Below are 57,671 nucleotides of genomic sequence, written 5' to 3' on the forward strand. Positions count from 1 at the left end.
GTTCCCGCGGCCCGGGGGATCCTGGTCGAGCTGTCCGAGGGTGTCCCAGAACAGGTGCTCGTACGCCTGGAGCAGTCGGCCGTACTCGCGGGCCGCGGCCAGGGTCGGCTCGTCCAGCGGGTCCGGCCCGAGGGCGTCGGCGGCCTGCTGTTCGAGCGCGGTGGCGGGCTGGGCGAAGAAGTCGAAGAACGCGCAGGCCTGGTCGGGGAAGCCGTAGCGGTCGCGCAGGGCCTGCGCGATGGTGGAGCAGTAGCCGCCCCAGGCAGCGAAGTTGGTGACCAGGGCGACGGCTGCGGCGGTGGGCCCGCCGTTCAGCGCGAGCCAGGCGAGGTAGGCCGGGTAGGCCTGGCAGCCGGGCAGCGGTGGCCGGGCGGCGAGTTCGTCCGGGCCGAGGCCGCAGGCGGCGGCGAGGCCGGGCAGGGTGCGCAGCGCGGCGCTTTCGCCCTCGGCGAGGGTGGCGAACCAGGCGCTCACCGGACGGTCGGCGCTGCGGGTGGCGAGCAGCAGCAGGCTGCGCCGGTCGGAGGCGATGATCCGGTGCTGCTGGGCGGCGAGTTCGGCCAGGGTCGAGCGGGGCGCTGTGCCGTCGGCGAGCGCCGTGACGAGTGCCGGGGCGGCGTCGCCGGGCGCCAACTCGGCGCGCAGGTCGCGGATCTGGTCGAGGATCGGGTGGTTCACCGGTGCCTCCGTGGTGCGGTTCGGTCCCGGTGCCATTCCTACCGCCTGGCGGGGCCCGGTCGGCGGCGACAGGCCGGGGCGGGCCCGGGTTGCTCCCGGCCCCGCGGGTGCGGGGCCGGGAGCGGGCGGTGCGGTAGGTGGCTCAGGACCCGGCGCAGGCGCTGGTCACGTCGCCGGCGGCGTCGGTGATCGCCCCGATGTCGGGCATCTTGCCCTTGGAGACGTTGTCCTGGGCGCTGGAGACGGCCTTGTTCAGCTTGTCGGTGGCCTTGTCGAGCTTGTCCCCGCTGTTGTGGTCGCGGAGCTTCTTGATGTCGTCGCCGACCTTCTTCAGGGCGTCGGCGGTGTGCTTGCGGCGCTCCTGGTCGGTGAGTTGGCCGACGTTGATGGCCGATGAGGCGAGGTCCTGGATGTCGCCGGTGATGCTGACGGCCTGTTTGCCGCAGTCGAGTGCCTGGTCGACGTCCTTGCATGCGCTGAGTAGTGGAGCGGTGGCGAGCAGCGCGAGTGCGGCGGCGGCCAGTCGGTACGGTTTCCTTGTCATGTCTGTATCCCTCCCGCCGGCAACAACGCCTGATCGCCCACTCGTGGTTCCGCCCGATCGGGTGAATCATGGGTGAACCTTTACTGTCGGCCAGGAACGGGAGTTGATGGAACATCAGATTCCGGGCTCGAATTCGCCGAATTCACCGATGTCACCGACTTCACGTCAGGGGCCCTGCCCCATGACGTGAAGTCGGCTGCGGGTACTACCGGTTGGCCGGTTCGGACAGGTCGCGCACCAGTCCGGCGAGGGTCGGGGTGTCGACCCCGTGCGCGGCGGCGGCCCGCAGGACGGCGCCGCCGATGGCGTCCAGTTCGATCGGACGGCCGGCCTCCACGTCGCGCTGCATCGAGGACTTCATCGACCCGGGCACCCGGTCGAAGGCGGTGAGCAGTGCCTGTGCGTCCGCCGGGGCGCCCGCCGCGCCGGAGACGGCCGCGATCTCGTCGAGGACGGTGAGCAGTTCGGACCGGTGCTCGGTGCGCACGACGCCGACCTCGCTGCGGTGGCGGGTGGTGAGCAGCGCGAACGGGGCGAGGAAGGAGAGCTTGCTCCAGAGCATCGCGGTCTCGTCCTCGCGCAGCGTGACATCGAGGCCGGCGCGCCGCAGCCGATCGGCCAAGTCCGCTACCGGTCCGGCCAGTTCGAGCACCGCGAAGGGGCTGGTGTGCTCGATCCGCCCGGGCGCGGTCCGAGTGGCCTCGACCCGGATCGTGCCGGCCGCGACCTGCCCGGCCGGGTAGCGCTCGCGCAGCGCCGCGACGTGGTCGATTCCGTTGAGCAGCGGTACCACGACGGCGGAGCCGAGGGCCTGCGGCGGCATCCGGTCGAGCGCGTCGGCCAGCGCCGTCGCCTTGACGGTCACGAACGCGGCGTCGACCGGCTCGCGCAGTTCGGTGGAGGCCTCGACCCGGGCGGTGAAATCGCCGAACTGCCCACTGCGGACGTGCAGTCCGTCCCGGTTGAGGACGGCGGCGGTCTCCTCGCCGGCCAGGCAGATCACCCGGTGCCCGGCGCGCGCGAGCAGGCCGCCGATCAGGCCGCCGACGCCGCCAGGTCCGAGGACGGCGATGGTCGAGGGAGTGGTCGCGGGGGTGGTGGTCATGTCGACTCCTGGTGAGGGGGTGAGGGGTGGTGGGTTTCCGAGGAACGGCCCGACGAACCGGCCCCGAGGAACCGGCCCCGAGGAACCGGCCCCGAGGAACCGGCCGGTGGGTGCCACGGCCCGGCGGCCCGGTCATGGCGCCGCCTCGTCCGGGGCGGCGGGGGCCGCGGAGGAGAGGGAGACGAGGCCGAAGGTGAACGGCGGTTCGTGGCGCGGCTTCCGCCCGCCGGCCGGGGTCCAGCGCACGGGGTTGTTTCGGCTGAGGCGCAGCGTGTCGTACCGGACGTTGCCGTGGACGGGGTCGGGGACGGGCAGGCCTTCGGCGCGCAGCGCCTCGACCACCTCGTGGGCCGGCCAGCCGAAGACGTCGATGCCGTGGAGGCCGACCGGGCAGGCGGCCGCACCCTCCACCGGCTCCACCGGGCAGCGCGACAGGAAGACGGCCCGGAGGTGCTCGCCCGGGCCCGAGCAGAGGGTGACGCCGACCCCGGGCAGGGTGAAGTGCAGCGCCCAGTTGGAGCCGCAGACGAAGGTGGGGTGCACACCGCCCGGGAGCGCCTCGCGGTGCGGGGCCAGCAGGCGGCGGACCGTCGCCTCGGTGAGGCCGAAGCGCAGTTCGGGCAGCGGCGCGGGCAGGCGGACGCCGTGGCCGGGCAGCAGGTCGATGGTCACCCGTTCATGATCCCTCGTCGGATGGGCGGCGCGGGGCCCGGGGCGGGTGAGGCTCGGCTCGCGGGCGTACCGCGGCGGTGGCCCGAGCCGCGTCCTGCCGTCGGGCGTCGCGGCCGGTGAGCGGCGGCACCGACTCGCCGGGCGGGAGGCCGGCGGGCCCACCGCCCACCGTTGCCGGGTCAGCCGGCCGTCAGGCCGTTCAGCGCGTCGGTGACCTGACGGGCGAGGGCGGGCGGCAGCGCGGCGTAGCCCGACTGCGTCGCGGCCGGCTGGCCGGCGGCGCTCACCGCGTGGGAGAGCAGGCCTGTCAGTGCCCGGGTCGGGTGGTTGTCGCGGTTGTCCGGTGCGTCGGTGCCGCAGAACACCGCGTAGCCGACCTGGACGAGCGGGTACGCGCCGGAGCCGGGGTTCGCGTAGTCGACGTCGACTGTCAGGTCGGTGCCCGTGCCGGTGACCTTGGCGCCGACCAGGGCAGCGGTGGCGGCCTCGGTGGTGGCGGCCACCGGGCCGGAGCCGGCGGACAGTTTGGCGGTCCGCAACCCGCCGGCGTCCTTGAGCGGGAGGAAGGCGATCGCGCCGGACTTGCCGGCCACCGTCGAGTGGACGGCGCCGAGGTCGCCGACCGTCAGACCGCCCATCGCCTGAGCGGGCCAGGAGTGGGCGACCGTCGGGTACGGCCAGGCGGCGGGCGCGGCCTTGGCGAGGTAGCGGGTGAAGCCGAGCGTGATCGGCGACACGCCCGACGGGTGGACCGCGGTGATGGCCGTGTCGGGCAGCACCCGGCCGGGGTTGAGCGTGGCGATCGCAGGGTCCCGCCAGCTGGTGATCTGGCTGTTGAAGATCCGGGCCACCGTCGGGGCGTCCAGCACCAGCGAGTCGAGCCCGGGGACGTTGTAGACGACCGCGATCGGCAGGGCGGCGAGCGGGAGTTGGGCGGGCCGGGCGGCCGTGCACCGCTTGCCGAGGCCGGCGGCCTCGTCGCCGAGGGGTGCGTCGTCGAGGGTGACGGCGTCGACCTGGCCGGCGACGAACTGTTGGCCGGCGGTGCCGCTCACGTCGGTGGCGGTCACGTTCGCGGTGGGGCACGCCTGGTGGTAGTCGGCCGTCCAACGGCTCATGACGGTCTCCAACGGGCCGTCTCCGCCCACGACAGCGCGGGCCGAGGGGCAGTCGGGCGGGCCGGACTGGCCTGAGTGGCCTGACTGGCCGGGAGTGGACGGCGCCGAGGCGGCCGGGGGCAGGGCACCGGCACCGCCGTTGTCCTTCTCCTTCTGCCGCAGCAGGACGGCCGTGCCGCCGGCCGCGGCCAACGCGACGGCGACCGCGACGACGAGCGCGGCCGTCCGGCGGCGTGGCCGGGGGACGGCGGGGCCGGTCGGTGCCGGTATGACGGGGGGCCCGGCGGGCGGGGGGAAGGCGGGCGCGAGGGGTGCCGAGCGGACGTCCGGCTCGGGCGGAACGGGCGGAACGGGCGGCACGGCGGGCCGCTCCCACACGGTCGCGGGCCGGGTGTCGGGCGCGGCCGGGGGAGGCTCCACGCCCGCGACGGACCACGTCAGCAACGTCTCCAGGGTAGGCCGTCGGGTCGGCTCCTTGGCGAGGCAGGCCGCGACCATCAGGAGCAGCTCCGCCGCCAGCCCGGCGAGGTCCGGCTCCTCGTAGACGACCCGGAAGCCCACCGCGTGCGAGGAGTCCGCGCCGAACGGACCGCGCCCGGTGCCCGCGAAGGCCAGTACCGAACCGAGCGCGAACACGTCGGTGGCCGGGCTGGTGTCGCCGTGCCGGAACTGCTCCGGCGCCATGAACGGCGGTGTGCCGACGGCGACTCCGGTGCTGGTGAGCTGGGTGCCGTCCAGGGCGCGGGCGATGCCGAAGTCGATCACGCGGGGGCCGTCCTCGGCAAGCAGGACGTTGCCGGGCTTGAGGTCCCGGTGCACCAGCCCGGCGCGATGGATGTCCCGCAGCGCCTCCGCGAGGCCCGTCGCCAGCCGCCGTACCTCCGGCGGGCTCAACGGGCCCTGCCGGGCGATCCGTTCGGCCAGCGAAGGGCCCGGGACGTACAGGGTGGCCAGCCAGGGCGACGGGGCGTCGGGGTCCGCGTCGACGACGGGCGCGGTGAACGCCCCGCTCACCCGGCGGGCGGCCTCGACCTCGTGCCGGAACCGGGCCCGGAACTCTTCGTCCCCGGCGAGCTCGGGGCGGATCACCTTGAGTGCCACCTGCCGCCCGGACAGTGACCGCGCGCGGTACACGACGCCCATGCCGCCCGCACCGATCCGGCCCTCCAGCCGGTACCCGCCGATCTCGCGCGGATCGTTCTCCAGCAAGGTCACGTGACCCCCGTCCTCAGACATCCGTCCCCCGTCCCCCGGTCAAACGGGAGCCAGCCTAGTACCGCACCGGCGGGCGCCGTGACGGTGGCTCGGGTCGGTCGACCTCGACCTCGACGGTGCCGGGGTGGGAGGGGACCGGGACGGCCTCGACCCGACGTACGCGTCCTGGGTCCGGAGGTAGGACCACCTGCGGGGTTCGGTTTTCCGAACCCCGAATTGGGGGGCCAGCCCAATCGATTGTGCGGCCGTTCATGTCCAGGATGGAGGGCATGAACGGGATGACGACAGCCGCCGTGGCGGCGAGCGGTGAGGTGGCGGGCGCGGCCCTGACCGGGGACGGGCTGCACCGGGAGTACGGGCGGGGCGCGGCCGCCGTCCGGGCGCTGCGGGGGGTGTCCGTGGCCTTCGCGCCGGGGACGTTCACGGCGGTGATGGGGCCCTCGGGTTCCGGCAAGACGACGCTGCTGCACTGCCTCGCGGGGATGGACCGCCCCACCCGGGGCATCGTCCGCTGGGGTGGGACGGAGGTGTCCCGGCTGCCCGAGCGGCGGCTCGCGCAGCTGCGCCGCACCAGGGTGGGGTTCGTGTTCCAGGCGTTCAACCTGATGCCCGCGATGACCGTCGCGCAGAACGTCGAACTTCCCGGGCGGCTCGCGGGGGCGCGGCCGGACCGGGCGCAGGTGCGGGAGGCGCTCGCCAGGGTCGGCCTGTCCGGGCGGGAGCGGCACCGGCCCGGGCAGCTGTCCGGCGGCCAGCAGCAGCGGGTGGCGATCGCCCGGGCGCTGGTCGCGCGGCCGGCCGTGCTGTTCGCGGACGAGCCGACCGGCGCGCTCGACCGGGCGACCGGGCACGACGTCCTCGACCTGCTGCGTTCCGGTGTGGACCTGGACGGGCGGACGTGTGTGATGGTCACCCACGATCCGGTGGCCGCCGGCTACGCGGACCGCGTGCTGCTGCTGGCCGACGGGCTGCTGGTGGACGAGCTCGACCGGCCGACCGCCGCACAGGTCGGCGAGCGGCTGAGCCGGCTGGGCGGGGGAGCACGATGAGCCCCGTCCTCTCCCTGGCGGCCGGCCAGCTCCGGCGCCGACCGGCCTCCTTCGCCGGGCTGGCGGTGGCGCTGTTCCTGGCGGTGGCGACGGTGACGCTGTTCGGCTCGCTGGTCGCCGCCCAGGCCACGGCCCCCGTCGCGGTGGCCCGCCGGGCGGTGGCCGGGCCGGGCCTGTTGCTGATCGCGGGGGCGTTCGGTGAGATCGCCGTCCTGGTCGCGCTGTTCGTGGTGGTCAATGCGCTCGGCTTCACCCTCCGCCAGCAGCACCGCGACCTCGCCCTGCTGCGGACGGTCGCCGCGACACCCCGTCAGGTGCGTCGGCTGGTGCGGGCCCAGGTCGCGGCGACCATCCTGCTGATAGCCGTGCCCGGCGGCGCGGCGGGCACCCTCGCCGCCCGGGGCTTCCTCGCCGCGCTCCAACGGCGCGGGCTGGCCGCACCTGGCCTGCGGATCCCCGGAACGCCGGTGCCGATGCTGGTCGCACTGGCGGTGGCGCTGCTGGTCGGCCTGGCCGCCACCGCCCTCGCCGCCCGACGGATCACCCGGCTCACCCCGGCCGCCGCGCTGACCGCGGACACCTCGGGCCAGCGGCGGGCGGGCGTGCTGCGGGTGCTGGCCGGGCTGGCCGTCCTGGCGGGCGGGGTGCTGCTGCTGCGGCTCGCCGCCACCAGAGGGGCCGGCGAACTGGACAAGGCGGGGCAGGCGACGATGCTCGGCTCGCTGGTGCTGCTGATCGCCCTCGCGCTGCTCGGGCCACTCGCCGCACGGGCCGTGGCCGCCGTGCTCGGCGCGCCGGTACGGGTGCTGGCCCCCGGGGCGGGCTGGCTCGCCGACGCCAACCTGCGCGGCTACGCGGCCCGGCTCTCCTCGGCCGTGGTGCCGGTCGCGCTCCTGGTCGGGCTGTCGGGCACCATGTTGATCATGACGAGCACCGCCGAGCACGTGGTCCGTACGACCGGCGCCACGACCAGCGTCACCAAGGCGACGGACGTCTGGCTGCGCGAGGCGGAACTGGGGATGCTGGTCTGCTTCGCAGCCGTCTCCACCGTCAACACGCTGGTCGCCCTGACGGCCGATCGGTGGCGCGAGTTCGCGCTACTGCGCCTGGTCGGCGCGACGAGGCGGCAACTGCTGCGGATGCTGTCCGTCGAGGCGGCCCTCACCACGGCGGTCGGCGTGCTGCTGGGTGCGGCGGTGGCGGCCGTCGCCACGGGGGCGTTCGCCCGGGCGGTGACGGGGTCGGTGCTGCCGGTGGTACCCGGCGCTGCGTGCGGCTGGGTGGTGGCGGGCGCGGCGGCGCTGACGGTACCGGGGATCCTGGGCACCGGCCTGCGGGCGATCCGGGGGCGCGCGGTCGAGGCGGTCGGGGGTGAGCGGGGGTGACCGGGGGTGAGCGGGCCCTTCGCCAGGTGCGGCGGGGTCGGGTCGAAGCCGCCTGGGTGTGTTGTCGAGGCGGTGAGTGCGGTGAGTGGGAGTGGTGAGGTGGACGGTGGCTGAGCGTCGGCGGTATCTGTCGGTGTGCGGTGGCGAATTGGCCTTCGCGCTGCTCGGGCTGCCCATCGGCGTGCTCGGCGGGGTCTACGCCGTGGCCGTGCTCTATGCCGGGGCGTTGCTCTCGCTCACCGTGCTCGGGCTGCCGTTCGTGGTGGCCGCCCTGGCCGGGGCGCGCGGGCTGGGCGGGCTGCACCGGCGACTGGTCGGGCGGCTGCTCGGCGAGCCGGTGCCGGCCCCGGGGGCGCTGCCCCGGCCGTCCGGGGCGATCGCCCGGGGTCGGGCGGTGCTGACCGACCCGGTGGCCTGGCGGGCACTGCTCTACCTGCTGCTGCGGCTGCCATTGGGGGTGCTCGGCTTCCTGGTCGCGGTCGGATTGCCGCTCAGCTGCGTCTGGTTGGTCGGCTTCCCGCTGTGGGTGCGCCTGCTGGAGTCCGGGCCAAGGCCGGTCGGCTGGCCGGACGTGGCCGGGGCCCCGGTCGGGCTCGCCGTACTGGCGGTGGTGCCGGCGGCGCTGCGGGCGGTGAGCGCGGCCAATCGGGGCCTCGCCCGGTTGCTGCTCGGCCCGGTGCGGTCGCAGGAGCGGGTGCGTGAGTTGGAGACCGCCCGGGCCACCCTGCTCGCCGAGAACACCGACCGGTTGCGCCGTCTCGAACGCGATCTGCACGACGGGACGCAGGCGCAACTGGTCGCGCTCGCCATCACGCTCTCGCTGGCCGACGACGCCCTCAGCGAGGTCACCGGCGAGGCCGTTGGCGTCGCCCAGCCCGAGCCGACCGGGCCGACCGGCCCGCCCGGCACTCCGGAGGCCGAGCGCCTGCGCACCCTGGTCGACCGGGCTCGCCGGCAGACCGACGACACCATCGCGGAACTGCGCCGGCTCACCCGGGGCATCCACCCGGTGGCGCTGGACGGCGGCCTCGCCCAGGCGCTGCCCGGGCTCACCGCCACCGCGCCGGTGCCGGTCACGGTCCGGCTGGATCTGAGGGAGCGGCCGGACGCGGCGATCGAGCAGGCCGTCTACTTCTGCGCGGCAGAGTTGCTGACCAACGTCGCCAAGCACAGCGGCGCGGCGGCGGCGGAGCTCACGGCCAGCGCAGCCGACGGGCGGGTGCGGCTGACGGTGCGCGACGACGGCCGCGGGGGCGCCGCTCCGGGCGGGGGCTCCGGCAGAGGCTCCGGTTCGGGCTCCGGTTCGGGCCTGGCGGGCCTGGCCGCGCGGCTCGCGGCGGTGGACGGGGTGCTGCGGGTGGACAGCCCGCCGGGCGGGCCGACGACTGTCACCGCCGAACTGCCGAGCAGCCTGTGACGGGTGCCCGCGGCGGGGCCGTCCACGGAACCGCTGCTCCCGGCTCAGCCGCCGTTCTCGGAGAGGTAGGTGAGGACGGCTTTCACCCGCCGGTTGTCGGCTTCGGTCGCCGGCAGGTCGAACTTGGCGAAGACGGCGGCGACGTGCTTCTCCACCGCCCGCTCCGAGACCACGAGCAGCCCGGCGATCGAGCGGTTGGAGTGACCCTGCGCCATCAGCTCCAGCACCTCCCGTTCGCGCGGGGTGAGCGCGTCGACGCGGCTGCGCCGCCCGCCGTGCATCAGGCCGTTGACGATCTCCGGGTCGAGCGCCGTGCCGCCGGCCGCGACCCGCTGCAGCGCGTCCACGAACTCCGAGGTGCGGGCCACGCGTTCCTTGAGCAGATAGCCGACGCCGGCGGCGCCACCTGCGAGCAGCCGGGCCGCCCAGGCGGTCTCGACGTGCTGGGAGAAGACCAGGATGCCGACCCCGGGCGAGGTGGAGCGGAGCTCGACGGCGGCGCGGATGCCCTCGTCGGTGTGGCTGGGCGGCATCCGGATGTCGACCACGGCCACATCGGGCCGGTGCTCGGCGACGGCGGCGACGAGTTCGGGGGCCGTTCCGGCGGTGGCGACCACGGCGCACCCGCGCGCGGTGAGGAGTTCGACCATGCCGTCCCGGAGGATCACCGAGTCCTCGGCGAGGACGACGCGGAGCTGCTTCTCGATCATGTCGCCATTATCGGTGGCGGCCGGGTCACCGCCACCGCCACCGCCACACCACCGTCATCGTCACCGGACCGGTCATACTGCCGCTCGCCCTGCCCTGCCCCGCCCTGCCCGGCCGCTCGCTGCGCCGGGCGTCGGCCCTGTCATCAAAAGGATTCTGACAATCCGTCAGTTGCCCTTCCCCTGCTGCCCACGCCAGGCGTGGATGCCGGGGGCGACCTCGACCACCTCGAACGGGTAGGCGTCCCGGACGAGTTTGAGCAGGGCGCGCTGCTCGTCCAGCCAGCCGGGGGCGGGGGACAGGACGACCCGGAGGGTGACTCCGGAGTCCTCGGCGTCGGAGACGGTCACCCAGAGGCCGCCGGGCCGCCCCGGCTCGATCCGCAGCTCCGGGCCGTGCTCCTCGTCCAGCCAGCGCACTGCCTCGCGCCGCGCCAACCGTTCCAGGGCGGTTTCCCACTGCTGGAGCTGACGCTCCGTCACCAGCGTGACGAACTGCCCGCGGGCCGAGTCGGCGGTGACGGTGATCTCGCAGTCCAGCCAGTCGTGGCCGAGCAGGGAGCCCGGTGCGTGTCGCCCCAGCACCCGCACCCGTACGCTCCGGCCACCGGTGCGCCCCTCGTGCCCGGTGGCGTCGTCGGTGCCGGGGCGGTCCGTCAGTCTGATCAACTCGTTCTGGTGCGAAGCGACTTCACGCACGGTGTACTCCCGGTCACTGCGAATCCAAGGGCTGACATCCTCGCGCAGGTGTTCGTCCGGTGCCAGTCCGTGGGAGGGGTTCGTCTCCGACGTGCCGACGGCCCGCCCGACCGTGGAGGTCGGGCGGGCCGGGTGGGGCGGTGGGCGGCCGGCGGTCCGTGCTGGTCAGGGCTGGTCCGCGCTGGTCGGAACTGGTCGGGGCCGGCGCGGGTCGACGGGGGCCCGTGAGTGCCGGTCAGCGCCCGTCAGCGCCCGGCAGTGCCGGTCACCGCTGGTCGGCGTGGCCGGTCAGGACGGTGGTGAAGATCGGCTCGCCGTTCTGGTGGCCGGTGACGGTGGTGGTGAGGGCGTCCGGGTCGTCACCGGGGGTGTGCCGGGCGGTGATCGTGGTGGCGGCGTCGTGCTCGGCGTACCGGTGGTAGGTGGTCGAGGCGGAGGCGGGGATGACGGTGGCCGGTGAGACGAGCGCGTTGGTGGCCTGGCGGGCGGCCTCCAGCAGGACCATGCCGGGGACGTGGTCGTTGGCGTGGTCGAAGAGGATCGGGTGCCAGGGATCGGGGGTGAGGTGCCAGGTCCCGGGTGCGTCGGCCGGGGTCAGGACGACGTCGCAGGGGCGGATCCGGCCCACTCGGCCCGGGGCCAGCGGCTCGCCGGAGACGGCGGGCGCCGGGTCGGCCTCGCGGCGGGCCCCGCGTAGCCGCCGGTAGGTGGAGTCCGGCACGGTGGTGAACCGGGTGTGTCCGGTGGCGGTGAGGTGGGCGCCGCGTCGGATGACGGCGCTGAGGGTGAAGTCGATGGTGGTGCCGCTCCGGCGCGGCTGCGGGACGAGTCTGGCCTCGATGCTGAGGTCGGTGGGCGCCGCGCCGATGAGCAGTTGGCGGGGGCGGGTGGTGTAGTCGAGGTTCCACATCATGAACTTGTGGTCGAGCGGGACGCCGAACCGGGTGTGCGCGAGGTAGAGCCCGGCTTGGCGGATCGTTTCAGCGGTCTGGATCGGGTCGTGCCGGGTTCCGTCGGGGGTGGTGAAGAAGGTGTGGGCGCGCGGCCACTGCGCGGTGACGGCGAAGGTCGTCTCGTTCAGCTGCTCGCTGCCGGTGAGGAAGACCTCGGCGTGGCAGGCCCGGTGGACGTACTCCTTGGCAACGGTGCTGGTCAGGCGCGGTGCCGGTCCGGTCGGCACGGACGGCCCGGCGGTGCGGCCGGGGGTGGTGCCGTGGTTCGCGCCGGCGGCGCGGGAGATGGCGGGGGCGCGGTAGGCAAGCAGGGTCATGGGAGCGCTCCGGAAGGCCGTGGCGGGCGGGGTGGGCTGCTCAGGGCTCGTAAGATACGTACCTTCCGGTTTGGTTTTCAAGGAGCCCGAACGAAGGTTCGTTGGCGGCCGAGCGTGGTCGGGTGGTCGCTCCAGGTGCCGTGTGATGGCCGTCCGGGTGGACCGAGCCTGGGGTGGATGCCGCCTGGCCTGCAAAGGAATCCCCAAAAGTGGGATGACAGGTGCATTATCACAGCGGGCCGTTTTCGGTGGGATGCGGCCAGAAGTGGGGAGCCGGATTCCGGCTCTGTCGGCTGGGGGAGGGGTGGCGGTCGCTTTCCCGCCCTGTGCCGTCCACGCGGTTTTCCTTCGCTCGAAGGCGGGTGCATGCGACCTGGGGAGGAGGGATCGCCGGTTGACCGGCGGGTAAGATACAGGGTGTTTGGTTTTGTTTGCCGAGCGGTTCAGGCGGGGTGGTTGCGGTGGTGCGGCAGGAGCGGGCGATCCGGACGCGTCGGCTGATCCTGGAGGCGGCGGCCTCGGTCTTCGACGAGCACGGGTACGAGGGGGCGACGATCGGCGAGGTGGTCGCCCGCGCGGGTGTGACCCGGGGCGCGGTGTACTTCCACTTCGCGTCGAAGCGGGAGCTCGCGCAGGGCGTCGTGGAGGAGCAGTTCGGTCGGGACGAGATCCCCGAACGGCATTGCAAGCTCCAGGAGTTCGTCGACCTGGGGATGGTCGTCGCGCATCTCATGCCGCGTGACCCGCTGCTGAGCGCGGGCGCGCGGCTCTCGCTCGGCCAGGACGTGTTCGGCGACCTCGGCGGCGGCGCGATCCCCGGTTGGATCGCCCGGCTGGAGGCGGTGCTGACGGCGGCCGGCGAGCGGGGCGAGCTGCTGCCGCACGTGCTGCCGGCCGAGACGGCGTGGCTGGTGACGGGTGCCTGGACGGGCGTGCAGATCCAGTCCCAGAAGATGTCCGGCCGGGCGGATCTGGAGCGCCGGGTGGCCGTGCTGTACCGGCACGTGATGCCGAGCATCACCGTCCCCGGGGTGCTGGCCACGCTGGACCTGGGCTCGGACCGTGGTGAGCGGGTGGTGGCCGAGCTGGCGGCGGCCCGTGCGGGCGGGGTCTGAGAGTGTGCGTCCGGGGTTGACGCGGCGGCGCTCGCGGCGGCGGTCATTCCGGTTGGTCGAAGCAGTCCGGAGCTCGATTGTCCGTTCAAAAACAAACAGCTCGTTCGGTTTTGTATTGACAAACCGTCCGTCCTGTTTTTGGATGAGCACCCGGTGCTCGGCTGTGCGGTAGCCGTAGCACCGGCCGGCCGGTGGCCGTCGGGGTCGCCGATCCGTCTGGATTGGGGTGGACGTCATGGAGATCCGGGTGTTAGGGGCCTTGGGGGTCCAGGTGTGCGGGGTGTCGGTGGTGCCCTCGGCGCCGAAACCACGGCAAGTGCTCGCCCTGCTGGCCCTGCGCGCCGACCAGGTCATCTCGGCGGGCGTCCTCGCCGAGGAACTGTGGTCCGGCCATCCGCCGCACAGCGCGCGCACCACCGTCCAGACCTACGTCCTCCAACTGCGCGACCTCATCGACCGGGCGCTCGCCCACCGCGATGACGCCGGGGGAGCGTGCGGAGCCAAGGACGTCCTGGTGACCTCGCCCGGCGGCTACCGGCTCGACAGCGGCGGCGGACTGGTCGACCTCCAGGAGTTCGACCGCCTCGCGGGCCTCGGCTACCGGGCCATGGACGGCGGCGACTTCCCGCTCGCCGCCCGCCAGTTGGGCGAGGCGCTCGGCCTGTGGCGCGGTCCGGCCTTCGCCGACATCCCGCTCGGCGGTCAACTCGCCGTCGAGGCCAAGCGGTTGGAGGAGACCCGGCTCTGCGCCCTGGACCAGCGGATCGAGGCCGACCTGCGGCTGGGCCGCCACCGCGTCCTGCTCGCCGAACTCACCGTCCTGGTCGACCGCTACCGCACCCACGAGAGCCTGCACGGCCAGTACATGATCGCCCTGCACCGCTCCGGCCGACGGGGCGAGGCCCTGGAGGCCTACCAGCGCCTGCGCAACACCCTGGTACGGGAGTTGGGCATGGAACCCTCGGCCGGACTGCGACGGCTCCAGCGCTCCATCCTGCTCGCCGACCCCGATCGCCCCGAGCCCGACCGCGCCGCCGGCCCCGCCACCCCCGCCGGCCCCGCCACCCCCGCCGACCGGACCCCGCCCCGCACCACCCGGCTCACCCGGGTCGGCTGAGCCCACGGCGGCGGCCCGCCGCATCGCTGACGAAGACCCTAGGGCGTGTTTCATCATTCGCGTCGGATCAGCGCGCGGCGGTGGGCGCCCGGCTGGGCGTGCCGGCGAAGCGTCCTCGTACTGGGTGTACTTGGACGTTTCGCCGGTGCGGTCAGGCGGGATGCCTGGGGGCACCTCCCAGCCGCCAGGCTGGGGGAGCGTCGCGCGCCCGGCGGGAATGATGAAACACGCCCTAGATCTGCTCCGGCCGGGGGCGGCCGGTCAGGCCGAGGTAGTGGCCGAGCCGGGCGGCCGCGTCGAGCATGGCCAGGCCCTGGGCGGTGAGCCTGCGCTGCCAGCCGTCGAGGGCGTCGGCCAGGGAGGCCGTGCCGCCGGCCGTCCGCACCTGTCGGAGCACGGTGGCGATGTGGTCCAGCGGGTAGCCGCCGCGCCGGAGCAGGTGGGCGAGTTCGGCGTCGCGGATGTCGTCGGCGCGGAAGACGCGGTGTCCGGTGGCCTGGTCCCGGGCGGGGGCGAGGATGCCCGCGCCCTCCCAGTTGCGCACGGTCGCCGGGGTGACGCCGAGCCGGTGGGCGAGTTCGCCGATGCTCAGGACGGCACCGTCCACCGCGGGCTCCGCCGACGGGCCCGCCGCAAGATCCGCTGCAATGTCCCGCGCCGCGTCGGGCCGCGCCGCAAGGTGGTGCACGGCCTTCCGCACCGCGTCCAGGGTGTCCCGGTCGCGGAGCAGTTGGCCGTGCCCGCGGTCGATGGCCGTCAGGGCGTCGTCGAGCCCGCCCCGGTGGAGCGCGGTCATGATCCGGCCGCCGGTCGCGTGGCCGTACGCCGCGACGAGGGAGCGGTAGGCGTCGAGCGCGGCCGCGTGCACCTCGGTGTAGATCCGGTAGCCGCTGGCGGTGCGTTCGGCGGGCGGGAGGAAGCCGTCCCGTTCGTAGTTGCGTACGGCCTGGGCCGAGAGGCCGTGCCCGCGGGCGAGGTCGGAGGGGCGCATGGTGGTCACCGGTTTGAGGCTTCAGCGGAGGATCGGGCGGTCGGAGCAGGAAAAGTCTCAACCGTTCTTTCAAGGATACGCTTGAGGACCATGAGTCAGGACTTGCGAGACCTCGTCCCTTCGTCGTGCGCACTGCTGGCGCTCGGTGAACCCACCCACCGGGAACCGGCCTTCGCGCGGATCCGCAACGAGCTGTTCGCCCAGCTGGTCGACCGGGGATTCCGGTCGATCGCCCTCGAAACCGACCGGGTGGCCGCGCTCGCCGTGAACGACTTCGTCCAGGAGGGGGTGGGCACCCTCGACTCGGTGATGGGCGAGGGCTTCTCCCACGGCTTCGGAGAGCTGGACGGCAACCGGCGGCTGGTCGCCTGGATGCGCGAGTACAACCGGAGCCGGCCGCCGGCGGACCGTCTGGCCTTCCACGGCTTCGACGCGCAGACGGAGAACACCAGCGCACCCAGCCCGCGGCGCTACCTCGAACACGCCCGCGACTACCTCGGGCTCGACCTCGACCTCGCCGGCCTGGTCGGCGACGACCAGCGCTGGAGCCGCCCCGAGGCGGTCCTGGACCCGGAGATGTCGCCCGGCGCCTCCGCCGAGGCGGAGAAGCTGCGGACGATCGCCGACGACCTGCTCACCCTGCTGTACGCGCGGGCCCCGGAACTGGTCGCGGCGACCTCGCGCGCCGAGTGGCGCAGGGCCAGGACGCACCTCACCGCCGGCCTCGGCCTGCTCCGCTACCACCGGCAGTCGGCCGAGCGCCTGGAGCCGGGCGCCCGGCTGTCCGGCCTCCTCGGCACCCGGGACGTGCTCATGGCCCAGAACCTCCTCGACATCCGCGGCGGCGAGGCCCGCCGAGGGGGAACCCTCGTCTTCGCCCACAACCTCCACCTGCAACGGCAGCCGAGCACCATGCGGCTGGCGGATCTGAACCTGGCCTGGAGCGGCGCCGGCGCCATCCTGGACTCCCTGGACGAGCCGTACACCTTCGTCCCCGGCAGCCTGGGGCGCAGCGCGGCCGTCGGGCTCCAGGAGCCCGAGCCGGACACCCACGAGGGTGCGCTCCAGCGCGGGGCCGCCACCTGGGGACTGGTCGATCCCGGTGCGGCCGCCGGCGGCCGGACGCGCACCGACACCACGCCTGAGCAGGGCTACTTCCCGCTCGACCGGGCTGTCCTCGATGGGGCCGACGCGATCCTGCACATCGGCGACGGCACCGCCGCCGCGTCCTGACGGGGCACCGCCGCCGCGCTCTGACGTGGCGTCACTGCCGCCGTCGCGCTGACACGGCGGCCTGCGGAGGACGGACCCCCGGTAGCGTCAGGTACGGGCCCCCGGGCCCGGATAGGACGTCCGCAAGTGGCCCAGGAGCGCGGCCGTGGGCGGCGCGATGGGGCGGCCGGTCGGCCAGGCCAGCGCGATCCGCACCAGCGGGACGGGATCGGTGAGCGGCCGGATCCGCAGCCCGGCGGCGGGCGGCGGATCCGGCAGCACGGCCACGCCCAGCCCGTGCGCGGCGAGTTCGGCCAGCTGTGGTGGGGCGGCCGCCTCGACCGCGACCGTGGGGCGCGCCCCGGCCGCGGCCAGGGCCTGCTCCAGCGCCGTCCGCAGGCCGGTGCCGCGCGGGGTGCTCACCAGGGCGTGCCCGGCCAGCGCGGCGACCGGCAGAGGGCCGTCCGGTCCGCCGGCCAGCGGGTGGTGCCCGGTGAAGGCGGCGACCAGCGGGGCTTCCAACACGGTGTGCAGGGCGAGCCCGGCCAGCGTCCGCCAGCCGTCGTCGTCGTCCCGTCCGCTGGCGGCGGTGGGCAGGCCGATCACGGCGAGGTCCAACCGCCCCTCGCGCAGCGCGCCGAGCATCCGCGCGGTACCGTCCTCGGCCAGCGAGAGGTCGATGCCCGGGTGGTCGCGGCGGAACGCGGCGAGTGTGGTGGCGAGTCCGGGGAGGTCGTCCGCCCCGGCCGGCGGGACAGGGCCCAGGGCTGCCCCGGAGACCAGCCCGAGCCGGACGTGTCCGCGCCGCAACCCACCGAAGTCCTGCGCCGTCTGCCGCGCCGCCGCGGCGGAGGCGAGCGCCGCCCGCGCGTGCGGGAGCACCGCCTCGCCGACCGGGGTGAGCCGGACGCCGCGCCCGCTGCGGTCCAGCAGCCGGTGGCCCAACTCCTTCTCCAGCTGCCGGATCTGGGCGCTCACCCCGGGCTGGGTGAGGTGCAGCAGCTCGGCGGCGCGGGTGAAACTGCCCTGCTGGGCCACGGTGACGAAGTACTGGAGCTGCCGGAGTTCCATAACTTCTGATGATAGGTGGAAGAACTCCCCGGTCTTGGACGTACGGAGGGCCCCGGCCGCAGGCTGGAGGCATGGAAACCGTGCAGCACGACCAGGGCGTCGACTGGGTCCGCGAACAGATCGCGGCCGAACGCCGGGAACTCGCCGAGGTGTTCACCACCTTCACCCGGGACCAGTGGAACTCCCCGTCGCTGTGCGCCGGTTGGCGCGTCCGCGAGGTCGCCGCCCACATGAGCACCGGCTTTCGCTACTCCACGGCCCGCAACCTCGCGGACCTCATGCGGGCCGGCGGCTCCCTCCACCGGATGACCGACCGGGTGGCCCGCCGCGACGCCGCCGCCCTCACCGACCGCCAACTCGCCGCCGCCCTCGCCGACCACGCCGAACACCCCTGGCGCCCCCCGGTCGGCGGCCGGATCGCCGCCCTCGGCCACGACGTCGTCCACGGCCTCGACATCACGACCGCGCTCGGCCTGCCCTCGCGCCTCCCGCTGCCTCGGGTCACCGCCCTGCTCGCCACCGTCTCCCGCCGCAGCCTGCGCTTCTTCGGTGCCCGACTCGACGGCGTCCACCTGCGGGCCACGGACACCGGCTGGGCGTACGGCGAGGGCCCGGTCGTGGTGGAGGGCCGGGCCGAACACCTCCTGCTGCTCGCCTACGGGCGCCGCCTGCCGCCCGGCCTGGTCACCGGCCCGGGCGCGGGGCGGTTCACCCTGGACGGGTAGCGGGCGCGGCCGCTCTCGGGTGTCCGGCCGTCGGCGAGAGCGCCGTGCAGGCACCGAAGCAGGTCACCAGGCTGGCCCACGGCCCCCGACCCCGGCTCCCGACCCCGCGAGGCGCCGCCGCGCGCTTGGCTCCCCGCGGCGCAGCCGGGGGCGCGCGGGGGTGAGCAGGGGTGGCTAGGATCGGAATCGCATATTCCGGATAGGCGGTGAGACGGGAAGCAAGGTCTCCGATGGCCCCGAGGTCCGAGCAGTGGCCGCCGTACGTGCGGTTCGCGCCGTGGTTGCTGATCGTCGGCGGGCTCGTCTGGAACTCCCTGGATCCCACCGACTACTGGGGCGACCCGCTCCTGGCGGCCGCCGCCGTCCTGACCGGCGCGCTGCTGACCTTGCGGGACACCCTCGCGGTGGGCGTCGCCAATGTGACCGGCATCCTCGTGCTGGCCGTGCGGGACGGCTCGATCGGCACCCAGGACGGCTACCTGGAGCTGGTGAACACGGCCTTCGCCGCGCTGCTCGGCGTCTGGGTCAACCGCGTCGTCGCCCGGCACGGGGAGCGGCTGGCGCAGGTGCGGTCGGTGGCCGAGGCCGCCCAGCGGGCGGTGCTGCCCGAGCCGCCCGCGCGGGTGGGCCGGCTGTCGGTCGCCGCCTGCTACCGGGCGGCGCAGACCGAGGCACTGATCGGCGGCGACGCGTACGCGCTGCAGGCGACCCCGTACGGCGTACGGGTGCTGATCGCGGACGTCCGGGGCAAGGGGCTGCAGGCGGTCGGCGCGGTGTCGGTGCTGCTCGGCGCGTTCCGGGAGGACGCCCACCGCGCGCCGGACCTCGCGGCGCTGGCCGACGGGTTGGAGCGGGCGCTCGCCCGGGAGAGCGCGCTGCTGGCCGAGGAGGTGCGGCTGGAGGGGTTCATCACGGCACTGCTGGTCGAGTTCCCGCCGGGTGAGGACGTCGTGCGCACGCTCGACTGCGGGCACCCGGGGCCGTACCTGCTGGGCGGCCCGGACGCGGTGCGCCGGCTGGACGCCGCCGACCCGGGGCTGCCGCTCGGGATGGGCTCGCTGGGTGTGGCCCGGCCGGTGCCGCAGACCCGGCCGTTCCCGCCGGGGTGCACGCTGCTGCTGGTGACCGACGGGGTGACGGAGGCCCGGGACGCGGCCGGGGAGTTCTACGATCCGCTGCTCGCTCTGGGCCCGCTCGGCCCGTTCGACGGCCCCCAGGAGGCCGTCGACGCGCTGGTGGCGGACGTGGAGCGGTGGACGGGCGGGCCTCGGGACGACGACATGGCGGTGCTGGCGGTGACCTGCCGGGAGGCGGACTGAGCGGCGGGGCCCGGTCCGGCCCGTCCGGCGGCGCGGGTGCTTCTTCCCACGGCCTCCCGCGGCGCGGCTGATATCACGATCAGGTGACGGACAGTCAGTGTTTCGCATGATCCAGCCAAGTTGAGTGACGGCGTCCGGTGGCCGGAATGCGAATGCCCGCATAGCGGACGGCGAATTGGACGTGCGGGGCCCGTGGTGTGCCGGGTGGCCGCGCGAGTGGTCCGCCCCTGGTCGGCGGCCTGCGCGGACGTCCCGGCGGGAGCGTGTTCGGCCGTATGGGGGCCGTAAGGGCGGGCCGCGGGAGTGGCGCGATCAGGCCGACCCGTGGTTCGTCCGGAAACGGACGCGATGCTTGCCCAGTAGCGAAGTGGTGACCGAAAGTCGCACTGATGAACGAGACGCCAAGCCCCCGCCGCGACCGACTGCTCGGCCACCGCGACTTCCGACTCCTGCTCACCGGAGCTGCGACGGCCCAGACGGGCAGCCAGGTGACCCTGGTCGCGCTCCCGTTGGTGGCGGTGGTGGTGCTCGATGCCACACCCTTCGAGGTCGGCCTGCTGACCGCCGCCGAGACCGCCGCGTTCCTGCTGGTCGGCCTGCCGGCCGGCGCCTGGCTGGACCGGATGCGCAAGCTCCCGGTGCTGATCCGCGCCGACGTGGTGCGCTGCCTCGCCGTCGGGTCGATCCCGCCGGCCGCCGCGCTCGGCGTGCTGACCATGGCCCAGCTCTACCTGGTGGCGCTGGTCACCGGGGTGGCGACGGTCTTCTTCGACGTCGCCCACCAGTCCTTCCTGCCGTCCGTCCTGCCGCGCGAGCAACTGGTCGGGGGCAACGGCGCGATCGAGACGGTCCGTTCCTCGGCGCAGATCGTCGGGCCCGGGCTCGGCGGCGGCCTGGTCCAGCTGCTCGGTGCGTCGCTCGCCATCGTGGCCGACGCCGTCGGCTACCTCGCCTCCGCCCTGCTGCTCGCCCGGATCCGGGTCGAGGAGCCCCAACCGGAGCCGGCGACCGGACGGTCGCTGCGCGCCGAGGTCGCCGAGGGCGTGCGCTTCGTGCTCGGGCACCCGCTGCTGCGGGCGATCGCCACCGCGACCGCCGTGTCCAACCTGTTCGCCGCCGTGCTGGCGGCCGTGCAGACGGTGTTCTGGGTGCGGGTGCTCGACCTGTCGCCGGGCGCTATCGGCCTGCTGCTGTCGGCCTCCGCCGTCGGCGGCCTGGCCGGGGCGCTGTGCGCGGGGCGGCTGGCGGCGTGGCTCGGCCAGGCCCGGTTGATCTGGCTCGCCACCGTGGTGACGGCGCCGTTCGCGCTGCTGTGGCCGCTGTCCGGCCGGGGTGCGGGCGTGGTGCTGTTCGGGATCGCCTCGGCGGTGGTGCTGTTCGGCGCGGTGGCCTACAACGTCGCCCAGGTGAGCTTCCGGCAGGGCCTGTGCCCGCCGGAGCTGCTCGGCCGGATGAACGCCACCATGCGCTTCCTGGTCTGGGGCACGCTGCCGATCGGCGCGCTTATCGGCGGCACCGTCGCCGACGCGGCCGGACCGCGCGCCGCGCTGTGGCTGTGCGCGGCGGGCTTCCTGCTCGTCCCGGTGCCGCTGCTGCTGTCGCCGCTGCGCCGGCTGCGGGACCTCCCGGCCGACACCGCCGCCACGGCCGGGGAGGAGCCCGTCGCGAGCCCCGCCGCCTGACGCACCCGGCCGCCCGACGAGCCCCGCCGCCTGACGTCCGAACCGAACCGAGACCGGAAACCGGAGACCGTTCCGTGCACGCCAGCATCACCGCCGCCTACCTCGCCCGGTACCGTTCCGCCGCCGCCGACTCCCCGACGGACCTGCTCCCGCTCACCGGCGCCCAGCGGCGCTTCCTGATCACCCGCAGGCTCGCGCCGCAGGGCCGGCCCGAGGTCGTCCCGCTGTTCCACGCCTACCCGGGCGGCACCCTCGACCTGCCCCGGCTGGCCCGCGCCGCCACCACCACCGCCGCCCGGCACCCGGCGCTGTGCGGCGGCTTCGGGACGGTGCGCGGCACGCCCGTCCTGCGGGTCGGCGCTCCCTCGGCCGAAGCCGCCCGGATCGCCGTCCCGCCCGGCGGCACCGCCGGGTCCGCCCTGCGCGAGGCCCTGCTGGACTGGCCCGCCGACGGGCCCGCGCTGCGCCTGCTGGTGGCCCGGGAGCCGGACGGCGAGGAGGAACTGCTCGCCCTCGCGGTGGACCACGCGGCCTGCGACGAGCAGTCGCTCGGCATCCTGACCGCCGACCTCACCGACGCCTACGCCCGGGACGACCACGCCCAGGAGGCCGTCGCCGCCCCCGACCAGGACGCCCTGGCGGCATACCGGGAGGCCGTCGAACGGCAACTGGCCGCCGAGGACGCCGCCGGCGGACCCGCCGCACAGGCCCACTGGGGCCGCCGGCTCGGCGGCGTCACCGGGACGGGCGGGGGAGCGGCCGGCTCCACCGGCATGCTCAGCCACCGGCTGCCCGCCGCCGAGGGGGCCGCCCGCACCGCCTTCTTCCCCGCACTGCTGGACGCCACCGCGGCCGCCGCCCACCGGCTGCACCGGACCGACGGGCAGCTCGCCCTCGGCTACCCGTGGGGCGGCCGCCCGCCCGGCGCGCCCGCCGCGCTCGGCTGCTTCCTCAACACCCTGGTGCACCCCGCCGCACCCGGCGCGGCCACCGCCCTGGAGGACCTCGCCGACGCCTGGTGGGACGACCTCGACCACGCCGACACCCCGTTCGACGAGGTGGTCCGGGCCGCCCGCACCGCCGGCGCCCCGTGGACGGGCGCCCTGGACGGCATGCTCACCCTGGAGGACCTGCACCGCCGCCCGCCGCTGGTGCTCGGCGGCGTGCCCGGCCGGGAGGTCCACCTGGCCGGGCGGCCGCTCGCCGCGCCGTTCGCGGTCGCCGCCTCGCAGGGCGACGACCTGCTGGTGCGCCTCGCCTGGGACCGCGAACGGTTCCCCGAGGACGTCGCCACCGCCGCCTTCGACGACCTGCTCGCCACGCTGCGCCGCCACCTGCGGACGGCCTGACCCGCCCGGCCCGACCCCGCGTCGGACACCTGATCCGGACGCCCGCTCCGGACGCCTGATCCGGACCCGACCCGAAGCCGCCCCGGACCCGACCCGAAGCCGTACCGGACCCGCACCGGACGTCCGCATCAGGACGCCCGCCCCGGACGCCTGACCCGCCCCGGACCGAAGCCGCCACCGAATCCCCACACCGACCGCCGGGCCGTGCCACCACCCCGGCGCGCCCGGAACCAGGGCCGGGCCATCCACGCCCGCCCCGTCACCGCAGGGCCAACACGCCCACCACACAAGGGAGTCACCGATGTTTGCGCTCTCCTCCTCGCAGGAGATCGTCTGGCTGCACGAGCAGATGCTGCCCGGCAGTCGTGCGTACAACTTCACCGCCGTGCTCGACCTCTGGGGCACCCTCGACGAGGACGCGCTGCACGCCGGACTGGCCGCCGTCCTCGCCCACCACCCGGGCCTGCGCCTGGAACTGGTCCCCCGCCCGGAGGGCCTGCCGGGCCAGCGGGTCGCCGAGCACTGCGAACCGACGCTGCGCCGCAGCGACTTCGCCGCCGAGGCCGACCCGGACGCCGCCTTCCGCGAGCTGCTGGCCGCCGAGGCCGAGGAGCCGGTGGACACCGAGCAGGCGCCGGTGCTGCGCTGGCACCTGGTGCGCCTCGGCACGGACCACCACCGGCTGATCCATGTCGAGCACCACCTCGTCCACGACGGCCACTCCTTCGCGATCCTGCTGCGCGACCTGTTCACCGTCTACCGCGCCCACGTCCTCGGCGAGCCCTACCAGCTGCCCGAGGCGCCCTCGTACGAGCAGCACGCCCGTACGGCCGTCGACCCGGACGCCCGCGAGCGCGCGCTCGCCTTCTGGCTGCGGGAGCTGACCGACGCCCCGCGCGAGGTCACCCTGCCCGGGCTGGCCAACCCCGCCGCGGTGCGCCGCCACCGCGGCGGCCAGATGCGCCAGGCGATCGGAGCCGACCTGGCCGAGCGGCTGCGCACCCGCAGCAAGGAGGACGGGCACACCCCGTTCAGCACCCTGCTCACGCTCTTCGCCGAACTGCTGCGCCGGCACTCCGGGCACCGCGAACTCGTCGTCGGCACCGCCGTCGGCAACCGCCCTGAGGGCTTCGAGGGCACCGTCGGCATGTTCGTGAACACCGTGCCGCTGCACCTGCGACTGGACCCGTCCGCCCCCGGCACCGAGGCCGTCGACGAGGTGACCGACGTCCTGCTGCGCGCGCTGCCCTACCAGGACCTGCCGGTCCAGGAGCTGACCCGCCGGCTCGGCCTGCACACCGGCGGCGCCGACAACCCGCTGTTCAACGTGATGTTCAGCGCGCACGACGCCGCGCTGCCGGACGTCCAGGCGCCCGGTCTCGAAGTCTCGCTGTACGAGGGCTTCAACACCGGCACCACCCGCTTCGACCTCGACCTGGTGCTGCTGCCCGACGACCGCCGGGTGGTCGGCGAGAAGCACGGCGGCGCCGGGATGACCCTGGTCTGGGACTACGACGCCGACCTGTTCGGCGAGGCCGAGGCCACCTTGCTGGCCGACCGCCTGCTCCAGCTGCTGCGCTGCTACCTCGACCGGCCCGAGGCCACGCTGGCCGCGCTCGACCCCGCCCCGGCCGCCGAACCCGCCACCGCCGTCGCCCGGGCCGGTCTCGACCCGGCCGCCGCCCACGACCCCACGGCGATCGCGATGATCGCCGGCACCGAGCGCCTCAGCTACGGCGAGCTCGACCGCCGTGTCACCCAGCTGGCCGAACGCCTGCGCGCCGCCGGTGTCACCCCCGGCCAGCCGGTCGCCGCCGTGCTGCCGCGCGGCGTGGACAGCGTCGTCGCCCTGCTCGCCTGCCTGCGGTACGGCGCCGTGTACGCGCCGCTGTCCGCCGAGGACCCGGCCGCCCGGCTCGGCCTGCTGCTGGACCGGCTGGCCCCGGCCCTGGTGCTGGCCACCCGGCAGAGTGCGCTCGCCCTGCCCGCCGACGGCGTCACCCCCGCGCTGCTGGACGGCCCGGCCTTCCCCAAGGCCGAGCCCGCCGCAGTGGTGGAGGGCGCCGCCTACCTGATCCACACCTCCGGCTCCACCGGCGTGCCCAAGCCCGTCCTGGTCGGCCGCGACGCGCTCGCCGGGTACGTCGCCGCGATCGCCGCCCGCTACGAACTGACCCCCGCCGACCGGGTGCTGCTGTTCGCCCGCCCGTCCTTCGACGTGGCGCTGGAGGAGGTGCTGCCCGCGCTCGCCGCCGGCGCCGCCCTGGTCGTGCCGCAGCGCGAGGTGCCCACCGGGCCCGAGCTCGTCGCCGTGCTCGCCGCCCGTGGCGTCACCGTCGCCAACCTGCCGACCAGCTACCTGCTCGCCGTCCGCGAGGACCTGCGCGAGGCGCTGCGCGACGGCCGCTGGGCGCCCCGGCTGCTCGTCCTCGGCGGCGAGCGCCTGCCCGCCCGTGCGCTGACCGGCCTGATCGAGGCCACCACCGTGCTGAACGCCTACGGCGTCACCGAGGCCACCGTCACCTCCACCGTGTACGAGGTCACCGCCGCCGACGTGGCCGAGGACGGCGAGATCCCGCTCGGCGCCGAACTGGACGGCGTGCGCCTGCACGTCCTGGACGAGGCGCTGCGCCCGCTCCCGGCCGGCTGCGTCGGCGAACTCGCCGTCAGCGGAGCCCTGCTGGCCGACGGCTACCTCGGCCTGCCGGAGCCGACCGCGGCCCGCTTCGTCACCGTGCCCGCCCTCGGCGGCGAGCGCGTCTACCGCACCGGCGACCGCGGCTACCGCGACCTGCGCGGCCGGCTGTGCTTCCTCGGCCGCGCCGACAACCAGGTCAAGCTCCGCGGCCACCGGATCGAACTGGAGGAGATCGAGGCCGCCGCCTCCGCCGAACTCGGCGGCCGCTCCTGCGCGGTGGTGCTGCACACCGACCCGCAGGCCGGCCCGCGCCTGATCGGCTTCCTGGAGGGCGCCGACCGCCCCGACCAGGCCGCCCTGCACGCCGCGCTCGCCCAGCGGCTGCCCGGCGGGCTCGTCCCCGCCACCTGGACGGCCGTCGAGACGATGCCCACCCTGCCCGGCGGCAAGCCCGACCGCGCCGCCCTCGCCCGGCTCGCCGACGAGGCCCCCGCCCAGGAGGCCGCCCCGGCCGCCGAGAGCGCCTTCGCCGACCCCGGCCAGGAACTGATCGCCGCCGCCTGGCGCGAGGTGCTCGGCCACGACCGCTTCACCGCCGAGTCCCACTTCTTCGAGGTCGGCGGCCACTCGCTGCTCGCCGCCCAGCTCGCCGCCTGGCTGGAGCCGCACCTCGGCAGCCGCCCGCCGCTGCGCACCCTGTTCCGCCACGCCGTCCTGGCCGACCAGGCCAGCGCCCTCACCGGCCAGCACCCCGGAAAGGCAGACCGCGCATGAGCGCCCCCTCCGCCGTCCTCGAAGACGCCCACCGCGAACTCGTCGACGCCTTCGAGAGCTTCGTCCGCCGCGAGCTCGTCCCGCTGGCCGCCGAACTGCCCGAGACCGCCGACGAGGTGCCCGCCGAACTGCGCGCCTACGTCCGCAAGCGCTCCGCCGCGCTCGGCTTCTACGCCGGCGACTACCCCGAGGAACTCGGCGGCGCCGACATGCCGTTCACCGCCGTCGTCCTGCTGCACCACGCCGCCGGGCGCAGCGGCTGCCCGCTCGCGCCGTACGCCCTGGCCGGCTCCGACGGCCCCAGCCCGCTGCTGCGGCACGGCACCCCCGAGCAGATCGAGCGCCACCTCGTGCCGCTGGTGCGCGGCGAGCAGACCCGCTGCCTCGCCCTCACCGAGCCGCACGCCGGCTCCGACGCGTTCCGCCTCACCACCACCGCCGTGCGCACCGCCGACGGCTGGGTGCTGAACGGCCGCAAGACCTTCGTCAGCAACGCCGACCGGGCCGGCCTGGTGCTCGTCGTCACCGCCACCGACCTCGGCGAGGGGGCCGGGCCCACCGCCGGCGCCACCGCCTTCGTCCTCCCGATCGACCAGCCCGGCCTGCGGATCGGCCAGCGCTACGAGGGCATGTCCGGCGAACCGCTGTTCGAGCTGCTGCTCGACCAGGTCACCGTCTCCACCGACGCCGTGATCGGCGGCGAGGAGGGCGTCGGCGCGGCCACCGCCCTCGCCATGGACAGCCTTTCCCGGGGCCGCCTGGTCGTCGCCGCGATGTGCAACGGCATCGCCGAGTACGCGCTGCGGATGGGCGTCGAGTACGCCCGCGAGCGGCGCGCCTTCGGCAAGGTGATCGGCGAGTACCAGCACATCCAGGAACACCTGGTGGCCACCCGGGCCGAGGTGGAGTGCTCCAAGCTGCTCACCCTCGCCTGCGCCCGGCTGGTCGACGACGGCACCGAGGCGCCGGAGAACGCGGCGCTCGCCAAGCTCACCGCCTCCGAGACCGCCGTGCGCGCGGTGGACCGCTCGCTCCAGGTGCACGGCGCCACCGGCTGGGTGCGCGGCCACCCGCTGGAGTTCCTGTACCGCTACGTGCGGATGACCACGATCATCGAGGGGACCTCCGAGGTCCAGAAGGTGATCATCGCCCGCTCCATGGGCCTGAACTGACAGTCCGTCAACGATCTGTCAACAGCCTGTCAACGGCCTGAACCACCTGGAGACAATGATGGAAACCCTGAGCATCGAATACGGCCGCCCGCACCAGGACGGCGCGGTCCTCGACCTGTTCGCCACCTGGGTGCACCGGACCCCGGACGCGCCCGCCCTGATCGACGGCGCCCGCACCTACAGCTACGCCGAACTCGACCGCCTCGCCGACACCATGGCCGCGGCGCTGCGCGACCGGATCCGCCCCGGCGACCTGGTCGGCGTCTGCCTCGGCCACTCCGCCGCCCTGGCCGCCGTCACCCTCGCCACCGCCAAGCTCGGCGCCGTCCACCTGCCGCTCGGCCCGCGTCCCGGCGAGCGCCGGCTCCAGGCCGTCGCCGAGCAGCTGCGGCCCGCCTGCCTGGTCGGCGACCCGGCCCGGCTTCCCCAGGGCGGCGAGCAGCTGGCGCTCGACCTGGACCCGACCACCGACGTGGTCGCCGCGTTCGTCCCCGGCGAGCAGGTCCAGGTGCCCGCCGGCACCCACTACGCGGTGCTCACCTCCGGCTCGACCGGCACCCCCAAGGCCGTCGCCGTCGGCGAGCCCGCCCTCGGCGCGCTGCTCCACTGGTACCGCGAGCTGACCGGCCTCGGCCCCGGCGAGCGGCACAGCCTGCTGATCGGCGTGTCCTTCGACCCGCACGTCCTGGAGCTGTGGGCCACCCTCACCTCCGGCGCCGCGCTCACCCTCGCCCCCGAGGCGGTCCGCTGGGACCCGGGCGCGCTCACCGACTGGTGGCGCGAGGCCGGCGTCACCGTCAGCATCCTGCCCACCCCGCTCGCCGAGCCGATCCTGGCGCGCGCGTGGCCGGACGGGCTGGCACTGCGCCACCTCACCATCGGCGGCGACCGGCTGCGCCGCGCCCCCGGCCCGGACGTCACCGCGGCCGTCCACAACGCCTACGGCCCCGCCGAGGCCACCGTCACCACCACCGTGCATACCATGGCGCCCGGCCTCGACCACGGCGCCGGCGCACCGCCGATCGGGCTGCCCGTCCCGGGCGCGGTCGTCCTGGTCACCGACGAGGACGGCCGGCCGGTGCCGCGCGGCCAGGCCGGCGAACTGCGCATCGGCGGCCGGGGCCTGGCCGCCGGCTACCTCGACCCCGAGCTGACCGCCCGGCGCTTCGTCGGCGTGCCGCCCGGCGTGGACGGCATCGACCGGGTCTACCGCAGCGGCGACCGGGTGGTGATGGGCGCCGACGGCGTGCTGGAGTTCCACGGCCGGCTCGACGACCAGGTCAAGGTCAGTGGCGTCCGGGTCGAACCCGCCGAGGTCGAGGCCGCGTTCGAGCGCGACCCGCGGGTGCGCCGGGCCGTGGTGGCCGCGGCCCCGGCGCCGACCGGCGGCGTCCGGCTGCTCGCCTTCGTCCAGACCGTCGAGGGGCCCTCGGCGGTCGGCGCCGACGAACTGCTGGCGGCGGTCCGGCCGTGGCTGCCCGAGCAGGCCGTCCCGTCGGCCGTCCGCCTGGTCGACACCTTCCCGCTGGACGCCAACGGCAAGGTCGACCGCGCCGCCCTGCTGCTCGCCCCGGCCGCGGACGAGCCGGTCGCGGCGGAGGAGGGCGCCACGCCCACCGAGCGCACCGTGCTGCGCCTGTGCCGCGACCTGCTCGGCCGCGCCGACCTCGGGCCCGGCGACAACTTCCTCGCCTCGGGCGGCAACTCGCTCGCCGCCGCACGGCTGCTGGAGGCCCTGGAGGAGGAGTGCGGGGTGCGGTTGCGCGCGCCCCTGGTGCTGCGCCAGCCCGACCTGCGGGCCGTCGCCCGGCTGGTGGCGGAGCGGCAGCCGACCGCCGCCGCCGCCGTCTGACCGCCCGCCCGCCCGTACGACCTGCGCAGGGCGCCCCGGCCGTTCGCGGCCGGGGCGCCCGGAAGGGAACCATCATGCCCACCGCGACCCTCCCGGACCTGATCGCCCGGCACGCCCAGGAGCGCCCCGACGCCCTCGCCGTGACCGACGGCTCCACCGTTCTGACGTACCGTCAACTCCTCGACTCCTCCGCCCGGCTGGCCGCGACCCTGGCCGCCCGGGGGATCGGCCCCGGCAGCGCCGTCGGCCTGCTCTGCGCCCGTTCCACCCGCCTGGTCGTCGCCCAGCTCGCGATCTGGCGGACCGGCGCCCACGTCGTCCCGCTCGACCCGGCCTACCCGCGCCAGCGCATCGCCGAGATGACCGGGGACGCCGGAGTCCGGCTCGTCCTCGGTGACAAGACGCTGCTCGCCGAGGCCGGACTCGCCGAGGAGCAGACCCTCGCGCTGACCTCGACGCTCGTCCTGGCCGAGCCCGCCGCCCCGGCCGGGCACGGCCCCGACGCCGCCGGTGCGGCCGCCCCCGACGCCGCCGAGCCGGCCGCGCCCGCCCTGCTCTTCTACACCTCGGGCTCCACCGGCCGGCCCAAGGGCGTCATCGTCCCGCACAGCGCCGTCGCCGACCTGGTCACCGCCCAGGACGCGTTCACGCTCGGCCCCCGCGACCGGGTCCTGTTCCACTCCACGGTCAGCTTCGACGCCTCCACCTTCGAACTGTGGGCCCCGCTGGCGCGCGGCGCCGCCGTCGCCGTCTCGCCGTCCGACCGGCCCACCGCCGAGGAACTCGTCCGCGACATCGAGCGGTTCGGCGTCACCACGGTGTTCATCACCACCGCCCTGTTCCACCACCTGGCCGCCCGGCAGTCCCGGATCTTCGGCGTGCTGCGCACCCTGGCCGTCGGCGGCGAGGCCCTGTCGCCCGAGTACGCCGGGGCGGTGCTGCGCGCCTTCCCCTGGCTCGAACTCTTCAACGTCTACGGGCCGACCGAGGCCACCACCTTCACCACCCTGCACCGGATCACCCCGGCCGACTGCACCACCGGCCCGGTCCCGATCGGCCGGCCCTTCGGCGGCGCCCGCGCCCTCGTCCTCGACCAGGAGCTCACGCCGGTGGCGCCCGGCACCGTCGGCGAGCTGTGGATCGCCGGCGGCCGGCTCGCCCAGGGCTACCTGGACCGGCCGGAGCTGACCGCCGAGCGCTTCCGCGACCTGCCCGGCACCGGCCGCGCCTACCGCAGCGGCGACCTCGTCCGCCAACGCCCCGACGGCGCACTGGAGTTCCACGGCCGCACCGACGACCAGGTGAAGGTCCGCGGCTTCCGGATCGAACCCGGCGAGGTCGAGCACGCGCTGCTGCAGTTCCCCGAGGTCGCCGAGGCGGCCGTCGTGGTCCGCCGGCCCGGCCACACCGACGCCGCGCTCACCGCCTGCCTGGTCCTCGCCGACGGCAGCCGACCGGCCGTCGAAACCCTCCGCGCCCGGCTCGCCGACCGGCTGCCCGCCCACCTGGTGCCCACCGCCTGGACCGTACTCGCCGCCCTGCCGCTGACCGGCACCGGCAAGATCGACCGCCGCGCCCTCGCCGCCGCCGACGAGACGGCCGCCGACGGACCGGGCACCGCCGCCGCCCTCACCCCGATCCAGCAGGCCGTCGCCACCGCCTGGACCCGCGCCCTGGAACGCCCGATCACGGACCCGGCCGCCGACTTCCTCGCCGAGGGCGGCCACTCGCTGCTCGCCATGTGGGTCGTCGACGACCTCCGCGAGGACCTCGGCGTCGAGCTCTCGCTCGCCGACTTCCTCGGCCACCCCACCGTCGCCGGCCAGGCCGACCTGCTCGAACGAGCCCTGCGCGCCGCGCACGACGACACCCCGCAAGGAGCCACCCGATGACCGCCGAGCACCCGGCCGTCGACCAGACCGCCGACCAGGCCGACCTGCTGCGCCGCGCCCGCCGCAACCGCCCCGCCGCGGGCGGGCGCCCGGCGGCCCCGCAGAGCGTGCCGGCCGGCCAGGGCGACGGCCCGGCCGGCCCCGCCCCGCTCTCGCACGCCCAGCAGCGGATGTGGCTGATGGACCACCTCGGCCAGGGCGGCGCCCTCTACAACGTCCCGCTCGCCACCCGCCTGCGCGGACCGCTCGACCCCGCCGCCCTCGCCACCGCCCTCACCGGCCTCACCGAGCGCCACGCCGTCCTGCGCACCCGCTACGGCCGCCAGGGCGACCAGCCGCACCAGCAGACCGACCCGGTCACCCCGGTGCCGCTGCGCACGGTGGACGCCACCTGGGAGAACGGCGCCGGGAACAACGCCCCCGCCCTGCTCGCCGCCGAGGCCGCCCGCCCCTTCGACCTCGCCACCGGCCCGGTCCTGCGCGCCCTGCTGCTGCGACACGACCCGCAGGACCACACCCTGCTCCTGAACATCCACCACATCGCCGTCGACGGCGGCTCGCTGCCCGTCCTCGCCGCCGACCTGGCCGCCCTCTACGTCGCCGCCCGCGACGGCGTGGCGCCCCAACTCCCGCCGCCCGGACCGTCGTACGCCGAGTACGCCCGTGAGGAGCGCACCCGCGACGCCGAACTCACCAGCGCCGCCGACGCCCGCGCCCGACACCTGGCCGGCGCCCGCCCGCTGCCGCTGCTGCGGCCCACCCCGCCCGGGGCGCGCGAGCGCCGGGCCACCCTGCACACCGCCCCGCTCGCCCCCGCCACCGTCGAGGGCCTGCGCCGGCTCGGCGCCCGGCACGGCGCCACCCTGTTCGCCGTCGTCCTGGCCGCCGCCTTCGCCACCCTGCGCACCGCCGCCGACCAGGCCGACCTCACCCTCGGCTGCGCCAGCGGCCAGCGCCTGCGGCCCGAACTGCGCCGCACCGTCGGCCTCGGCGTCAACACCCTCGCGGTGCGCGCCGACCTGGCCGGCGATCCCACCTTCACCGAGGTGCTCGGACGGGCCCGGACCGCGCTGCTCGACGCGCAGCAGCACCACGAGATCCCGTTCGACCTGATCGTCGAGCGGCTCGGCTCGGCGGCCCGCGGCGCCGACGGCACCCCGCTGCTCTCCGTCAGCTGCGACCTCGTCCACCCCGCCGAGCCGCTCACACTGCCCGGCCTCACCGCCGAGGACGTCGAACTCGACCTGGGCCTGGCCAAGTTCGGCCTCGCCCTGCTGGTCGAGGACGGCCCGCAGCCGCGCTGCCTGGTCCAGCACGACCGGGACGCCCTCGACGAGACCACCGCCGAGCACCTGCTCACCGCCTTCGCGGACCTGCTCGCCGCCGTCGCCACCGACCCCGACCAGCCCCTCTCCGCACTCCCCGGCACCCGCCTGGCCACCGCCCAACACCCGGCCCTCGCCGCACTGTCGGCCGACCCCCGGGTGGTCGAGGCGGCCGTCGTCGAGACCGCCGACGGCCCGCCGCTCGCCTACGCCGTGGTGCGCGGCCCGGTCGCCCCGACCGGCGTCGAACTGCGCGCCGCAATGCGCCGCCACGTCGACCCCGCCCACCTGCCGGCCGCCGTCACCCTGCTGGACCGGCTGCCCCGGCACGCCGACGGGACCCCGGACCGCGGCCGGCTGCCCGGCGCGGCCCCGACCGCCCCCGAGCGGTCCGGCCCGCTCGACACCGTCCGGACGGCCTTCGGCGAACTGCTCGGCACCACCCCGCCCGCCGACGGCGACTTCTTCGCCCTCGGCGGCCACTCCCTGGTCGCCGTCCAGCTCGCCGAACGCCTGCGCACCCGCACCGGCCTGCCGCTCACCGGCCTGGACGTGCTGGAACAGCGCACCCCGCGCGCCCTCGCCGCCCTGCTCGCCACCCGCGAGGACGAGCGCCGCGCCGCCCCCGCCCGCACCGGCTCCCGCCCGGGCACCCGCACCCGCGCGGGCACCGTGCTGCTCACCGGCGCCACCGGCGGAGTCGGCGCGGCCGTCCTCCAGGAACTGATGGCCCAGGGCCGCCCGGTCCGGGCCCTGGTCCGGCCCGAGTCCGCCCACCTGCCCGCCCTGCACGGCGCCGAACTGGCCGAGGGCGACCTCGCCGACCTCGACAGCCTGCGCCGCGCGGTCGAGGGCGTCGACGCCGTCATCCACGCCGCCTGCACCTTCACCGAGCACGCCGTCGACCTCGCCGCGATGCGCGCCCTGGTCGAGGGCTGGCGCGGCGGCCCGTTCGTCTTCGTCAGCAGCATCGACGCCTACGGCCGCCCGTCCGGCACCGACGTCCCCGAAGGCGGCCCGACCGGCGAACCGGTCAGCCCCTACGGGCAGGCCAAGCTGGACTGCGAGCGCATCCTGTTCGAGGCGGCCGCCACCGGCCGGGGCCCGGCCACCGTGGTCCGCGCCCCGATCGTCTGGGGCCCGCACCAGCGCCTGCGCGACCAGCTCCGCTGGGGCTCCACCGGCGACCTCTACCAGGCCGCCCTGGCCGGCCGCCCGATCGCCCTGCCCGCCCCCGCCCCCGGCGACCGCCCCACCTGGTACGGCGCCGCCTGGGTGCACTCCGCCGCCCTGGCCCGCGCGCTCGCCGCCTGCGTCGCCGACGGCAACCCGGCGGCCGGCCGGATCGTCAACGCCGTCAACGGGCACGTCTCCTGGGCGGACTTCACCGGTGAGCTCGTGCGCCTGCTCGACTCCGGCAGCCCGCTGGACCTGCGCCCCGACGCCGATCCCGAACTCCGCCGTCCCTGGCACTACCGCGCGGAGACCCTCGCCGCCCCGCTGAGCCCCGAGCCGGGCGAGGACTGGCGCACCGTTCTGGCGGCGATGGTCGGCTGACCTGCACCGCTCCGCGTCGCGGCGGCCGGCCCGAGGCCGGCCGCCGCGGCCGTTCGGGGGGCCGCCGCGGCTATATGATCACGCGGCCGAGATCACGTCACGGGGGAGCACGAGAACAGCGATGGCCGGGCAGGCAGTACTCGCACCGCCGAGGGAACTCCGCACCTGGTTCGGCCGGCGCTCGGTGCGGATGACCGGATCCGCGCTGGTGTGGCAGGAGGAACCGGAGGCCTTCCACATCCCCTACGGCCGGATCCACCGGGTGCACGCCGTCCCCGGCCGGGGCGTGCTCTGGGACCTGTGCGTCGAGGTCGACCCGCCGGGGCGCGGCGAGCGCTCCGAGTTCCGCCTGGGCACGACCGACGCCAAGGCCCAGGCGTTCGCCGACGCCATCAACGCGCAACGGCTGAAACGGCTCGCCGAGGCTCCGGCCGACCCGACGCGGATCCGCGTCGAACCGTTCCGGCGGCCCCGGCCGCTGCGGCCCGCCGGCTGGCAGCTCGGCCTCCTCGCCCTGTTCGCCGGCTGCCTCACCGAGTCCGTCGCCCTGGCCCTGCTCGGCCACCCCGTGCGGGCCGGGTTCGTCTGGGCCGGCTTCACCGCCTGGTGGGTGAGCGCCGCCTGGGCGGCGAACCTGCCCTGGCAGCTCCGCTACTGGCGCCAGCAGCAGGCACTGGGCGAGCTCCGCCCGGCGGAGTTCACCGGCTCCTACCTCGGGGAGTACCGGGTGCACGACGTCCGCGGCCACTCCCGCAGCACCCGGCGCACACTCCGGTACACCTACCGGGTGACCGACCAGCTCGGCACGGCGCAGCGGCACGAGTGCAGCGCCGCCGACGTGCAGGACGTGACGCGGCCCCGCACGGTCCTGGTGGTGCCCGGCCGCCTGTCGGCGGACACGCCGGGCGGGCTCGCCGGCCACCTGGTGTGGATGGGCGTCACCGGCCTGCCGACCCTGGTCGCGGGCCTGGTCGGCCTGGTCCTCGTCCCGGGCCTGCTGCTGCCCTGAACCGCCGCCGGCTCACCCGGTGCCGACCACCCCCGCCCACCCGGGTGGCGCTTCCAGCCTGGACTCCGGGTCCGTCTCCCGCCCCACCCGACACGCGCCCTTCCGTTTGCGGCGGCCCGGGCCGGGGTGTGGGGGCGCTGTGCGGGCGCTGGAGATCCACTGGAGACCGCCTCAAGGAGGGTGGTTCGTGGCGGGTTGGGTGTGTTCTGGTGGATGGCGAAGCAGACCCGCCCCAGGTCCTGTCCGGCCGGACAGGACCTGGTTCGGGGCACGCCGGGGGACGGTAGACGCTCGCGCATGGATGTGAGTGTGGAGGCTATGGTTCGCCGGCCCGGAGTGGATTTGACTGGTGGACATGAGGACGGACGCGCAGGGTTCGCAGAACCGGCCGGGTCCGCTGGTTTCGTCGACTTCTTCTCCGAATGGGGTGGCTGCTGTGGTTGCCAAGGGTGTTGTGGATCTTCCGGTCGGCGCTGGTGTGGTGCTGGTGGTGGGTGGGACGGGTAAGACCGGTCGGCGGGTGGCGGAGCGGTTGGCGGGGTTGGGGTACGGGGTGCGGGTGGGGTCGCGGTCGGGGGCGGTGGCGTTCGACTGGCATGACGAGGGGACGTGGGAGGCGGCGCTGGAGGGGGTGAGTGCGGCGTATCTGACGTACTACCCGGATCTGGCGTTTCCCGGGGCGGTGGAGGCGGTGGGGGCGTTCGCGCGGCTGGCGGCGCGGCGTGGTGTGGGGCGGCTGGTGCTGCTGTCGGGGCGTGGTGAGGAGGCGGCGGAGGCGGGGGAGAAGGCGGTGATGGAGTCGGGGGCCGCGTGGACGGTGGTGCGGTGTGCGTGGTTCAACCAGAACTTCAGTGAGAGTTTCTTCCTGGATCCGGTGCTGGCGGGGGAGTTGGCGTTGCCGGTGGGGGGTGCGGTGGAGCCGTTCGTGGATGCGGAGGACATCGCGGAGGTGGCGGTGGCGGCGTTGACGCGGGCGGGGCATGCGGGGGAGGTGTACGAGTTGACGGGGCCGCGGTTGCTGTCGTTCGCGGAGGTGGCGGTGGAGTTGTCGCGGGCGACGGGTCGTGGGGTGCGGTTCGAGGCGGTGTCGGAGGCGGCGTACCGGGGGGTGTTGGAGGAGGCGGGGCTGCCGGGGGACTTCGCGGAGCTGTTCTCGGTGATCCTGGACGGTCGTAACGCCTCGTTGGGGGACGGGGTGCGGCGGGCGTTGGGGCGTGAGCCGCGGGACTTCGCCGACTTCGCCCGCGAGGCCGCCGCGTCCGGGGTCTGGGACGTGTGAGCCGCCCACCGCGCCGCACAGGACCTAGCAGGCCAGTCAGTTCCGTTGATCGTCGGTGCCGGGCCTCGCCGGCCTCCTGACCGTCCATCCGGGTCGAACCCGGGAGCGGTACGGAAGCCGGTGCCCGGGCACCGTGGTGGCCCCCGCGCTGGGCGGGGGCCGGGGAGAAATCGAAGGATTACCGATGCGCTCGAACCAGACCGCGACTCCAGCTTCCTACTCCGCTCCATCCTCCTTCGGCGGCCTCGCGCCGGGCGCCTCGGCGGCCCCCGCCGCACGGAGCAAGGCCGCCGGGCCCGTCCTGGCGGGCGCCACCATCGCGATGGGCCTGATGGCGGGCCTGTTCTTCGCCTTCGACGTGTCCGTGATGCCGGGCCTCGCGGCGGGCGACGACCGGACGTACGTGACGGCGATGCAGCACATCAACAAGTCGATCGAGAACGGGATGTTCGGCCTGGTCTTCGTCGGCGCCTTCGTGGCGACGGGCGTGGCGGCCTGGCTCCAGCACAAGGCCGGGCGACGGCAGGCGGCGCTGTGGGCCGCCGGGGCGACGGTGCTGTACGTGGTGGCCCTGATGGTCACCATGGGCGTCAACATCCCGCTCAACAACCAGCTGGCGCAGGCCGGTGACCCGTCCCAGATCACCGACTTCGCGGGCGTGCGCGCCAAGTTCGAGGGCACCTGGGTGGCCACCAACATGCTCCGCACGCTGCTCTGCACGGGGGGCCTGGCGGCCCTGACCCGGGCGCTGGTCCTGCACGGCCGCGCCTCGCGCTGAACGGCCCGGCCCCGCAACGGGGTTGCCGCCCCTGGTGGATCCCCGCCGGGGGCGGTCGCCGTGCCCGGTGCCGTGCCCGGCCAGTTCCCGCCGCTCGCCGCTGGTCAACCCGCCGAGCAGCTGGCCGAATTCACCCCCGGCCGGTCGCGGCGGCGGCGCCCTTCGGCGCAGACTGGTCGGTACAGGGCGGTTCCGGCACCAGGGGCAGGGGGCAGGCATGGCCGTACATTCCGGCAGGCGCAGGGTGGTTGGGCGGATTCGGACCGCGATCGGCGCACTCGCCGTCGCCCTGGTGGCGGGAGCGGCGGTCGCGGTGCCGGCCGCACCCGCCGAGGCGGCGGGCGCCAAGGCCGACCAGGGCGGGAAGGTCGTCTACCTCACCTTCGACGACGGCCCCAGCCCCACCTACACGCCGAGGATCCTCGGGATCCTCGCCCGCTACGGTGTGCGCGCGACGTTCTTCGAGATCGGGCAGAACGTCGCCGCCCATCCGGCGCTCACCGGGCAGGTCGCCCGGGCGGGCCACAGCGTGCAGAACCACTCCTGGTCGCACCCTGACCTGCGCCGGCTCTCGGCCTCCGCCGTCAACGCCCAGGTGGCGAACACGGACAAGGCGATCCGCGCCCAGACCGGCCGCACCCCGAGCTGCCTGCGCCCGCCCTACGGTGCGGTCAACGGCGCGGTGCGTTCGCGCGCGGCGGCGCTCGGCAAGCAGGTCGTGCTGTGGTCGGTGGACCCGACCGACTGGTCCCGGCCGGGAACGGCGGCCATCCAGTCCCGGGTGCTGAAGAACGTCCGCCCGGGCTCGGTGATCCTGCTGCACGACGGCGGCGGAGACCGCGGCCAGACGGCCGCCGCACTTCCGACGATCCTCTCCACCCTCAAGGCGCGCGGGTACACCTTCGGGACCCTCTGCAGCTAGGTCCGGCCCTAGGGCAAGATCCGCCGGACAGGCAGAGCCCCCGGATACGCCTTCGAACTCCCACGAAGCAAGCGGGAGTTCGAAGGCGTATCCGGGGGTCCGACCGGGCGCGGGGTCAGGCCTGGCCGTGCAGGATCAGCGCCCAGGCGAGGCAGGCGACGGCGGCGGTGCAGAGCAGGGCGCGCAGCACGTTGAAGCGGACCCAGCGGGCTTCGAAGCGCCCCCGGACGGCGGCCGGGTCGGTGATGCGCCGGGGCTCGCCGCCGGCGGCGAGTTCGTCGTTGAGCGGGATGTTGACGGAGCGGGTGACGCCGATCGCGGCGATGTAGAGCACCAGGGCGGCCACGGTGGCGGGTAGCGCGTGGTGGCCGTCGGAGGGCAGGTGGAGGGCGACGGCGGCGCCGGTGGTGAGGAGCGCGCCGACGAAGCCGAGGACGAACCAGCCGTTCAGGATGGCCACGTTGATGCGCTGCATGACCTCGATGAAGGTGCGGTCCTCGACCCGCGCGAGCGCGGGCATGACCGAGCACGCGAAGGCGTAGAACAACCCGGCGGTCAGTCCACAGGTGACGGTGGCCGCCACCAGTGCGAGTGTGCGTGCCAGTTCCATCTTCGTAGCCCCTCACTGTCTCTGCGTATCGGTTCGTCCCCCGTGCGCCGATCATCCGGCATCCGGGCCGCCCGGGCCACCTCGATCACTCAAGACCCTCTCAAATGACGAACCGTCAAATGATGTCTTGCCGTCTACACTTGGGGCCATGGACACTCTGACGGGACTCCTCGACGGCCCCAAGGCCCGCGGTGCGTTCCTGCTGCGCTCGATCCTCACCCCGCCGTGGTCGCTGCGGATCGAGGACCGGGCCCCGCTGTCGGTGGTGACGATGGTCCGCGGCGAGGCCTGGATCCTGCCCGAGCGCGGTACGCCGTTGCTGCTGCACCCCGGCGACGTGGCGATCGTCCGCGGCCCGGAGCCGTACACGGTGGCGGACGACCCCGACACCCCCGTGGACGTGATCGTCGGCCCCGGGCAGGTCTGCACGCGCGGCGGGGTGGACGTCTCCGAGGTGATGTCGCTCGGCGTCCGGACCTGGGGGCAGGGCCGGGAGGGGGACCAGGCGTCCTCGGTGGTCCTGTCCGGCACCTACCAGGCCGAGCACGAGATCGGCCAGCGCCTGCTCGGCTGCCTGCCCGGCCTGCTGGTCCGCCCGGCCGGCACCGGCGCCGACGACACCCTGGTGCACCTGCTGGCCGCCGAGATAGGGCGCAACGAGCCCGGTCAGGAGCTGGTCCTGGACCGCATCCTGGACCTGCTGGTCGTCTCCGTGCTGCGCTCCTGGCTCGCCGCCCCCGACTCCGGCGCCCCGGCCTGGTACCGCGCCCAGCACGACGCCGTCGTCGGGCCGGTGCTGCGGCTGATGCACGACGACCCGGCCACCGCCTGGACGGTCGCCGACCTCGCCCAGCGGGTCGGGGTGTCGCGGGCGGGCCTGGCCCGCCGTTTCACCGGCCTGGTCGGCGAACCGCCGATGGCCTATCTGGCGGGCTGGCGGCTGGCCGTCGCCGCCGACCTGCTGCGCGAACCCGAGTGCACCGTCGCCTTCGCGGCCCGCAAGGTCGGCTACAGCAACGCCTTCGCCCTCTCGGCGGCCTTCAAGCGCGTCCGCGGTGTCAGTCCGCAGGAGCACCGCCGCCTCGCCGCGACCGGCGCCCCGGCCCAGCAGGCCGGCTTCTCCGGCCCGGCGGAGACGGTCATCCTGGCGGGCTGACGCCGCAGCCGCAGCCGCCGCCGACAGCCAAGGCCTGGGAATCCAAGACCAGGAATCCAAGGCTGCAATCCCATTTGCCTAAACTCATTAGGTAATCCCATACTGGATATAGCCGGATGGCAGAAGGTGCACGGCACGGGCAGGACCCGCACAGAACGCGATGGAACAGCGATGAACACCTCTTTCACCACCCCCGTCACCGAGGCCCTGCTGCACGGCCACCTCGACGTCGAGCACACCGGGCGCGGCCTGCTGCCGCACCGCCTGCCCGCCCGGGCCCGCCGGCAGCTCCCCGACGAACAGCTCGCGATCGCCGAGTCCCAGCCCAGCGGCGTCCGGCTGGCCTTCCGCACCCGCGCCACCGCGATCGACCTGCACACCGTCCCGACCAAGCGGGCCTACGTGGGCGTGCCCACCCCGCCCGACGGGGTGTACGACCTCCTCGTCGACGGGCGGCTGACGGCGCAGACCACGGTGTCCGGCGGCAACCTGCGCACCATCGACCTGGCCACCGGCCGCGTCGAGCTGACCCAGGGCCCGCCCGCCACCGCCCGGTTCACCGGTCTGCCCGCACGGGACAAGACCGTCGAGATCTGGCTCCCGCACACCGAGACCACCGAACTCCTCGCCCTCGACACCGACGCCCCCGTCACCCCGGCCCCGGACGGCACCCGCCGGCGCTGGCTGCACCACGGCAGCTCGATCAGCCACGGCTCCAATGCCACCCACCCGACCGGCACCTGGCCCGCCCTGACGGCGGCCGCGACCGGTGTCGACCTGGTCAACCTGGGCTTCGGCGGCAGCGCCCTGCTCGACCCGTTCACCGCCCGCGCCATCCGCGACACCCCCGCCGACCTGATCAGCCTGAAGATCGGCATCAACCTCGTCAACGCCGACGCGATGCGCCTGCGCGCCTTCGTCCCGGCGGTGCACGGCTTCCTCGACACCGTCCGCGAAGGACACCCGGCCACACCGCTGCTCGTCGTCTCCTCGATCCTCTGCCCGATCCAGGAGGACACCCCGGGGCCCCTCGCCGCCGACTTCAGCACCGGGGCACTGCGCTTCCGGGCCACCGGCGACCCGGCCGAGACCGCGGCGGGCCGCCTCACCCTCACCGTCATCCGGACCGAACTCGCCCGCATCGTCGCCGCCCGCGTCGCCGACGGCGACCTCAACCTGCACTACCTGGACGGCCGTTCGCTCTACGGCCAGACCGACCACGACGACCACCCGCTCCCCGACGACCTGCACCCGGACCAGGCCGGCCACCACCGCATCGCCGAGCACTTCACCCGCCTCGCCTTCGGAGACACCGGCCCGTTCGCGGACTGACCCGCCCGCCGCCGCCCTCGTGCGCGACAATGATGCGATCAAGGGTCAATGGCCAAGGGGGAGAAGGTCGATGAAGCGCGCGAGGACCGTGATGGCCACAGGCCTGGCCGCGGCCGGGGCAGCCGTGGCACTGGCCGGTTGCGGATCGGTGAGCGCACCGGGCAGCGCGACCGGCGGCACACCGGTCGGCAGCGCCCCCAACACCGCGACCACCCCGGCCCGAGAACCCGGTCAGGCCGGGGCCGAGGCCCTGGCCCGCCACGACCGGCTCTTCCCCCAGGTCGCGGCGAAATGCGCGGGCGTCGCCGCCACACCGCCGTCCGCCCCGGCCGCCGCCCCCACGGGCGACGGCGGTACCTGGGCCGACAAGTACGCGGAGAACCACGCCTACAAACAGACCGTCAGGCTCCTCGCCGACGCCCAATGCCGCGGCGCGGCCCACGCGGCACGGATCGCGGACGCCCTGCGGCCCGCCGGTGCGTCGGCCGTCCTCGACGAAGCCGGCCTCCGCGCGGCCCTCCAACGCCTCGGCTACCCGGCCGAGCTGGTCAACGTCCGCACCTCCGCCGGCGCCCCCGGCTTCGACCTCGAAATCCCCGAAGCCGTCCTCTGCGTCAGCGGCCTGCTGACCGCCCGGCCCGACATCCACCCGCACGGCATGTACCTGGACGGCGGCTGCACCGAGCCCAAGGGCGGCCACTGACCCTGTGGGCGTGTTCCACGGAGGTGGCCGACGGGGGACGTTCCCCGGGCGTTCACCGTGCGGAGGCCGGCCGTCCGGTCAGCGGTCCGCGTCGTGCCCCTAGCGTCGCGATCACCGTGTACGGCCCGAGGAGCTGCCCCGATGAACCACCATCAGAACGACCTTCCCCACGATGACCACGGGTCGAGCTGCCCGCGGACCGTCGGGTTCGACTCCGACGCGCCGGCGGCGGCCGGACGCCGCGCCTTCCTGCGCGCGACGGGGCTGGTCGGCGCCGGGCTGGCGGTCCTCGGGGCGGGCTCCACAACGACGGCGACGGCGGCAGCGGCGGACGGGCCCACCGACGCGACGGCCGACGCCTTCGGCGCGCCCGCCGCCGCGGACGACGGCCGGGGCGCCTGGGATCCGGACCCGGACGGCCCCCGCTTCTCCCTGGCGGTGATGCCCGACACCCAGTACCTCTTCGACGACGACCGGATCCACCCCGCCCCGCTGGAGGCCTCGCTGCGCCACGTGCTGGACGGCAGCGACGAGAACTTCGTCTTCCTCGCGCACCTGGGCGACGTCACCCAGAACGGCAAGGCCGAGGAGTTCGCCGCCGCGGGCAAGGCCTTCACCCTCCTCGACCGCCACGGCGCGGCCTACAGCGTCCTGGCCGGCAACCACGACGTCGGATCGGGCGGCGACGACCAGCGGGGCCGGACGGCGTACCTGGACACCTTCAACCCGGCCCGGTTCGCCCGCTCTGCGACTTTCAAGGGCGCGAGCCCGGACGGCTACAACACCTACCACCTGTTCCGGGGAGCCGGCCGGGACTGGATGGTGCTCTCGCTGGACTGGCGGCTGTCCGACCGCGGCTTCGCCTGGGCGAACTCGGTGATCGCCCAGCACCCGACCGTGCCGGTCATCCTCACCACCCACGACCTCGCCTACGCCGACGACGGCGGCGCCGCCCAGCTGTCCGACCACGGGCACGCCCTCTGGGACAGGCTGATCAGCGGCAACGACCAGATCTTCCTCACCCTGAACGGCCACTACTGGCCGCCCGGCAGCACCACGCTGACCAACAAGGCCGGCCACGACGTCCACGTCCACATCACCAACTACCAGAACCGGTACTACGGCGGCGCGGCGATGATCCGCGCCTACCGATTCGACCTGGACCGCAACACCATCGACGTGCGGACGTACTCGCCCTGGATCCAGCAGCTGGCGGCCGAGAAGGTCAACCGCCTCGCCAGCGAGGAGATCGAGCTGACCGGCCCGGTGGACAGCTTCTCGGTGCAGGTGGACTTCGCGCGGCGGTTCGCCGGCTTCGCCCCGGTCCCGGCCCGCCCGGCCCGCCCCGCGCGGCAGCTGACGATCCCGGGCACGGTCGCCTACTGGCGCTTCGACGGCGGACGGCCGGACGGCAGCGCCGTCGCCGACTCCCAGGTCGTCAAGGACCTGAGCGGCCACGGCAACGACCTCGTGAAGCAGACCGCCCCGGGCAGCCCGGCCGGGACGCTCACCTGGTCCGCCGAGTCCCACCCCGACCAGCCCGGCCGCGGCAGCCTCTACTTCGCGGGCCGGGGCAAGCCGGTCCAGGGCGCGTACCTGCAGACCGTCGCCAAGGCCCCGATGAACGCCGACACCTTCCAGCAGGGCTACACCTTCGAGGCGTTCTTCAAGCTGCCGGCCGACTGGGACGCCGGCCGCAACGCCTGGACGGCGCTGCTCAGCCGCTGGGGCACCAGCGGGGAGGCGGGGAAGAGCGGCCCCGACACCGACCCGCAGGAGCCGGTCGCCACGCTCAGCCTGTCCGGCGGGCGGGAACTGCAGTGGTGCGTCTACCCGACCAACCTGAGCGGCCCCGTCACCAACTGGGGCCACGAACTCCCGCTCGGCGCCTGGTGGCACGTCGCGGTCGTCAACAACAAGCGGCTCACCCGGATGTACGTGAACGGCTGCGAGGTCGTCCGCAACCCCTCGACACCGTCCGAGGGCCTCAGCACCCTCGGCCACCCCTGGCTGCTCGGCGGCTACGAGTACGGCGGCGCGCTCAACCAGGTGTTCCACGGCTGGATCGGCGACGTCCGCGTGGTCAACCGCCCCCTGCCGGTCCGGGACTTCATGATCTCCTGACACCCCGCGCCACCGACGTCCCCGCGCCACCGCGCCCGCCCGGGCACGGTGGCGCGGCGCTTTTCGGTGGCTCGCCGAGCCCGTCCGACGGCCACCCGGACGGGTGCGCCGGCTTGCGTCCCTTCGAGCGACCTGTCCGGCTCTCTGGACCGGCGGCCGGACTGAACTGCTGCTATGAATTTTTTGAGCCTATCTGTCCGGCTCCCGTTTTTTTGAGGAGGCATCCTCATGGGTGCGGTTGCAACAACTTCAGCCGACGCCGCCGTGGTGCACATTCTCTGGATCAATGCGGGTCTGAGCTGCGACGGGGACTCGGTCTCCCTGACCGCGGCGATGCAGCCCAGCATCGAGGAGATCGTCACCGGCGCACTCCCCGGCCTGCCGAAGGTCGCCGTCCACTGGCCGCTGATCGACTTCGAGTGCGGTCCGGTCCAGGGCGCGGACAACTTCGTGGAGTGGTTCTTCAAGGCGGACCGCGGCGAGCTCGACCCCTTCGTCCTGGTCGTCGAGGGTTCCATCCCGAACGAGACGATCAAGGAGGAGGGCTACTGGTGCGGTTTCGGCGACGACCCGGACACCGGCCAGCCGATCACCACCAGTGAGTGGCTGGACCGCCTCACCCCCAAGGCCACCGCGGTGGTCGCCATCGGCACCTGTGCCACCTACGGCGGCATCCACGCGATGGCCGGCAACCCGACCGGTGCCATGGGCGTGCCCGACTACCTGGGCTGGGACTGGAAGTCCAAGGCGGGCCTGCCGATCGTCTGCGTGCCGGGCTGCCCGATCCAGCCCGACAACTTCGCCGAGACGCTGACCTACCTGCTGTACCAGCTGGCCGGTTCCGCGCCGATGATCCCGTTGGACGACAAGCTGCGTCCGGCCTGGCTGTTTGGCGCGACCGTGCACGAGGGCTGCGACCGCGGCGGGTACTACGAACAGGGCCAGTTCGCCACCGACTACGGCACGCCCGAGTGCCTGGTGCGCCTCGGCTGCTGGGGCCCGGTCGTCAAGTGCAACGTCGCCAAACGCGGCTGGATCAACGGCATCGGCGGCTGCCCCAACGTCGGCGGCATCTGCATCGCCTGCACCATGCCGGGCTTCCCCGACAAGTTCATGCCGTTCATGGACCCGCCGCCCGGCTCCCGGGTCTCCACGGGCGCCAGCTCGGCGTACGGGGCGGTGATCCGCCGCCTGCGCACGATCACGGCCCGGACGGTCGACCAGGAGCCCAAGTGGCGGCACACCGGGCGCCGCCTGACCACCGGTTACCGCCCGCCGTGGTGACCCCTTTCCCCCTTCGGCCCGCCCGCCCCGCCCGGGGCGGGCGGGCCGTTGCAGAGCCTCCTCCCGCTGACAGAAGGGCATGACAGACGATGGCACCGACGACCAGGACGGCCGGCGACGGCAACGGTCTGGTGGAGATGTCCTGGGACCCGATCACCCGGATCGTGGGCAGCCTGGGCATCCACACGAAGATCGACTTCAAGCAGAAGAAGGTCGCGGAGTGCTACAGCACCTCCTCGGTCTTCCGCGGCTACAGCGTCTTCATGCGCGGCAAGGATCCGCGCGACGCGCACTTCATCACCAGCCGGATCTGCGGCATCTGCGGCGACAACCACGCCACCTGTTCGGTCTACGCGCAGAACATGGCCTACGGGGTCAAGCCCCCGCACCTCGGCGAGTGGATCATCAACCTCGGCGAGGCCGCCGAGTACATGTTCGACCACAACATCTTCCAGGAGAACCTGGTCGGGGTCGACTACTGCGAGAAGATGGTCCGCGAGACCAACCCCGGCGTCCTGGAACTGGCCGAACGCACCGAGGCACCCCACGCCGGCGACCACGGGTACCGCACCATCGCCGACATCATGCGCTCACTGAACCCCATCGAGGGCGAGTTCTACCGCGAGGCGCTCCAGGTCAGCCGCTACACCCGGGAGATGTTCTGCCTGATGGAGGGCCGCCACGTGCACCCCTCCACCCTCTACCCCGGCGGCGTCGGTACGGTGGCCACCGTCCAGCTGTTCACCGACTACCTGACCCGGCTGATGCGCTACGTGGAGTTCATGAAGAAGGTCGTGCCGCTGCACGACGACCTCTTCGACTTCTTCTACGAGGCCCTGCCCGGCTACGAGGAGGTCGGCCGGCGCCGCGTCATGCTCGGCTGCTGGGGCAGCCTCAACGACCCGGACCACTGCGACTTCACCTACCGCAACATGACGGACTGGGGCCGGCGGATGTTCGTCACCCCGGGCATCGTGGTGGACGGCAAGCTCGTCACCAACGACCTCACCGAGATCAACCTCGGCATCCGCATCCTGCTCGGCAGCTCCTACTACGAGGACTGGCAGGGCAAGGAGCTCTTCGTCACCCACGACCCGCTGGGCAACCCCGTCGACCCCCGCCACCCCTGGAACCAGCACACCATCCCCGCCCCGCAGAAACGCGACTTCGACGACAAGTACAGCTGGGTGATGTCCCCCCGCTGGTTCGACGGCAAGGACTACCTCGCCCTCGACACCGGCGGCGGTCCGATCGCCCGCCTGTGGTCCACCGCGCTGTCGGGACTGGTCGACATCGGCTACATCAAGGCCACCGGACACAGCGTGCAGATCAACCTGCCGCGCTCCATGACCAAGCCGGAGACCACCTTCGAGTGGAAGATCCCGCAGTGGAGCAACGCCATCGAACGCAACCGCGCCCGCACCTACTTCCAGGCCTACGCGGCCGCCGCGGCCCTGCACTTCGCCGAGAAGGCGCTCGACGAGGTCCGCGCCGGGCGCAGCCAGACCTGGGAGCGCTTCGAGGTGCCGGACGAGTCGATCGGCTGCGGCTTCACCGAGGCCGTACGCGGCGTGCTGTCCCACCACATGGTGATCCGGGACGGCAAGATCGCCAACTACCACCCCTACCCGCCGACCCCGTGGAACGCCAGCGTCCGCGACAGCTTCGGCACCCCCGGCCCCTACGAGGACGCCGTCCAGAACACCCCGATCTTCGAGGAGAACCCCCCGGAGACCTTCAAGGGCATCGACATCATGCGCGCCGTGCGCAGCTTCGACCCCTGCCTGCCCTGCGGCGTCCACATGTACCTGGGCGACGGCAGGACGGTGCAGACCATGCACGTGCCCACCGGGCTGAGCGGACTCACCGCATGACCCCGGAACAGGCGGGGGCCCGCATCCAGGAGGCCCTGGACCACCTGGCCGGCGCCGACGCGCAGGAGGCCGGCGAGCACCTCGTCCGCGAACTGATGGCCCTCTACGGCGACGCCCTGGCCCGCCTCGTCCAGGCCCTGCCGCCCGCCGTGCTGGCCCGGCTGCTGGACGAACCGTCGCTCGCCGGGCTGCTCGTCCTGCACGACCTGCACCCCGAGGACGTCACCGCCCGCATCACCCGCGCACTCGCCACCCTGCCCGAACCGGTCGACCTGGCCGCCTTCGACCCCGCCACCGGCACCGCCCGGCTGCGCCGCACCCGCAGCGGCTGCGGGTGCGGCGAACAGGACATCGAGAACGCCCTGGCCTGCCACGCGCCCGAGGTCACCGCGGTCGAACTCGAACGCCCCGCAGAACTGCTGCAGATCGGCGCTCGGCCCCCGGCGGGCCCGCGATGACCTTCCGCCAGCTCGACCGGCCCGGCACCGCGCTGCTGCGCCGGCTGCGGGAGCCCGCACCCCCGCAGCCGCAACGCTGCGAGTTCTGCGGCCGGCACCTGCCCGCCGAGCACCGCCACCTGGCGGACACCGACCAGCAGGCGCTCACCTGCGCCTGCACCGCCTGCGCCCTGCTGTTCCAGCAGCCCGGCGCGGCCGACGGCCGCTACCACGCCGTCCCCGACCGCTACCTGACCGACCCGGCCCACCCCCTCGGCGAGGACGCCTGGGCCGCCCTCGGCATCCCCGTCGCCACCGCGTTCCTGCTGCGCACCACACGACTGCAGCGGTCCGTCCTGCTCTACCCAGGCCCGGGCGGCGCGACCGAGGCCGAACCCGACGAGGCCGCCTGGCAGGCCGCGCTCGGCGGCAGCCGCCTGTACGCCGCACTGCGGCCGGACGTGGAGGCGCTGCTGCTGCGGCGCGACACCGACGGCATCCAGTGCTACCTGGTGCCGGTCGACGTCTGCTACGAACTCGTCGGCCGACTGCGGCGCTGCTGGAAGGGCTTCGACGGCGGGGCCGAGGCCCGCGCCGAACAGACCGCCTTCTTCGACCGCCTGGCGGCCCGGTCCCGCGTCCTCCCCGAAGGCGGCGCCCGGTGACCTCGATCTCCTTCGCCTGCACCGGAGTGCGGGCCGATCCCTACGGCGCCGGGCCCGCCCTGGTCTTCCGGCTGCGCATCACCGCCCCCGCCGAGGTGCGGGTGCACGCGCTGGCGCTGCGCTGCCAGCTGCGGATCGAACCGGCCCGGCGCCGCTACGGCGACGCCGAGGGCGGGCGGCTGACCGACCTGTTCGGCGAGCGCTCACGCTGGGCCGGCACCCTCCACCCGGTCCAGTTCGCCCAGGTCCCGCTGCTGGTCGGCGCGTTCACCGGCGAGACCGAGACCGACCTGGTGGTGCCCTGCACCTACGACATGGACGTCTCCGCCGCCCGCTACCTCGCCGCACTGGACGACGGGGACGTGCCGCTGCTGCTGCTCTTCTCGGGCACCGCCTTCGCCGGCCCCGGCGGCTTCCAGGTCACCCCGGTGGCCTGGGACCAGGAAGCCGCCGTGCGGATGCCGGTCAAGGTCTGGCGGGAGGCGATCGACGCGCACTTCCCGGGCTGCGGCTGGCTCCGGCTGCCCGCCGACCTGATGGCCGAACTGCTCGCCTACCGCTCCCGGCGCGCCCTGCCGTCCTGGGAGGCCACCGTGCGCGAACTGCTCGGCACGGCCCAGACCGTGAAGCCGTCCCAGACCGTGAAGCCGACCCAGGCCGCAGAGACGACCCGGACCGCGAAGCCACCCCAGGCCGTCACGGCGGCCCAGACCGCGAAGGGGGAGCGGTGACCGCGCCCGCCCACGAGAGCGAGAACAGGTTCGCCCACGCCCGGCAGATCGCCGACGCCGTCCTGTTCGAGGGCTACGTGCTCTACCCCTACCGGGCGTCAGCGGCCAAGAACCGGCTGCGCTGGCAGTTCGGCGTCCTGACCCCGCCGCGCTACGGCGCCGACAGTGGCGAGCACTCCCACCAGCGCACCGAATGCGTGATGGAAGCGCGCCAGGGCGACCAGCTGGCCGTCGAACTGCGCTTCCTGCGCCTCCAACGGCGGACGGTCCAAGAAGCAGGCAGACAGGGCGGATTCCGGACCGTCGAGGAGCTGGAGCTCGCCGACCGGGTGCTCGTCCCCTGGGACGAAGGGGTCGAGGAACGGATCGAACTCCTCATCCCAGTCGAGGAATTGGCGGCCGGTGAAGCTGTCCGCAGCTTCGAACTCGACGCGTCCGAGGACGAGGAACGGCTCGTCGAGGACGGCACGTTGGCCGGGCGGCTCCTGCGCCGCCGGGAACGGGTCCAGGGCCGCCTGCGGATCACCACCCAGGACGTACCCGGCCCCTACCGGGCGCAGCGGCTGACCGTCCTGGTGGAGAACACCTCCGACTGGGACCCGTTCCCCGGCACCCGCCGCGAGACCGCACTGGCACACGCCCTCGTCTCGGCCCACCTGCTGCTCGGCCTCGACCGCGGCTCCTTCCTCTCGGCGACCGACCCGCCCGAGTGGGCGGGCGAGGCGGTGCGCGCCTGCCGCAACGAGCACACCTGGCCCGTGCTGGCAGGCCCGCCCGGCAGCGGCAAGGTGCTGCTCTCCTCGCCGATCATCCTGGAGGACCACCCGCACATCGCCCCCGAGAGTCCCGGCGCGCTCTACGACGCCACCGAGATCGACGAGATCCTCGCGCTGCGCACCGCGGCCCTGACCGAGCGGGAGAAGCGCGAGGCCCGGGGCACCGACGACCGGGCCGGCGCGGTGATCGACCTCGCCGACTCGATGCCCCCCGAGATCCTGGAACGGCTGCACGGCGCCGTCCGGGGGCTGCGCGAACTCACCCACCCCGAAGCCGGGGCGGACCGGCCCTGGTGGGACCCGGGCAACGACCCGCAGACCGACCCCGGACGGGACCAGGTGATGATCGACGGCCGCCCGGTCGCCGCCGGCAGCCGAGTGCGGCTCCGGCCCGGTCGCCGCCGCACCGACGCCCAGGACCTGTTCCTGCACGGGCGCACCGCGCTGGTGGAGGCGGTGCTGCACGACGTCGACGGTTCGGTGCACCTGGCCGTCACCGTGGACGACGACCCGGGCGCCGACCTGTGGCGGGCGCAGGGCCGCTTCCGGTACTTCCAGCCGGACGAGGTCGCGTTGGTGGAAGAGCGGTGAGCGCCGACCGGACCGGGCGGGTCCTGGTCGCCGGGGTCGGCAACATCTTCCTCGGCGACGACGGCTTCGGGGTCGAGACCGTCCGGCGCCTCGCCGCCCGGGAGCTGCCCGCCGGCGTCGAGCTCCTCGACGTGGGCGTGCGCGGCGTCCACCTGGCCTACCAACTCCTCGACGGCTACCGGACGCTGGTGCTCGTCGACGCCACCGCGCGCGGCGGCGAGCCGGGGACGGTGTACCTGATCGAAGCGGACGCCGGACCGGTGGAGTCGATGGTCCTGGACGGCCACCGGATGGGCCCGGACGCCGTGCTCGCCCTGCTCGCCACCCTGGCCGCCGGAACGGGCGGCACCGCGCCCGGGCGGGTCCTGGTGGTCGGCTGCGAACCCGCCTCACTGGAGGAGGGAATCGGACTGAGCACCCCGGTGGCCGCCGCCGTCGACGAGGCGGTCGCCGTGATCCTGCGCGTCCTCACCACGGACGCACCCACCCACAGAGAGGCGGCACCATGCTGAAGAACCTCGCCGTCGCGGCCGCCGCGGCCGTCCTGGCCGCAGCCGCGGCGCTGATCTGGCAGAGCCTTCCCGACCTGAGGCGCTACCTGCGGATCCGGCGGATGTAGGAGCGGACGCGGTAGCGGAGCAGTACGCGCGGGGACCACCACCGGCGTGCTGCGAACAGGTAGTCACGGATACGGCGGCGGCGCGGCTTCGAGCCGTTCCCGCCGCCGCACCCTGTAATGGGGCCTGTTGCTCACGGGGCCTGTTGCTCGTGGGGCCCGGACACCGGGCCCGCACCCCCAGGGAGCCGACGCCCCCAACCGCGGGAAACGAGACAGATGCACGAGATGTCGATCGCGACGGCCGTCGTCGACCAGGTGGACCGGGCCGCCCGCGCACACGGGGAGAGCGCCGTGGCCAGAGTGCGGCTGCAGATCGGCGAACTGGCCGGAGTCGTCCCGTCAGCACTCGACTTCTGCTTCGAACTGGCCTGCGCCGGAACGCTGTTGGAAGGTGCGGTACTGGAGACCGAGGCCGTCGCCGCACGGGCGAAGTGCACGCCCTGCGGGGTCGAGTGGAGCGTCGGCATGCCGCCCGACCTGGGCTGCCCGCGCTGCGCCGGTGCCAGGGTCGAACTGCTGGCCGGGCGTGAGCTGCAGATCCTCGGCGTCGAGTGGTCCGAGCCCCCGGCGGGCGCCCGGACCGATCAAGGAGGCTGAAACCGATGTGTCGCACCGTTGATCTCCGGCAGGCGGTTCTCGCCCGCAATGACGACGACGCCCGGCGGCTGCGGGCGGAACTGGCCGCCCGGGGCACTGTCGTGGTGAACCTGCTGTCCAGCCCGGGCAGCGGCAAGACGGCGCTCCTGGAGGCCGAACTCGGCCTGGCCCGGGAGCGCGAGGTGCCCGTCGCGGCCCTCACCGCCGACCTCGCCACCGAGAACGACGCGCGTCGGCTGGCCCGTTCGGGCGCGCCGGTGAAGCAGGTCCTCACCGACGGCCTGTGCCACCTGGAGACGGCGATGTTGCGCGGGCACCTGGCCGGCTGGTTGCCGCCGGACACCCGGCTGCTGTTCGTCGAGAACGTCGGCAACCTGGTCTGCCCCGCCTCCTACGATCTCGGCGAGTCGCTGCGGGTCGTCCTCGCCTCGGTCACCGAGGGGGAGGACAAGCCGCTCAAGTACCCGACCGCCTTCGGACTGGCCAACCTGGTGCTGGTCACCAAGGCGGACCTCGCCGTCGCGGCACAGTTCGACGAAGCGGCCTTCCTCGCGAGCGTCGCGCGGGTCAACCCGGGGGTGGAGGTGGTCTTCACCTCGGCCCGCACCGGGCAGGGTGCCGGGGCGTTGCTGGACCGGGCGCTCGCGGTGCTGGCCGGCGCGCAGGTCCACCGGCCGGTGATGGCCGGCGCGCACGACCACACCCACGACCACAGCCACGACCACGACCACACCCACGACCACGGCAACAACCACAGCCACGGCAACGGCAACGACCACGCCCACGCGGGGGCCCACGACCACCCGCACCCGGCCGTGGACCTGTCGTGACCACGGATCAGCAGCCGCCCCTGCTCCAGCGCCGCCGGGTCGCCGTGCGCGGACTCGTCCAAGGCGTCGGATTCCGACCGTTCGTCTTCACCCTCGCCACCGAACTCGGCCTGTCCGGCAGCGTCACCAACACCGGCGAGGGCGTACTCGCCGAGATCGAGGGCACCGGCGAGGCGGTGACCGCGTTCTGCCGACGCATCGCCAGCGACGCGCCCCGGCTCGCCGACGTCGCCTCGGTGGACCACCAGCCGCTGGCCGTCACCGGCACACCGGGCTTCGTCATCACACCCTCCCGCGCCGACGGACCGCACCGCACCCAGATCCCCCCGGACACCGCCACCTGCGCCGACTGCCTCGCCGAACTGGCCGACCCCGCCGACCGTCGCTACCGGCACCCGTTCATCAGCTGCACCAACTGCGGGCCCCGGCACACCATCGTCACCGCCCTGCCGTACGACCGGGCCAACACCACGATGGCGGCCTTCGCGATGTGCCCCGACTGCGCCCGCGAGTACGCGGACCCGGCCGACCGGCGTTTCCACGCCCAGCCCGTCGCCTGCCACACCTGCGGCCCGACCCTCACCCTGTCCGTCCCCGGGCTCCCCGTGCTCGACGGCGAGCAGGCGCTCACCGAGGCCCGGCGCCTGATCACCTGCGGAGCGGTCCTGGCCGTCAAGGGCATCGGCGGCTACCACCTGGCCTGCGACGCCACCGACGCGGATACCGTCGCCCTGCTGCGCCGGCGCAAGCGGCGCGGTGACAAGCCCTTCGCCCTGATGGCCCGCGACCTCGAACAGCTCAGGGCACTGGCGGCATCCGGGGCGGTGGAGCTGGGGCCCGTCGAGGAAGAACTGCTCACCGGCCCGGTGCGGCCGATCGTACTGCTGCGCCGGGGGGCACACCGGCTCGCGGAGCTGGAAGCCGCCGCTCCGCGCAGCCCCGACCTCGGCGTGCTGCTGCCGTACACCCCGCTGCACCACCTCCTGCTCGCCCCTCCCGGCCCCGGACTGCTGGTCATGACCAGCGCGAACCTGTCCGGCGAGCCCATCGTGACGGACGACCGGGAGGCCCTCGCCCGTCTCGCCCCGCTGGTCGACGGCTGGCTCACCCACGACCGCCCCATCCACGTGCCCTGCGAGGACTCCGTGGTGCGGGTGGTGGACGGGCAGCTGTTGCCGGTACGGCGCTCGCGCGGCTACGTGCCGCTCCCGGTGCCCCTGCCGGTGCCGGTGCGGCCCGCGCTGGCCGCGGGCGGCGACCTCAAGAACACCTTCGCGCTGGCCCGGGACGGCTACGCCTGGCTGTCCGGCCACCTCGGCGACATGGACGACCTCGCCACCCTGCGGGCGTTCGACCGCGCGGTGGACCACCTCGGGGCTGTCACCGGCGTGCAGCCCGAGGTGCTCGTCGTCGACCGCCACCCCGGCTACCGCTCCGCCCGGCACGTGCGCAGGTCGGCCCGGGGCCGTGAGGTACGGGACGTCCAGCACCATCACGCGCACATCGCCTCGGTGATGGCCGAGCACGGCCTCGACGGCAGCCGGCCCGTGATCGGGATCGCCTTCGACGGCACCGGTTACGGAGTGGACGGCGCGGTGTGGGGCGGAGAAGCGCTGCTGGCCGACTACCGGGGCTTTCGGCGTCTCGCCCGGCTCGACTACGTTCCGCTGCCGGGGGGCGATGCGGCCGTGGTGCGTCCGTACCGGATGGCGCTGGCCCATCTGCGGGCGGCAGGGCTCCCGTGGGCGGCCGGCCTGCCGCCGGTGCGCTCCTGCCCTGAAGGCGAACTCCGACTGCTGTCACAGCAGTTGGATCGATCGGTGAACTGCGTGCCGACCTCCAGCATGGGCCGGCTGTTCGATGCCGTGTCCTCGCTGGCCGGGGTCTGCCAGAAAGCCGGGTACGAGGCGCAGGCGGCGATCGAGCTGGAGGCGGCCGCCCTCACGCACGGGCCGGTGCCAGGCCCGGGGGAGGGCTACGCATTCCAACTCGTCGACGAGGGCGGGACGGTGACCGCCCGACCCGGGCCGGTGCTGGCTGCGGTGGTGGCGGACCTGGCAGCAGGGGCGCCGCCCGGGCTGATCGCCGCCCGGTTCCATGCGGCGGTGGCCGCGCTGGTGCGGGCGGTGTGCGCCGATATCAGGCGGCGGCACGGCACCGGGACGGTCGCGCTGAGCGGCGGCGTCTTCGCCAACGCGCTGCTGTCCTCGGCATGCGCGCGGGGTCTGGCGGAGGACGGGTTCACCGTGCTGCGGCACCGCCGGGTGCCGCCCAACGACGCGGGGCTCGCGCTCGGCCAGTTGATGGTGGCGGCGCGGGCCGACGACTGAGCGCCCCGCACGTACGGAGTTCGGCAGGTTCGGAGGAACCGGAGAGAGGAGGGAGACCGCAATGTGCCTGGCGGTACCCGGAAGAGTGTTGGAGATCGCGGAATGCGACGGGACCAGGATGGCGGTCGTCGACTTCGGCGGGGTCGTCAAGGACGTGTGCCTGGAATACCTGCCGGACCTGAAGGTGGGCGAGTACGCCATCGTCCACGTCGGGTTCGCGCTGCAGCGGCTGGACGAGGAATCGGCCCGCCGGACCTTGCAGCTGTTCGAGGAACTCGGCCTGCTCCAGGAGGAGTTCGGCGACCCCTGGGAGGCCGCGGCTGCCGCGGCTACGGCGGCCTCGGCGAAGCAGGAGGAGGAACGGTGAGATACCTGGAGGAGTTCCAGAACCCCGAGCTGGCCGGCGGTCTGCTCGCCGACATCAGGGCGACGGTCACCCGGCCGTGGGCGCTGATGGAGGTGTGCGGCGGCCAGACGCACAGCATCATCCGCCATGGGATCGACCAACTGCTGCCGCCCGAGGTCGAGTTGATCCACGGCCCGGGTTGCCCGGTGTGCGTCACCCCGCTGGAGGTGATCGACAAGGCGCTGGAGATCGCGGCCCGGCCCGAGGTGATCTTCTGCTCCTTCGGCGACATGCTGCGCGTGCCCGGAACCGGCCGCGACCTCTTCCGGGTGCGCGGCGAGGGCGGCGACGTCCGGGTGGTGTACTCCCCGCTGGACGCGCTGCGGATCGCCGAGGAGAACCCGCACCGGGAGGTCGTCTTCTTCGGCATCGGCTTCGAGACGACCGCCCCACCCAACGCCATGGCGGTGCACCAGGCCAGGAAGCGGGGCATCGGCAACTTCAGCATGCTGGTCTCGCACGTACGGGTGCCACCCGCCATCGAGGCCATCATGAACTCGCCGCAGTGCCGGGTCCAGGGCTTCCTCGCCGCCGGACACGTGTGCAGCGTGATGGGCACCGACGAATACCCCGCGCTCGCCGAACGCCACCGGGTGCCGATCGTCGTCACCGGCTTCGAACCGCTGGACATCCTGGAGGGAATCCGGCGCACCGTACGGCAGTTGGAGTGCGGCGAGCACACCGTCGACAACGCCTACGCGCGGGCCGTACGCCCGGAGGGCAACCCGGCGGCCCGGGCCATGTTGGAGGACGTCTTCGAAGTGACCGACCGGGCCTGGCGCGGCATCGGCGTCATCCCGGACAGCGGCTGGCGGCTTTCCCCGCGCTACCGCGACCACGACGCCGAGCACCGCTTCGACGTCGCGCGGATCACCACCGTCGAACCCGCGCAGTGCCGCAGCGGGGAAGTCCTCCAGGGGCTGCTCAAGCCGCACCAGTGCGAGGCCTTCGGCACCGCCTGCACCCCGCGCACCCCGCTCGGCGCCACCATGGTCTCCAGCGAGGGCGCCTGCGCCGCCTACTACCTCTACCGGCGGCTCGACGCGCCGGGCATGGCCCGGGAGGCGAGCCCCGTTGGCTGAGACCCAGACCCAGACCCAGACCGGCGCCGGCGGCGCCCCGGACCTCCTCGGATGGAGCTGTCCACTGCCGCTGCGCGACCACCCCCGGGTGGTGATGGGGCACGGCGGAGGCGGGGTGCTGTCAGCCGAACTGGTGGCGAACCTGTTCGCCCCGGCCTTCGGCGGGCCGGTGCTCGCCGGGCTCGCGGACTCGGCGGTCGTCGAGCTCGGCGGTGCCAGACTCGCCTTCTCCACCGATTCCTACGTCGTGCGGCCGCTCTTCTTCCCCGGCGGCAGCATCGGTGACCTCGCGGTCAACGGCACCGTCAACGACCTGGCCATGAGCGGGGCCCAGCCGGCCTATCTGTCCTGCGGCTTCATCCTGGAGGAGGGCGTGGAGACGGCCGTGGTCGCGCACGTCGCCCAGGCGCTGGGCGCCGCCGCCCGGGCCGCCGGGGTGGAGGTGGTCACCGGCGACACCAAGGTCGTCGAGGCCGGGCACGGCGACGGCGTGTACCTGAACACCGCCGGCATCGGGCTCGTCCCCGCCGGAGTCGACATCCGGCCGCAGCGTGCCGCCCCCGGCGACGTGGTGATCGTCAGCGGTGAGATCGGACTGCACGGCGTGGCCATCATGAGCGTGCGCGAGGGTCTGGAATTCGGCGTTGAGATCGAGAGCGACTGTGCCGCTCTCAGCTCACTGGTGGCCGCGATGCTGGCCGTCACACCCGACCTGCACGTCCTGCGCGACCCCACCCGGGGCGGCCTCGCGGCGGCGCTCGGCGAGATCGCCGAGGCCGCCCGGGTGGGTGTCGTGGTGAACGAGCGCGCCGTCCCCGTGCCCGCGCAGGTCGCCAACGCCTGTGCGATCCTCGGTCTCGACCCGTTCTACGTCGCCAACGAGGGCAAGCTGGTCGCCTTCGTCCCGCGCGAGCACGCCGACGCCGTCCTCGCCGCGATGCGGGCGCACCCGCTGGGCGTGCGCTCGGCAGTGATCGGCGAGTGCGTGGCGGACCACCCCGGCATGGTCGTCTGCCGCACCCCCTTCGGCGGCACCCGCGTCATCGACCTGCCGATGGGGGAGCAACTCCCGCGGATCTGCTGAGGGCTCCGCCCGCCTCGTGCGGGTGGGGGACAAGGATCGGGGCTCGTACCGGCTTCACCGGTACGAGCCCCGATCCTTGTCCAGGGCGTGCGATCAGCCTGGGTGCACCAGGGCCGCACGGTCCGACGCAACCGGGATCCTGCCGGTCCCGGGTGTGCCCGGGACCGGCAGGGCGGCGGTCAGCGGCGGGTCCGGCGGAGCGTCAGCAGCAGGCCGCCCGCGGCGAGCATCGCGAAGGCCGCCAGGCCCGCCAGGGGCATCGGGTCCGACCCGGTGGGGGGCAGCGGGCCGCCGGTGGGGCTGGGCGAGGGCTGCGACGGGTTGACGGCGATGCTGGTGGCGCAAGGTCCGCCGGTGGTCGCCGACGGCTGCGGCACCTCCCGCGCGGAGCGGAGCGACCGGTTTGCCGAAGCGGGGCAGTTGCTGCCGTCGCCGAGCGAGACGACCCGGTTGTCGAGGCGCTTGCCGCCGGCGTCGGACTTGACGGTGAAGGTGTAGACGAGGGTCTCGGTGGCTCCGGGGCGGAGGTCGAGGGTCCAGGTCAGGCGCGGCGGGCTGTAGGAGATCCGGCCGATGGTGGCGTGGGCGTCACCGTCATAGCCGGCGGCGTCCAGGATGCCGGTGAAGTCGTCGACGACGACGGCGCCGTGGTAGGTGCCGCTGGCGCGGTTCGTGGCGGTGACGGTGTAGGTGACCTTGTCACCGGGGTCGGGCTTGGCCGGGGAGACCTGCTTGGCGAGGCGCAGGTCGTGCCGGACGGTGATCGGCTCCGTCGGGGTGGCCACGGCCGTGTGCGTGGGCT

At 74.4% G+C, this 57,671-nt stretch carries 48 protein-coding genes (2 of these 48 cut by a window edge); 36 read left to right on the plus strand and 12 right to left on the minus strand.

What is annotated here, in order from left to right; translation table 11 throughout:
- The 5 genes from A6F73_RS30625 to A6F73_RS30645 form a co-directional block, all read right to left on the minus strand.
- Nucleotides 1-678, minus strand: the 5' portion of a protein-coding gene (locus A6F73_RS30625) for a transcriptional regulator (protein WP_244293561.1). It extends 24 nt beyond the left edge of the window; only the first 678 of its 702 coding nucleotides appear in the window; its start codon is at nucleotides 676-678; its stop codon lies beyond the left edge, outside the window.
- Between the two features lie 142 nt (nucleotides 679-820).
- Complete coding sequence (locus A6F73_RS30630) at nucleotides 821-1,222, minus strand: hypothetical protein (RefSeq protein ID WP_063350735.1); 402 nt, start codon at nucleotides 1,220-1,222, stop codon at nucleotides 821-823.
- A gap of 205 nt (nucleotides 1,223-1,427) precedes the next feature.
- A complete protein-coding gene (locus A6F73_RS30635) occupies nucleotides 1,428-2,327 on the minus strand; it encodes a 2-dehydropantoate 2-reductase (RefSeq protein ID WP_063350736.1) in 900 nt (299 codons plus the stop codon).
- A gap of 132 nt (nucleotides 2,328-2,459) precedes the next feature.
- A complete protein-coding gene (locus tag A6F73_RS30640; protein WP_063350737.1) occupies nucleotides 2,460-2,999 on the minus strand; it encodes a hypothetical protein in 540 nt (179 codons plus the stop codon).
- Between the two features lie 179 nt (nucleotides 3,000-3,178).
- The gene (locus A6F73_RS30645) at nucleotides 3,179-5,332 is read right to left on the minus strand and encodes a serine/threonine-protein kinase (RefSeq protein ID WP_063350738.1); all 2,154 of its coding nucleotides are present in this window, start codon (nucleotides 5,330-5,332) and stop codon (nucleotides 3,179-3,181) included.
- A 278-nt stretch (nucleotides 5,333-5,610) separates the two neighbouring features.
- On the opposite strand from A6F73_RS30645, the gene A6F73_RS30650 reads away from it, so the two are divergent.
- The 3 genes from A6F73_RS30650 to A6F73_RS30660 all read left to right on the plus strand — a co-directional run bounded on the left by A6F73_RS30650 (nucleotide 5,611) and on the right by A6F73_RS30660 (nucleotide 9,183).
- Entirely contained in the window at nucleotides 5,611-6,381 is a 771-nt protein-coding gene (locus A6F73_RS30650) for an ABC transporter ATP-binding protein (RefSeq protein ID WP_063351693.1), read from the plus strand.
- Nucleotides 6,378-7,766 (plus strand): FtsX-like permease family protein, encoded by a 1,389-nt coding sequence (locus tag A6F73_RS30655; protein ID WP_063350739.1) that lies wholly within the window; start codon nucleotides 6,378-6,380, stop codon nucleotides 7,764-7,766. Before A6F73_RS30650 ends, A6F73_RS30655 begins: the two co-directional genes overlap by 4 nt.
- 106 nt (nucleotides 7,767-7,872) lie before the next feature.
- The gene (locus tag A6F73_RS30660) at nucleotides 7,873-9,183 is read left to right on the plus strand and encodes a sensor histidine kinase (protein WP_063350740.1); all 1,311 of its coding nucleotides are present in this window, start codon (nucleotides 7,873-7,875) and stop codon (nucleotides 9,181-9,183) included.
- Between the two features lie 44 nt (nucleotides 9,184-9,227).
- On the opposite strand, the gene A6F73_RS30665 is transcribed toward A6F73_RS30660, so the two are convergent.
- The 3 genes from A6F73_RS30665 to A6F73_RS30675 all read right to left on the minus strand — a co-directional run bounded on the left by A6F73_RS30665 (nucleotide 9,228) and on the right by A6F73_RS30675 (nucleotide 11,859).
- Complete coding sequence (locus tag A6F73_RS30665; RefSeq protein ID WP_063350741.1) at nucleotides 9,228-9,893, minus strand: response regulator transcription factor; 666 nt, start codon at nucleotides 9,891-9,893, stop codon at nucleotides 9,228-9,230.
- 165 nt (nucleotides 9,894-10,058) lie between these two features.
- Nucleotides 10,059-10,589, minus strand: coding sequence for a DUF5959 family protein (locus A6F73_RS30670; protein ID WP_079136158.1), 531 nt, complete (start codon nucleotides 10,587-10,589; stop codon nucleotides 10,059-10,061).
- 265 nt (nucleotides 10,590-10,854) lie between these two features.
- Nucleotides 10,855-11,859, minus strand: coding sequence for a ScbA/BarX family gamma-butyrolactone biosynthesis protein (locus tag A6F73_RS30675; protein ID WP_079136159.1), 1,005 nt, complete (start codon nucleotides 11,857-11,859; stop codon nucleotides 10,855-10,857).
- A gap of 461 nt (nucleotides 11,860-12,320) precedes the next feature.
- Between A6F73_RS30675 and A6F73_RS30680 the strand changes: the two genes are divergently transcribed.
- On the plus strand, nucleotides 12,321-12,974 hold the full coding sequence (locus A6F73_RS30680; RefSeq protein ID WP_063350742.1) for a ScbR family autoregulator-binding transcription factor: 654 nt from the start codon (nucleotides 12,321-12,323) through the stop codon (nucleotides 12,972-12,974).
- Nucleotides 12,975-13,209: 235 nt separating this feature from the next.
- Nucleotides 13,210-14,091 carry an AfsR/SARP family transcriptional regulator gene (locus A6F73_RS30685; protein WP_079136404.1) on the plus strand — a complete coding sequence of 294 codons (882 nt, stop codon included), beginning with the start codon at nucleotides 13,210-13,212 and terminating at the stop codon, nucleotides 14,089-14,091.
- A 232-nt stretch (nucleotides 14,092-14,323) separates the two neighbouring features.
- Here the strand turns inward: A6F73_RS30685 and A6F73_RS30690 are convergent, their stop codons facing one another.
- Nucleotides 14,324-15,082 (minus strand): TioE family transcriptional regulator, encoded by a 759-nt coding sequence (locus tag A6F73_RS30690; protein WP_208869219.1) that lies wholly within the window; start codon nucleotides 15,080-15,082, stop codon nucleotides 14,324-14,326.
- Between the two features lie 90 nt (nucleotides 15,083-15,172).
- On the opposite strand from A6F73_RS30690, the gene A6F73_RS30695 reads away from it, so the two are divergent.
- Nucleotides 15,173-16,315 carry an erythromycin esterase family protein gene (locus A6F73_RS30695; RefSeq protein ID WP_063350744.1) on the plus strand — a complete coding sequence of 381 codons (1,143 nt, stop codon included), beginning with the start codon at nucleotides 15,173-15,175 and terminating at the stop codon, nucleotides 16,313-16,315.
- A gap of 87 nt (nucleotides 16,316-16,402) precedes the next feature.
- Here A6F73_RS30695 and A6F73_RS30700 read toward each other — a convergent pair whose 3' ends face one another.
- A complete protein-coding gene (locus tag A6F73_RS30700) occupies nucleotides 16,403-17,365 on the minus strand; it encodes a LysR family transcriptional regulator (protein WP_063350745.1) in 963 nt (320 codons plus the stop codon).
- 71 nt (nucleotides 17,366-17,436) lie between these two features.
- On the opposite strand from A6F73_RS30700, the gene A6F73_RS30705 reads away from it, so the two are divergent.
- The 13 genes from A6F73_RS30705 to A6F73_RS30765 all read left to right on the plus strand — a co-directional run bounded on the left by A6F73_RS30705 (nucleotide 17,437) and on the right by A6F73_RS30765 (nucleotide 37,638).
- Complete coding sequence (locus A6F73_RS30705; protein WP_063350746.1) at nucleotides 17,437-18,090, plus strand: maleylpyruvate isomerase family mycothiol-dependent enzyme; 654 nt, start codon at nucleotides 17,437-17,439, stop codon at nucleotides 18,088-18,090.
- Between the two features lie 230 nt (nucleotides 18,091-18,320).
- A complete protein-coding gene (locus tag A6F73_RS30710) occupies nucleotides 18,321-19,409 on the plus strand; it encodes a PP2C family protein-serine/threonine phosphatase (RefSeq protein WP_063350747.1) in 1,089 nt (362 codons plus the stop codon).
- A gap of 389 nt (nucleotides 19,410-19,798) precedes the next feature.
- Nucleotides 19,799-21,091 (plus strand): MFS transporter, encoded by a 1,293-nt coding sequence (locus tag A6F73_RS30715; RefSeq protein ID WP_063350748.1) that lies wholly within the window; start codon nucleotides 19,799-19,801, stop codon nucleotides 21,089-21,091.
- A gap of 74 nt (nucleotides 21,092-21,165) precedes the next feature.
- Complete coding sequence (locus A6F73_RS44185; RefSeq protein ID WP_063350749.1) at nucleotides 21,166-22,440, plus strand: hypothetical protein; 1,275 nt, start codon at nucleotides 21,166-21,168, stop codon at nucleotides 22,438-22,440.
- 301 nt (nucleotides 22,441-22,741) lie between these two features.
- Nucleotides 22,742-25,852, plus strand: coding sequence for a non-ribosomal peptide synthetase (locus A6F73_RS30725; RefSeq protein WP_063350750.1), 3,111 nt, complete (start codon nucleotides 22,742-22,744; stop codon nucleotides 25,850-25,852).
- On the plus strand, nucleotides 25,849-27,024 hold the full coding sequence (locus A6F73_RS30730) for an acyl-CoA dehydrogenase family protein (protein WP_063350751.1): 1,176 nt from the start codon (nucleotides 25,849-25,851) through the stop codon (nucleotides 27,022-27,024). The genes A6F73_RS30725 and A6F73_RS30730 overlap by 4 nt, the downstream gene beginning before the upstream one ends.
- 58 nt (nucleotides 27,025-27,082) lie before the next feature.
- On the plus strand, nucleotides 27,083-28,876 hold the full coding sequence (locus A6F73_RS30735) for an AMP-binding protein (protein WP_244293562.1): 1,794 nt from the start codon (nucleotides 27,083-27,085) through the stop codon (nucleotides 28,874-28,876).
- Nucleotides 28,877-28,950: 74 nt separating this feature from the next.
- Nucleotides 28,951-30,768 carry a non-ribosomal peptide synthetase gene (locus tag A6F73_RS30740; RefSeq protein WP_063350753.1) on the plus strand — a complete coding sequence of 606 codons (1,818 nt, stop codon included), beginning with the start codon at nucleotides 28,951-28,953 and terminating at the stop codon, nucleotides 30,766-30,768.
- Nucleotides 30,765-33,650, plus strand: coding sequence for a condensation domain-containing protein (locus tag A6F73_RS30745; RefSeq protein ID WP_063350754.1), 2,886 nt, complete (start codon nucleotides 30,765-30,767; stop codon nucleotides 33,648-33,650). The genes A6F73_RS30740 and A6F73_RS30745 overlap by 4 nt, the downstream gene beginning before the upstream one ends.
- Nucleotides 33,651-33,771: 121 nt before the next feature.
- Nucleotides 33,772-34,659, plus strand: coding sequence for a hypothetical protein (locus A6F73_RS30750; protein ID WP_063350755.1), 888 nt, complete (start codon nucleotides 33,772-33,774; stop codon nucleotides 34,657-34,659).
- A 355-nt stretch (nucleotides 34,660-35,014) separates the two neighbouring features.
- The gene (locus A6F73_RS41730) at nucleotides 35,015-35,938 is read left to right on the plus strand and encodes an NmrA family transcriptional regulator (protein WP_244293563.1); all 924 of its coding nucleotides are present in this window, start codon (nucleotides 35,015-35,017) and stop codon (nucleotides 35,936-35,938) included.
- A gap of 184 nt (nucleotides 35,939-36,122) precedes the next feature.
- Entirely contained in the window at nucleotides 36,123-36,716 is a 594-nt protein-coding gene (locus tag A6F73_RS30760; protein ID WP_063350756.1) for an anthrone oxygenase family protein, read from the plus strand.
- 244 nt (nucleotides 36,717-36,960) lie between these two features.
- Nucleotides 36,961-37,638 (plus strand): polysaccharide deacetylase family protein, encoded by a 678-nt coding sequence (locus tag A6F73_RS30765; RefSeq protein ID WP_063350757.1) that lies wholly within the window; start codon nucleotides 36,961-36,963, stop codon nucleotides 37,636-37,638.
- Nucleotides 37,639-37,753: 115 nt separating this feature from the next.
- Here the strand turns inward: A6F73_RS30765 and A6F73_RS30770 are convergent, their stop codons facing one another.
- Nucleotides 37,754-38,248 carry an anthrone oxygenase family protein gene (locus A6F73_RS30770; protein WP_063350758.1) on the minus strand — a complete coding sequence of 165 codons (495 nt, stop codon included), beginning with the start codon at nucleotides 38,246-38,248 and terminating at the stop codon, nucleotides 37,754-37,756.
- Nucleotides 38,249-38,396: 148 nt separating this feature from the next.
- On the opposite strand from A6F73_RS30770, the gene A6F73_RS30775 reads away from it, so the two are divergent.
- The 17 genes from A6F73_RS30775 (at nucleotide 38,397) to hypE (ending at nucleotide 56,869) form a co-directional block, all read left to right on the plus strand.
- Nucleotides 38,397-39,404 carry an AraC family transcriptional regulator gene (locus A6F73_RS30775; RefSeq protein WP_063350759.1) on the plus strand — a complete coding sequence of 336 codons (1,008 nt, stop codon included), beginning with the start codon at nucleotides 38,397-38,399 and terminating at the stop codon, nucleotides 39,402-39,404.
- A gap of 171 nt (nucleotides 39,405-39,575) precedes the next feature.
- Entirely contained in the window at nucleotides 39,576-40,736 is a 1,161-nt protein-coding gene (locus tag A6F73_RS30780; RefSeq protein WP_063350760.1) for an SGNH/GDSL hydrolase family protein, read from the plus strand.
- Between the two features lie 70 nt (nucleotides 40,737-40,806).
- Nucleotides 40,807-41,439: a hypothetical protein gene (locus tag A6F73_RS30785; RefSeq protein ID WP_159398583.1), complete on the plus strand. Its 633-nt coding sequence runs from the start codon at nucleotides 40,807-40,809 to the stop codon at nucleotides 41,437-41,439.
- A 141-nt stretch (nucleotides 41,440-41,580) separates the two neighbouring features.
- The gene (locus A6F73_RS30790; RefSeq protein ID WP_063350762.1) at nucleotides 41,581-43,563 is read left to right on the plus strand and encodes a LamG-like jellyroll fold domain-containing protein; all 1,983 of its coding nucleotides are present in this window, start codon (nucleotides 41,581-41,583) and stop codon (nucleotides 43,561-43,563) included.
- Nucleotides 43,564-43,791: 228 nt separating this feature from the next.
- The gene (locus A6F73_RS30795) at nucleotides 43,792-44,847 is read left to right on the plus strand and encodes a hydrogenase expression protein HypE (protein WP_063350763.1); all 1,056 of its coding nucleotides are present in this window, start codon (nucleotides 43,792-43,794) and stop codon (nucleotides 44,845-44,847) included.
- 89 nt (nucleotides 44,848-44,936) lie between these two features.
- A complete protein-coding gene (locus tag A6F73_RS30800) occupies nucleotides 44,937-46,721 on the plus strand; it encodes a nickel-dependent hydrogenase large subunit (protein ID WP_063350764.1) in 1,785 nt (594 codons plus the stop codon).
- Nucleotides 46,718-47,179, plus strand: coding sequence for a hypothetical protein (locus tag A6F73_RS30805; RefSeq protein WP_063350765.1), 462 nt, complete (start codon nucleotides 46,718-46,720; stop codon nucleotides 47,177-47,179). The genes A6F73_RS30800 and A6F73_RS30805 overlap by 4 nt, the downstream gene beginning before the upstream one ends.
- Nucleotides 47,176-47,823: a DUF5947 family protein gene (locus A6F73_RS30810; RefSeq protein WP_063350766.1), complete on the plus strand. Its 648-nt coding sequence runs from the start codon at nucleotides 47,176-47,178 to the stop codon at nucleotides 47,821-47,823. The genes A6F73_RS30805 and A6F73_RS30810 overlap by 4 nt, the downstream gene beginning before the upstream one ends.
- Entirely contained in the window at nucleotides 47,820-48,554 is a 735-nt protein-coding gene (locus A6F73_RS30815) for a DUF6084 family protein (RefSeq protein WP_244293564.1), read from the plus strand. The genes A6F73_RS30810 and A6F73_RS30815 overlap by 4 nt, the downstream gene beginning before the upstream one ends.
- Entirely contained in the window at nucleotides 48,551-49,921 is a 1,371-nt protein-coding gene (locus tag A6F73_RS30820) for a hypothetical protein (protein ID WP_063350767.1), read from the plus strand. The genes A6F73_RS30815 and A6F73_RS30820 overlap by 4 nt, the downstream gene beginning before the upstream one ends.
- Nucleotides 49,918-50,433, plus strand: coding sequence for a hydrogenase maturation protease (locus A6F73_RS30825; protein WP_063350768.1), 516 nt, complete (start codon nucleotides 49,918-49,920; stop codon nucleotides 50,431-50,433). Before A6F73_RS30820 ends, A6F73_RS30825 begins: the two co-directional genes overlap by 4 nt.
- Before the next feature lie 323 nt (nucleotides 50,434-50,756).
- Complete coding sequence (hypA, locus tag A6F73_RS30830; RefSeq protein ID WP_063350769.1) at nucleotides 50,757-51,137, plus strand: hydrogenase maturation nickel metallochaperone HypA; 381 nt, start codon at nucleotides 50,757-50,759, stop codon at nucleotides 51,135-51,137.
- A 5-nt stretch (nucleotides 51,138-51,142) separates the two neighbouring features.
- Nucleotides 51,143-51,967, plus strand: a complete 825-nt coding sequence (hypB, locus tag A6F73_RS30835; RefSeq protein WP_063350770.1) for a hydrogenase nickel incorporation protein HypB — start codon at nucleotides 51,143-51,145, stop codon at nucleotides 51,965-51,967.
- Nucleotides 51,964-54,297 (plus strand): carbamoyltransferase HypF, encoded by a 2,334-nt coding sequence (gene hypF / locus A6F73_RS30840; protein ID WP_063350771.1) that lies wholly within the window; start codon nucleotides 51,964-51,966, stop codon nucleotides 54,295-54,297. The genes hypB and hypF overlap by 4 nt, the downstream gene beginning before the upstream one ends.
- Nucleotides 54,298-54,358: 61 nt before the next feature.
- Nucleotides 54,359-54,664, plus strand: a complete 306-nt coding sequence (locus tag A6F73_RS30845; RefSeq protein WP_063350772.1) for a HypC/HybG/HupF family hydrogenase formation chaperone — start codon at nucleotides 54,359-54,361, stop codon at nucleotides 54,662-54,664.
- The gene (gene hypD, locus A6F73_RS30850) at nucleotides 54,661-55,785 is read left to right on the plus strand and encodes a hydrogenase formation protein HypD (RefSeq protein ID WP_063350773.1); all 1,125 of its coding nucleotides are present in this window, start codon (nucleotides 54,661-54,663) and stop codon (nucleotides 55,783-55,785) included. Before A6F73_RS30845 ends, hypD begins: the two co-directional genes overlap by 4 nt.
- Complete coding sequence (gene hypE / locus A6F73_RS30855; RefSeq protein WP_063350774.1) at nucleotides 55,778-56,869, plus strand: hydrogenase expression/formation protein HypE; 1,092 nt, start codon at nucleotides 55,778-55,780, stop codon at nucleotides 56,867-56,869. Before hypD ends, hypE begins: the two co-directional genes overlap by 8 nt.
- Nucleotides 56,870-57,048: 179 nt before the next feature.
- Here hypE and A6F73_RS39680 read toward each other — a convergent pair whose 3' ends face one another.
- On the minus strand, nucleotides 57,049-57,671 hold the end of the coding sequence (locus tag A6F73_RS39680) for a DUF11 domain-containing protein (protein ID WP_244293565.1). Its footprint extends 643 nt past the window's final position; 623 of the gene's 1,266 nt are visible here — the last part of the coding sequence; its start codon lies beyond the right edge, outside the window; its stop codon occupies nucleotides 57,049-57,051.

Origin of the sequence: Streptomyces sp. MJM8645 (assembly GCF_001625365.1) — a bacterium.
GTDB lineage: Bacteria > Actinomycetota > Actinomycetes > Streptomycetales > Streptomycetaceae > Kitasatospora.

Coding starts and splice junctions, on each gene's coding strand:
- A6F73_RS30630 (WP_063350735.1), bottom strand. CDS start 1,222: ATGACAAGGAAACCGTACCGACTGGCCGCCGCCGCACTCGCGCTGCTC.
- A6F73_RS30635 (WP_063350736.1), bottom strand. CDS start 2,327: ATGACCACCACCCCCGCGACCACTCCCTCGACCATCGCCGTCCTCGGA.
- A6F73_RS30650 (WP_063351693.1), top strand. CDS start 5,611: ATGACGACAGCCGCCGTGGCGGCGAGCGGTGAGGTGGCGGGCGCGGCC.
- A6F73_RS30655 (WP_063350739.1), top strand. CDS start 6,378: ATGAGCCCCGTCCTCTCCCTGGCGGCCGGCCAGCTCCGGCGCCGACCG.
- A6F73_RS30665 (WP_063350741.1), bottom strand. CDS start 9,893: ATGATCGAGAAGCAGCTCCGCGTCGTCCTCGCCGAGGACTCGGTGATC.
- A6F73_RS30675 (WP_079136159.1), bottom strand. CDS start 11,859: ATGACCCTGCTTGCCTACCGCGCCCCCGCCATCTCCCGCGCCGCCGGC.
- A6F73_RS30685 (WP_079136404.1), top strand. CDS start 13,210: ATGGAGATCCGGGTGTTAGGGGCCTTGGGGGTCCAGGTGTGCGGGGTG.
- A6F73_RS30690 (WP_208869219.1), bottom strand. CDS start 15,082: ATGCGCCCCTCCGACCTCGCCCGCGGGCACGGCCTCTCGGCCCAGGCC.
- A6F73_RS30695 (WP_063350744.1), top strand. CDS start 15,173: ATGAGTCAGGACTTGCGAGACCTCGTCCCTTCGTCGTGCGCACTGCTG.
- A6F73_RS30700 (WP_063350745.1), bottom strand. CDS start 17,365: ATGGAACTCCGGCAGCTCCAGTACTTCGTCACCGTGGCCCAGCAGGGC.
- A6F73_RS30705 (WP_063350746.1), top strand. CDS start 17,437: ATGGAAACCGTGCAGCACGACCAGGGCGTCGACTGGGTCCGCGAACAG.
- A6F73_RS30710 (WP_063350747.1), top strand. CDS start 18,321: ATGGCCCCGAGGTCCGAGCAGTGGCCGCCGTACGTGCGGTTCGCGCCG.
- A6F73_RS30715 (WP_063350748.1), top strand. CDS start 19,799: ATGAACGAGACGCCAAGCCCCCGCCGCGACCGACTGCTCGGCCACCGC.
- A6F73_RS30725 (WP_063350750.1), top strand. CDS start 22,742: ATGTTTGCGCTCTCCTCCTCGCAGGAGATCGTCTGGCTGCACGAGCAG.
- A6F73_RS30730 (WP_063350751.1), top strand. CDS start 25,849: ATGAGCGCCCCCTCCGCCGTCCTCGAAGACGCCCACCGCGAACTCGTC.
- A6F73_RS30735 (WP_244293562.1), top strand. CDS start 27,083: ATGGAAACCCTGAGCATCGAATACGGCCGCCCGCACCAGGACGGCGCG.
- A6F73_RS30740 (WP_063350753.1), top strand. CDS start 28,951: ATGCCCACCGCGACCCTCCCGGACCTGATCGCCCGGCACGCCCAGGAG.
- A6F73_RS30745 (WP_063350754.1), top strand. CDS start 30,765: ATGACCGCCGAGCACCCGGCCGTCGACCAGACCGCCGACCAGGCCGAC.
- A6F73_RS30750 (WP_063350755.1), top strand. CDS start 33,772: ATGGCCGGGCAGGCAGTACTCGCACCGCCGAGGGAACTCCGCACCTGG.
- A6F73_RS41730 (WP_244293563.1), top strand. CDS start 35,015: ATGAGGACGGACGCGCAGGGTTCGCAGAACCGGCCGGGTCCGCTGGTT.
- A6F73_RS30760 (WP_063350756.1), top strand. CDS start 36,123: ATGCGCTCGAACCAGACCGCGACTCCAGCTTCCTACTCCGCTCCATCC.
- A6F73_RS30770 (WP_063350758.1), bottom strand. CDS start 38,248: ATGGAACTGGCACGCACACTCGCACTGGTGGCGGCCACCGTCACCTGT.
- A6F73_RS30775 (WP_063350759.1), top strand. CDS start 38,397: ATGGACACTCTGACGGGACTCCTCGACGGCCCCAAGGCCCGCGGTGCG.
- A6F73_RS30780 (WP_063350760.1), top strand. CDS start 39,576: ATGAACACCTCTTTCACCACCCCCGTCACCGAGGCCCTGCTGCACGGC.
- A6F73_RS30785 (WP_159398583.1), top strand. CDS start 40,807: ATGAAGCGCGCGAGGACCGTGATGGCCACAGGCCTGGCCGCGGCCGGG.
- A6F73_RS30790 (WP_063350762.1), top strand. CDS start 41,581: ATGAACCACCATCAGAACGACCTTCCCCACGATGACCACGGGTCGAGC.
- A6F73_RS30795 (WP_063350763.1), top strand. CDS start 43,792: ATGGGTGCGGTTGCAACAACTTCAGCCGACGCCGCCGTGGTGCACATT.
- A6F73_RS30800 (WP_063350764.1), top strand. CDS start 44,937: ATGGCACCGACGACCAGGACGGCCGGCGACGGCAACGGTCTGGTGGAG.
- A6F73_RS30805 (WP_063350765.1), top strand. CDS start 46,718: ATGACCCCGGAACAGGCGGGGGCCCGCATCCAGGAGGCCCTGGACCAC.
- A6F73_RS30810 (WP_063350766.1), top strand. CDS start 47,176: ATGACCTTCCGCCAGCTCGACCGGCCCGGCACCGCGCTGCTGCGCCGG.
- hypA (WP_063350769.1), top strand. CDS start 50,757: ATGCACGAGATGTCGATCGCGACGGCCGTCGTCGACCAGGTGGACCGG.
- hypB (WP_063350770.1), top strand. CDS start 51,143: ATGTGTCGCACCGTTGATCTCCGGCAGGCGGTTCTCGCCCGCAATGAC.
- A6F73_RS30845 (WP_063350772.1), top strand. CDS start 54,359: ATGTGCCTGGCGGTACCCGGAAGAGTGTTGGAGATCGCGGAATGCGAC.